The following is a 56,145-nucleotide window of genomic DNA, read 5'->3' as shown; positions in this document are numbered from 1 at the left end:
TGCATTGTCAAACGCAACCCGATATTTGATCTCCCGCCTGCGCACATCATGTATATTACTCATAAAAAGCCTTCCCTTTATCTTCTATAGATTGTGAGATATCCAGTGTGTCAATATATAGCCTTAGGCAAAACACCCATCTTTAAATTATAGCAAATTAGCCTGAATCGGCGCTTGAAAAATCTGAACTAGAATGCTCTTCTAATGGACAAAAAAAGAAAATTTTAAGTACTTTTTTCTTTTTTGAATATTTTTTAGCATCAAGTAAATTCAAGAAAATTTAGACAACTGTTACTATTGTAACATACATAAATAAATCCTTGTGCTAATCTAAAACCAAGAAGTGCACAAGGAGGTAATATCAATGATTGAGCAGTATATGGCCTTAGCCATACAACCTACCATGCGTGGTGCAGAAAAAAGGGAGGATATCAAACGGAATATTGCCCACATCTCAGATGTCATCGATGCCGCAGTATGGTTAAGCGGAATTGAAATGCCGGTAAGACTCATTACTATTCCAGAAGGTGCTCTGCAAGGATTTACTGATGAATTATTTGATTGGGATCACCAATACTATGTAGATCATATGGCCATTGATATTCCTGGTGAAGAAACTGAACTTCTTGGCAAAAAAGCTAAGGAATACAACGCCTATCTCATAGCTCAGGCCAAAGTAAAGCACCCTGAGTTTCCCGGCCGCTTCTTTAATTCTGCTTTTTTGATTGATCCGAAAGGAGAAGTCATTCTACAAAGTTACAAAATGCAGGTTTTCTGTCAGGAACATTCCACCGTTCCCCATGATGTGTGGGACAAATGGATAGAGCTTTATGGTTATAAATTAGACTCTTTTTACTCCGTAGCCGACACAGAAATCGGCAGAATCGGCCTCTTGGTGTGCCAAGAGGGGGATTACCCTGAACCGGCGCGAGGACTCGCCATGAACGGTGCGGAAATCATCTACCGGTCCAGCGCTCCTGAACCGGCAGTAGCCAATGGGTGGTGGGAACTTCAAAATAGAGCCCGGGCTTTGGACAATACCTGCTATGTGGTGGCACCTAATGTCGCCACCTATTATCCCTCCCAAGCAGCCGAGCTGTCTGTCGACACCTTCGGCGGCCAATCCATGATCGTCAACCACCATGGAGAAGTGATCTCCAACCATAAGTATGGTTCAGGAAGTTCCTATGCCGGAGCTATTATCGATATTGAATCTCTGAGGGAATACCGCGAACGTTCCCTCTTCGGAAACTGGATGAAAGACTTGCGTACTGAGCAATTCAAACTCATCTACGAAGAGCCTCTCTTTGAAAAGAATCTATGTATGAACCGCGCTCCCTTAAAACACAAAGACACCCACGAGATTTACCGCCAGCATGTCCGAAAATTGATCGAACGCGGTATTTGGGTCGAATCCGCTCGGTCTAAAAAATAATCCACAATCTCTCATTATGAATCCATAAGCTTAAAGGAGGATAGCTTCGGGTCAAATCCCGAAGTTTCCTCCCTTTATATTTTTCCCGAAAATTGACGTTTTGCTTCCCATTATTATTGTACAATATAATTGTAACGCAATGATTGGGGGTACGATCATGAATTACATCGTTCCAAATATCTATTCTCAACCAACGGATACAAACCTATGGAATATTCTTTTAAGCAGTGGGATACCAAGACATTATCAAAAAGGCGAATTCGTATTCGAGAAGAACCAGCCCAGCAACGGACTTATTTGCCTGAAGAAAGGCAAGGTAAAGGTCTCCAGCTTTTTCTCTGAGGGAAGTGAAAAAATCTTTGGCATCCTTGTCGCCCCCGCAATATTTGGGGAAACAGAAACCCTGGACCAAGGCCCGCGCATGGTCTCGGCAACCGCTCTAAGCAAAGTTGAAGTTGTCGCTATTTCTGGGGATAGAATGAAAGAGCTTATCTATGCCTATCCAGAAATTGCTTTATATATTATTCAGTCCATTGGGGTTAAATTAAGATGGACAACCTTACAAGCTGAAGATTTGTCCACTCAAAAAATCGAGTACCGGCTGGCAAGATTGTTATTGGATTTCAAGCACTATGGTATTTTCACCAGTAAAAATAACGATAACTGCCTGATGATTACCCATGAAGAACTGGCCCACTTTATTGGCACAGCACGTTCCAAAGTAACAACCTATCTTAACGAATTTGCCCAAAAAGGCCTTATCCATCTCAAACGGGGAGAAATAACGATTCTTGACACGGCAGCGCTTAATAAGTATGCTCATAAGAGTTAAGACCTGTAAGGGGCCCTTCATCGTCATAGAATTGATATTGAAAAAATGAGGAGGTTGATAAAATTATGAATCTAGTAAAAATTACTGCCGGTGGGTTTAACTTCATTGCACGACTTGAGGAAAAAGAGGCCCCCCAAACTTGTGCGGCATTTAAAAAGCTTCTGCCATTTAAAAACAAGATTATCCATGTTCGGTGGAGCGGAGAGGCCGTTTGGGTTCCCTTAGGCGATTTCAAATTAGGAGTGGGCTATGAAAATCCTACCAGTCATCCTGCCAAAGGGGAGATCCTTTTATATCCGGGTGATATTAGTGAAACAGAGATTTTCATCCCTTATGGAGGGGCTTTTTTTTCAAGCAAAATTGGGCAATTAGCAGGAAACCATTTCTTAACGATCATTGAAGGGAATGAAAACTTAGGGAAATTAGGCCAAATTGTTCTGTGGCAAGGGGCTCAAGACATACTCGTTGAAGACTATTCGGCTGCCGAAATCCATTAATGCAACATGGAGAAAAATTTAAAGAAAATATTCAGAAACATCAAAAACAAAAGAGGATTTCGAAAAGAAACGGCGAAAACATATATCAAACATTGTCGACAAGCGACTGTCGCGCGTCGGTCATTCCCTATATTTTTAATGGAGGGATACTCACATGAAAAAAACTATGTTTGATCCTGCAGAACAAAAGAAGATTGGAATGCTGACCCCATCTTCAAACACAGCCCTGGAGCCTATTTGCTCAAGAATGGTTTCCGGCTTAGAGGATCTTGTTACCATGCACTATTCACGTTTAGAGGTGACAAAGATTTCTTTGGAAAAAGACGCTTTATCTCAGTTTGATCTCGATCCATTTCTACGTGCCTCAGAATTTCTCGCCCATGCCGATGTTGATGCAATTGCCTGGAACGGAACATCAGGTGGTTGGACAGGCTTCGAATTCGACAGGATGGTATGTGAGAAAATCACCGAAACGACGGGGATCCCAGCAACCACCTCCATGCTTGCTATGCTGGAAGCGTTTGAGGAAAACAATGTAAAGACTCTCCACATGGTTACTCCTTACATCCCTTCCATCGATGAGCTCATTGCTAAACAATTTGAAGAAAAATGCGGTTACAAAGTCATTAATTCTCGTGGCTTGAATCAAACCGTTAACCGTTCTTTCAGTTTAGTTACGCCGGAACAGATTGATGAGATGTGTAAAGAAGTCAGCGTTGATGCCGCTGATGGAATCAGCATCATTTGTACCAATTTAAGATCCACTTGGCAAATCGAACAGCTCGAAAGAGATTATGGCATCACTGTTTACGATAGTACCGCAGTCACTGTATGGAAAACCTTAAAAATGGTCGGTGTAGATCCTGGTGTCGTTAAAGGCTGGGGTAGATTATTTGAGGCAAAATAAATAGCCTCTCGGAATGAAAAGGCTGAAAGAAAAGACAACTTTTGCAAACGGTTCGGAAAGGGGCGAATTCTACAGGAATTCGCCTTTTTCATTCTCCTCGCGATGGATACCCTTGCCTTAAGCTCATGGCTGGTCGCTACATATCCCCATAACGGACTTTCGTCGTCTAGTTAATCGCCATGGGTGGCGTACAAAAACGCCTTTGACCCTCCCTGCTCAAATACATGCTATTTATGGCGTGGTGCAAGACTCCAGCGTTCCGAGCTTACTTTACAAGTGTTCATTAGCTTGCCGATCTCTGATATCTCTATTTCGACCTTATCATTAACATCTAAGGACGAACCGTAACCACCAGGTGTACCTGTTAAAATAATATCTCCGGGTAACAGCGTTGTAATGTGAGAAACGAAACTTACTAGGTACTCTATGCCAAAGATTAAATCAGCAGTAGTACCTTTTTGTTTTTGCTGACCGTTTACAGAAGAAGTAATCATTAAATGATGGGCATCAATTCCACTGACGATCCAGGGCCCCAAAGGGAGAAACGTATCGAAGGACTTTGAGCGGGCCCATAGGATGTCGGCCCTCTGCAAATCCTTTGCAGTTACATCATTAGCGATTGTATATCCCCAGATATATTCGTGAGCTTCCTCTTCAGGCACTAGATGCGCTTTTTTCCCTATGACAATGGCTAGTTCCGCTTCAAAGGCTAAATCCTCTGTCATTGCCCATTTGATGATATCATCTCCTGGATTTGTAATGCTTGTCGATGGTTTTATAAATAAAAGAGGTTCTTTAGGCCATTGTGCTCCTGGCTCGAGGACTGTGTCTTTATAATTGAGACCAACACAGACTGCTTTTGTAGGGTTACAAGGGGCCAATAGCTTAAGGGAGGAAAGATCATGTTCTATTCCGGATTCTTTAAAATCGGAAAGCTCCTCACCGATCAGCTCTGCAACTATATCACCTTTGACTAATCCGAAGCAAATCTTATTACCATTATTAAAACGAACGTACCGTTCCATCGGACACCCCCTGCATATAACTACTGGCGCACTATCCTATATGGTGCTTCCATAATCTTTTTCAATCTGATGTCTTCTAAACCCAAAACCACCCTTAAACAAATTGCCTCAAGGGCAGTGTTAGAAGAGGGGGTTATGCATAATCGTGGCAAAGGATTCTAGCAAAAGTATGCTAGAATCCTTTAGTAATATTAGCGTGTGCGATCCAATAGTGCGGCTAGAGCTGCCGGCAATCCCTTATTCGGCTTCAGGGGGGGTTGAGCAAAGCTTCCTTTCACTGCGTAGCCAGGATTTAGTGCAATAAGCGATTCGCAATGACGCACTGCACTAGACACTCCGTCCACTACAGGCACTGGTAACTGTCCTTCAAGGCTACGAGCAAGACCTGCCAGAGGCGCTCCCGCCAGTATGATAACGTCAGCACCATCCTTCTCGACCGCCTCAATCGCCAACTCTTTTAAGCGCTCAGCATGATCTTCCTGTACAGTACCGATATTACGCAGTGTGTCATTCAAAGACCGTATGCTTGCAAGACGGGTCGTCAGGTGACTACGTTCGACAGTTTCCAGATACCACGCCTTAATCCGCGAGGAAATAGCAATAATGGAAAAACGCTGACCTAAAAGACACGCCGATGCTAAAGCGGCTTCCGTCATTCCCACCACAGGAACGTTGAGCATTTCTTTGATCCCCAAGAGCCCGGGATCACCAAAAGCGTCAATAATTACACCATCATATTCCCCCTGGCGTTCAGCTGCAACGCACGCCGCAGCATACCCGCCAATAAGAGCCTCTATGCGAGTTTCAATATACTCTACGCCAAAAGGTGCCGTTGCGAACAACAATTCAGTTTCTGGAGAAGCTACACGTCTTGACTCTTGTGCAATAAGGTTTGTAACGCTTTCTGAAATATTTGGATTTATGACTAGAATTCGCATTACATTTCACTCTCCTTTCTTCTCGAAGACATACGCACACTTGGCCCGATATGGGCTTGACTCAAGCAACACCGATTTTCTTTTCATAGTTGATGAGTGAACCAGCAACAGCAAGGAGGATACCTGCAGCAACGAAGATCAGAAGACCTGCATGGAACGATCCAGTGAATTTTACAATTAAGCCGATGTAGATTGGAGTGATAACCCCTGCAATGTTACCAGCGAAGTTCATGCATCCACCGAGTACACCGACATGGTGACGTTGCGCGATGGCTGCCGGAACACTCCAGAAGATACCTGCCCAGCGCAAAAAGAACAATGCAGTAGACAACAAAACAATAGCCATGGTTAAGGAACTTGCTCTTGTGAGGAGGAAGATAGAAGCTGAGGTTGCAAGACCTGCTATGCCAATGCAAGTTTTCATAACCGTGTTATATTTACCACCCACTTGACGCCATTTGTCAACGAGTTGACCACCAATAAGCTCGCCCACAAAGCCACATCCAAAGATGAGTAATGTAGAGAAACCAATAGCCTTAATATCAATGCCCTGAGTCTGAGCGAGGAAACTTGGTCCCCATGTTAACAGGCCATAGAATACGGTATTGAAGGAGAACCAACCTAAGCACATACCCCAGAAACTTTTGTTGGATAGGTATGTGGATGTTTTAAGCTCCGTCTTGGTTTCTTTCTGAGCTTCTTCCTGTTCTTGAGCTAGGTGACTTTGGATATATTCACGTTCAGCTTGATTAACTCCCTTGTGGGTAGCTGGATTTCCTCTAAGGATATAATAGCAGATAACGCCAAGAATAATTGTCAATAGACCGGCACCTATAAGCGCCCCACGCCAACCACCAAACCAAGCCATGAAAGCAATAATGATGGGTCCGCCAACAGCTGTACCTAATGGAGCACCACTATCGATGATTGTCGCTCCTCTGGCTCTTTCTTTACTTGGAAGCCAAACACCCTGCAATTTTGCTCCGGCAGGCATAATTGGAGCTTCTGTAACTCCGAGGAGAACCCGGAAAAACATCAGGGAGCCGGCGCTGTTTACAAAACCGGTCAAGGTTTGTGCGATTCCCCAGCCCACCGCCGAGCCAAGCACTACTTTCGACGGGTTAACCCTATCAAGAAGGAAACCAGAAGGAATTTGCATTAGGGCATAACCCCAGAAGAAGGAACTGAGAATAACTCCGACAATTGCAGGATCCAAGTTTAAGTCCTTTTGAATCGCAGGCATAGCAATAGATAAAACCGCACGGTCAACATAATTGATAGTGACAAGTACCAACATAGCAATGAAAACGTACCAACGTACATTCGTCGGTTTAACGTTACCCACTAGAGTGCTTTTGGATTCATGATCTTGCTTTGATGCATTCGACATGTTCCTAACCTCGCTTCTTTCAGTTTAATTTGTTGGTGGTAAATTGCTAGTGCTCTTTGGTTTCTTAAAAGCTTTTAGAATCAAATTTGAACTCGAGGGTATGAGTGTATTCAGTTCTACTCCTTTCCCAAACTTCTGTATACGGTAGTTTATAGACTGTCGACAGTATATATATTCTTTGTTCTTCGCAATAATCCTTCATAAATTTTAGCGAATTCAGAAAAAAAATTTCATTTACAATATTGGGAGTAATGGCTTCATTCTAAATAGGAATATGGGTTAATCCCTGTTGCGGATTTTCCCTACAAGTTTAATAATGATGTCCCCATGATATCATGGATTAATGTTTAAAACCGAGTGAAGCTGCCGCTTTCTCGGTTTTAAACATTAATCCAATAGGTTTTGAGGAGGAGTTAATTAATGGTGCGGAGTTTTACACTTTACCGGTCTAGCTTTTTAAAGTTTGACGAGCTATAAATTTTCCATCCCCTGGCTCGCCAACATATTTTCCTTCGTCAACAATCAGTTCTCCTCGCAGCAGAACCTTATCGACCCGGCCTTTCATCCTCAATCCTTCATATGAAGTGTAGTCGGAAGCCTGATGCTGCTCCTTTGCCGTAATCGTCCATTCTATCGCCGGGTCAAAGATCACAAGATCGGCATCGCTTCCCGGAGCAATCGTTCCCTTTTGCGGAAATAAGCCAAAAATCTTCGCAGGTTTTGTTGCAATAAGATCAACAAATCGCGAAAGATCTATTCCCCGTTCGGTTAAGGTATGATACATCAGGGTAAAACGCTGTTCAATTCCCGGCCCCCCATTCGGGATAAGAGTATAATCATCTTTACCGAGTTGCTTATGAGTAGAATAGTTAAACCCATTGTGATCTGACGAAATAATATCTATACCCCTATTCTTAATACCTACCCATAATCTTTCTTTTTCCTCTTTGCTCCTCAACGGGGGTGATATGACATATTTGGCAGTTTCGAATTCGCCTTGCCGATATTCATCATCGTCCAAGACCAGATAATGCGGGCAAGATTCTGTGTGAATCGGGGCAGGAGCTTGGGCACCAGTTATGATATTAACTCCCTCCAGATTGCTGACATGGGCAACGAGCATAGAACATTTAGCGGTCTTCGCCAGCGCAATGGCCCGATTAATCGCTTCATTTTCGCTGATTAAGGGGCGGCTCAGGAAATGATAATAGGGTTCAAGTTGTTTTTTCTTCTTATGTCCGTTTTGCAGGGATGAGATAATCGCCCCATTTTCCGCATGAACACAGGCCAGTCCACCTAAACGAGCTAATTCTTCCATAAATTTAAGCAGTTGTTGATCATCCAAGGCTAAATCATTGGCCATAAATAGTTTATAGGAAGTAATGCCGGAATCGATGAGGTCTTCAATCTCTGCTATCGTCTGCTCATCCGGATTGGTTACGATGACATGAAACCCATAATCAATAGCAGCTTGGCTCTCGGCCAAGGCATGAGCACCATCGATACTTTCATGCATGCTCTTGCCATATTCCTGTAAGACATAATCAAGAATCGTAGTGGTCCCGCCTAGTGCAGCAGCTATCGTTTCCGTATCATATCCTGCTGACAAACTGCCATCAGAACAAGGGACATTCATATGGACATGAGCATCGATTCCGCCTGGAAAAATGAGCTTATCCTGAGCATAAATCTTAACATCGGCCTCACCTCCGATGTTTTTCCCGATACAGGCTATTTTTCCATCTTCAATTAAGAGATCTGCTTGGCAATATTCTGAGGAGGTAATTATAGTACCATTTTTAATAAGAGTTTTCATTTCCTATACCTCCGTACACAGTTCATTTCTTTACTTTGATTTTCCTGTCAGTTATTTTTGGGGGACTCATTTTATTTCTTCAATACGTTTTCATAAGCCAAGCTATAGAACCCAAAGTCGTTCGTAATATGAATTCTTAATAATCTCTCGGCCTCGGCCCCATTTCTTTCCGTAAGAGCTTTTAGAACCTCTTCATGTTCATCCAGGTAATCCCCTTCTCTCTGGTAACATTCAAACTCTGTTTTCCGCGAAAGAATAATGAGTGAGCGAATTTTTTCAATGATTCCAATCAAGCGTCTGTTGCCGCTGCTCTGAATAATAATATCGTGGAATTGAGTGTTTGACTCGACAACTTTCTCGTAGGCATTTTTATTATGATAGGCCCGAGCTTGTGTCACAAGGTTGCGCAGGGAATCCAAATCTTCGGTCGTTAGTTTATCTGCAGCGATTTTGGCAGCGAAGGGCTCTACCGCCATTCTGCATTGATAGATTTCTTCCATATCCGAAAATTCCATCGGGTTAACAACCAGTCCAGTAGACGTAACCACAACCAATTCGTCCTGTTCGAGCATGCGTAAAGCCTCTCTTACAGGACTGCGGCTAACTCCTAACTCCTGAGAAATTTTGTTTTCATAAAGTCTTTCCCCACGGCTAATCTCACCATTCAATATTTGGTTTTTAAGAATCTCATATATTTGAAGATGAAATGGCAGGCTTTTCGTTATTGCACTCATAATATCCTCCTCGAGTTCCATGTCGACAGTCTTCCAAATAAATATATTCGTTATTTTTCCCCTAATTCCTGCCTATTCATCCCCTTTTTGTATACAGAATCTCTCCCTACAGCGGTAAGACACTATTCGTAGGTCATGGCAGCTTATACTTTCCGATCTATCTAAAAAGCCCCGTAGTAAATCTACTACGGGGCAATCCATAGACCTATAAAAATCTTACCCTTCACTCCCCATCTCATAAGGCTTAATCAATCCATACAACGTTTCGATGGTGGGCAGTTTCATATGCTTTTTACCAGCCAGACGGATCGCGGCGCCCTGAAGGCTCTCTACTTCCAGAAGCAATCCTTTGCGCATGTCCTGATGCATGGAGGATGTGGAGCCTTTTGCGTATTTCGGCAGACCCTCCACATTTTGTTCCACGAAATCCTCGGATAAAGCTACTCCGTAGGCATCGGCCAGACTTTTCATCTCTTCCAGGGAATGGCGGTAGACTTTTATCGTGGCCTCATGAGCGCAGATTAGATCCGTGGTGAGATCTCCGGCGGAGGTGACCCCGGAGAATACGGCGATAAAGGCATACTTACTCCAGATTTCATTCAAGATATTCTCCGTATATTTTACCTTGATGTTGGCCTTCGACATCGCTTGTTCCAGCTGCAAGCAAAATTCCTTACCGGAGGGTTCCAATTCTCCGAAGATGATCTGGTGGATTTTACTGGTATGATGAATGGTTCCTTCTGAGTCGAGAGTGGAAATAATTTTGCAGACACCACCCAAAACATTTTCCTGCCCAAACTCCTTCGCCAGTATTTCAAAATGCTCTACCCCATTGAGAAACGGCAGTATTTTGGCACCCCGATTCACTAAGACCCTGAGCTGGGGAAGACTTGCCGCCAGTTGGTAGTTTTTCAATCCCAGCAACACTAAATCACAGGCAGGAATATCCTCCGCATTAATGGCTATCTGAGGAGTCTCAAGGGTTAGATCCTCTACCACACTCTTAATCACCAGGCCCTTTTCCATCAGCTGAGCGGCCCGTTTCTCACGTACTAAGAAAGTTACATTAAGTCCGCTTTCCGCCAATCTTGCGCCAAAGTATCCTCCGGTAGCTCCTGCACCCACTACTGTTATGTTCATAGCCTCTAGTCCTTTCTTATAACTTTTTCGATAGATCGATTTCTCTATATTCTATTTTACTCAAATCTTCAGATATTGAAAGATTAACCTGATCTGACCATAATAATGTCCTATTGAGGAAAAAAAGGTATTTCAAATTACTAAGAAGAATTTATAAGCTTAGTCGTAAAAAGCAAATACTCTTGCACTACTTTAAGGAGGTTTTTTCGTGAAGAAAATGAAAGGGTTGCTATGGATTGCTCTCCTGTTCAGCATCTTGGCCTTTACCGGATGCATGGGCTCAGATGATCAGTATGCCCCCGATAAAGCTGTCATAGAAACCTTAGTCAACGACTACTTTACAGCTGCCTTTAACATTGATTACACTACCTGGACCGGTGAAAATGAGCTCCCCTTTTTAACTCCCGACCGGGCAAAGATCATGCAAGGACTCTTTGCAGATTTCAAACAGTCTTTCATAGATAATCAGCTTACTCAAGAAGTGGATGCTGTGGAGGTTATACGTGTTAATATTGAAACCGAAACCAGCGGAAATGTATACTGTATCGTTAAAGTATCAGGTTACGATAATGGCTCGGCCTATAGGGAAACCATTGAGTATTCCATACCAGTCAAAAAAATTGAAGGAAAATGGCTCATTGATGATTTCAAAATTCAATCCATTGAGTAGTTTTTCCGCCAACAAAAAAAGCCAGAATAAAATTGAACTGCACCCCAATTGTTAGACATCCACTAACAGTTGGAGGTGCTTTTCTTTATGGCCAAATTTACAGTTGAAGAGAAATTAAAAGCTGTAAAACGCTATTTATATGGTAAAGAAAGTCAACGAGAAATCTCAGCATCTATCGGGGTGCATAATTCCAATCTTCAGACATGGATTAAACAGTATCAATTTCATGGAGAAAAAGCTTTTGAAAAGAACTATACATCGTATACTTTAGAATATAAACTAGACGTACTTAACTATATGAACAAACAAGGGACGTCTATCAAACAAACGGCTGCAATCTTTAACATCCCTGCACCTTCCACGATATTAAAATGGAAGCGACAACTAGAAACGCAGGGATTAGACGCCCTTGAACTAAAGAAAAAGGGGCGTCCACCCATGAAAAAAAGAAATAATAATATAGAAAAAAATGAGACTCCGGCCGAAGGATCAATAAAGGCATTACAGCTGGAAAATGAACGTTTACGTATGGAGAACGCCTATCTAAAAAAGTTGAATGCCTTAGTTCAAAACAAGAAAAAATCACCAAACAAGACAAAGTTCAAGTAGTCTATGAATTAAGGCAAGAATTTTCGGTGAAAGCACTTCTCCAGCTTGCGGATATTGCGCGTAGCACATATTATTATTGGGTCAAAAATCTGGATCGTTCTAATCCAGATGCAGAACTGAAAGTATTGATTCAAACAATTTATGACGATCATGAAGGCCGTTATGGGTACCGTCGAATTAAAGATGAATTAGAGAACCAAGGACAAAAGGTCAATCATAAAAAAATTCAACGTATCATGAATGAATTAGGCTTAAAATGCCTTGTTCGTATGAAGAAATATCGCTCGTACAAAGGGACAGTGGGTAAGATTGCACCTAATATTTTAGAACGCAACTTTAATGCTGAAAGGCCAAATGAGAAATGGGTTACGGATATAACGGAGTTTAAATTATTTGGAGATAAATTATATTTGTCCCCGATGCTGGATCTATTTAATGGTGAAGTTATTACTTATACAATCGGTTCGAGGCCAGTCTATACCCTCGTTTCTACGATGCTAGATCAAGCATTTGAACGGTTAACGGATAGGAACGGGCTCTTGATTCACTCTGATCAAGGGTGGCACTATCAAATGAAGCAATATAGCCATGCCCTTCAAGAACGTGGTATTACACAGAGTATGTCTCGTAAAGGCAACTGCTACGATAACGCTATTATTGAAAATTTCTTTGGTATTATGAAATCGGAACTTCTTTATTTAAAAGAGTTTAAAAGTGTTGAACACTTTAAGCAAGAACTTGCTAACTATATAGATTACTACAACAACAAACGAATTAAGTCAAAATTAAAAGGCATGAGTCCGGTACAATACCGAACTCATGCCCAACAGGTTGCCTAATAATAAACCTGTCTAACTTTATGGGGTCACTTCAAATCTGGCTTTTTGCATTTCATTGATAGGTTTTCCCGCCGCAATCTTTTTATTTCTTAGCTTGATCCGGTGGGTTTGAATGCTTGCAGGAAGTGCAGTCTCCCCCGCAGCCCCCGCATGGGTTATCCTTTTTCCTCCAGATGGAACGTATGGCCGCCAAAAATCCCACCATGATGAGCACCAGAAGAAAACTACTTAATCCATCCATCGGTCTACACCCACCCTATCATTATACCAAAGAGATTGACTAATAGGGCCACCACCCAAGCGATAACACATTGTATAACCACTACACCCACTGCCCATTTTCCGCCAAGTTCACGCTTTACAGAGGCGATGGTCGCCACACATGGGGTATACAGCAAGGTAAATACCAGAAATACAATGGCTGAGAAGGGAGTGAACATACTTGACAGAGAAGCGGCAGATCCTCCCAATAATACGGTCAAAGTGGAAACCACGCTTTCTTTAGCCATGAATCCCGTGATAAGAGCCGTCGAAATCCGCCAATCTCCAAAACCAAGAGGTACGAAAATCGGAGCAATCATACCCGAAACCAAAGCCAGCAAGCTGTCCTGGGAATCGGAGACCACATTCAAGCGCGGGTCAAAATACTGCAGGAACCAAATAATAATCGTTGCCACAAAAATCACGGTAAAGGCTCTGGTAATAAAGTCCTTGGCTTTGTCCCACAGAAGCTGCCCTACATTCTTGAAACCTGGCATGCGGTAATTGGGAAGTTCCATAACAAAGGGGACCGGTTCTCCTTTAAACATCGTTCCTTTTAAAAGCAAGGCAAAAAGTATCCCCACCACGATTCCGGTAAAATACAGCCCGATCATCACCAGGGCTCCGTACCTGGGGAAGAATGCCGCCGTAAAGAGAGCGTAAATCGGCAGCTTAGCAGAACAGCTCATAAAAGGAGTCAGCAGAATGGTCATTTTGCGGTCCCGTTCGGAAGGAAGGGTCCTGCTGGCCATAACCCCGGGAACAGAGCACCCAAACCCGATCAGCATGGGCACGATGCTACGGCCGGAAAGGCCGATTTTCCTTAAAAGCTTGTCCATGACAAAGGCCACACCGGCAAAGATACCGTCAATAATCAAAGAGTGGACAACAGGGTTAATCCCGTAGGCGGTCAAGCCGAGATCCACCACCCCCGACAGCCAGGTGATTCCCATGTCTAGGATATCCGCTAACCAGGTGCCGATCACACCAAAGGTCAGCCAGAAGACCAGACTCATAATCCCCACAAAAGCTGGAATGGCTGTAAATTTCCCTGTCAGTACATTATCAATGGCCACACTTCGGGCGTATTCCTTGCTCTCTTTAGGCTTAACCACCGTTGCATCGCATATTTCTTTGATGAATTTGAACCGCATATCCGCAATGGCTGCCCCATGATCCAAGCCTCTCTCTTCTTCCATCTGTTGAATGATATGGTCGAGAAGTTCCAGCTCGTTTTGATTCAAATCCAGCGCTTTGAGAATCTCCTCATCTCCTTCGGCAACCTTGCTGGCAGCAAAACGCAGAGGAATCTGAGCCTGTCGCGCATGATCTTCAATCAGATGGATGATGGCATGGAGACAGCGGTGAACAGCGCCGTTATCGTGTTCCGGATCGCAAAAGTCCATCCTTCCGGGCCGTTCCTGGTTTTTGGCCACATGGATGGCGTGATCCACCAGCTCCTGGATTCCTTCGTTTTTGCTTGCCGCGATAGGGACAACAGGTATTCCCAGCCTATTCTCCATTTCGTTAATGTGAATAGAACCGCCGTTTTTCCGTACTTCATCCATCATGTTCAGGGCCAGTACCATAGGGATGTTCAGTTCCATCAGCTGCATGGTAAGATACAGATTTCTTTCGATATTGGTGGCATCCACGATGTTGATGATCCCCTTAGGCTTGTCCTGAAGCAAAAACTGACGGGTCACCAGTTCTTCATTGCTGTAAGGGGACATGGAGTAGATTCCCGGCAGATCGGTGACCAGAGTATTGGAGTGCCCCCTGATGACGCCATCTTTTCTATCCACCGTCACTCCCGGAAAGTTGCCCACCCGTTGATTGGAACCGGTCAATTGGTTAAATAGGGTCGTCTTACCGCTGTTCTGATTGCCTGCCAGGGCAAAGGTAAGGAGCTCGCTGTCCGGCAGGGGGTTGCCATCCGCTTTCGTGTGAAATATTCCGGTCTCCCCAAGGCCTGGATGCTTGACCTGTTCCCTCTTCTTAGTTCTTTCCGATAATTGTTCCACCTCATCAACCGGTAGGATTTCAATTTTTTCTGCATCGGCCAGGCGCAGTGTCAATTCATAGCCGTGTATGCGCACTTCCATAGGGTCTCCCAAGGGTGCCAGCTTTACCATCGTCACGATGGCACCGGGAATGACGCCCATATCGAGAAAATGCTGACGCAGGGCCCCCTTCCCGCCTACGGAGACAATAGACGCGCTTTGGCCTGTTCCTAATTCATTAAGCTTCATAATAATCTCCTAGCCTTCTTTTTTGAGCATCTTTGACTGGTATCTCTTTTTAAATCTTAACGACTCTTTTCACATTCCAACCTCATTTACATTCCACTACAAAAGTTAGTATAGCCTTACTCGTGAGATAATCAATAGGGTTTATCAAATTATTTAAGAATTTAAGGGCCATTAGCAGTTTATTAACAAAGTTATCCCCTTTATCCACAGCTTTGTGGATATTTCTGTGGATAAGTAGGGGCTTTTATGGAAAAATGTGGAAATGTACTTTAAAATATTACCAATCAAGCATATCCATTGATTATTGTATAATTTAGTTTAGTAAATACTCCCTTATTTAAAATACAATTTCACAAATTAATATCTCCGTAATATTTGGGTAATGTTTTGTTACATTCCTTTAATATTTAGCGGTTAAATTGAAGATGTTTGTATCACAAGGAAAGGAGGCAGAGGCATGGGGGTACACGAAGGGCGACTCTATGTGTATCGATTACTCAGACTCTTGTTTGAGCAGCCCTTAAGCGCTGAAGGGCTGAAGGCATTGCAGGAGCAATCCGGCTTGAGGGAGCTTGCTGAAATCAGTTCCGGAGCACAGAGTCTTATTGATTTCTTAGATGCCAACAAAGATACCGATTCCGAAACCCTTGGCAAAGCCATGCTGTCCGAGTATCAAAGGCTTTTTGTGGGTCCGGGACCTGTACTTGTACCGATCTGGGAGTCCGTCTATTTCGACCCGGAACATTTGATGTTCGGCGAACGCACTATGGAAGTGAGAGAATGCTACCGCAAGTATCACCTTGAATCGATTCATAAGAATCGACAGCCTGAAGATCACTTGGCAGTGGAATTGGAGTTTATGATGTATCTGATCGGTCAATATCTGGCGAGTGAGGATGAAGGCCAACAAAGAGAGTTGCTTAGAGAGCAAAAAGTCTTTCTCCGGAAGCATCTTGCAACCTGGAAAGATGAATTCCTTCAATTGATGATGGATTCAACCGATTGCCCTTTATACCGGGGCGGCGGGCAGTTATTAAAAGAGTTTTTAGACATGGAATTAGAGATGTTTGAACATCTAGAGGAGGTCAGCTAGTAATGAACTTATCAAGAAGAAGCTTCTTAAAGTGGTCCGCTTCCCTGGGGGTCATGGGAACAGGAGTTATGTCATTAACCGCTTGTAGTCCGAACAGTTCCTTGACCGGCAGTGAAGGAGCTCCTGCAGGGGAGCAAATCATTCCTACCGCCAGCACCCAGGACTGCGGGGGCCGCTGTTTAATCAAAGCCCATGTGAAAGACGGCGTAATCACGAGAATCAGCCCTCGCGGCGCTTATGAAGACGATGAACCCGGTGCCAATATGAAAGCCTGCCTGCGGGGACGCAGCTACCGCAAACATCAGTATCATCCCGACCGCTTGAAATACCCCATGAAGCGGGTGGGCAAGCGCGGAGAAGGAAAATTTGAACGGATTTCCTGGGAAGAAGCCATTGACACCATTGCCAAAGAGACTCAACGCATCTTTGACCAATATGGTCCTGAATCAAGATACTGCAATGTGGGTACAGGGGACACCGGAGGAGTGATTTACCGCATGGGCCTTGGCACTCGTTTTCTGAGCGCAACCGGAGGCCATCTTCCTTTGTACAATTCAGTCAGTATGGGAAATACCGCTTCTGCTACTCCTTATGTCTATGGGGTCGCCAGTACAGCCAGCAGTTTGGACAGCTTGAAAGACACCAAATTGGTCATCCTTTGGGGACATAATACCACCGAGACGATCTTTGGTGCATCCAATTATTACTTCCGTCAAATGAAAAATCGCGGCTGCAAATTCATCTGCATTGACCCGCGCAATTCCAATACGGCGGTAGCTTTTGCCGATGAATGGATCCCCTTGCTTCCTACCACGGATAATGCCCTGATGGACGCTATGGCCTATGTCATCGTTAGTGAAAATCTACATGATCAAGCCTTCCTTGATAAATATGTCCAAGGATTTGATGAAGAACACATGCCTGAAGGGGTACCGGCCCATGAATCTCTGGTCTCCTATCTCTTCGGGAAGAAAGACGGTGTGGAGAAGACCCCGGAATGGGCAGAAGTAATCTGCAAAGTTCCTGCAGAGACCATTCGCCGTATTGCCCGGGAATATGCCACCACGAAACCGGCAGCCCTCATCCAAGGGTGGGGTCCTCAACGGCATTCCTGTGGAGAAAGGACAGCACTCGGTGCTACCATGCTGGCTTCCATTACCGGGAATGTAGGGGTTCTTGGCGGCTGGGCCGGCGGCTACATCGGCCTGAGCCGCAAAGGTTGTGTTGGACTTCCCAGCGTGCCGAACCCTTATCCGGGATCTATTCCAACCTTATCCTGGGTCGATGCCATTGAATGCCCCGAAAAAGTCACCCCGGAAGAAGGATTGCTGGGTGTAGACAAACTGAACAGCCCGATCAAAATGCTTTTGAACTTGGCCGGAGATTTTATAGCCAATCAAAATCCCGATATCAATCGTACGACTAGAGTGTTGGAAGATGAGAGTCTCGTGGAATTCATCGTCGTCAGCGACCTGTTCCTGACACCCAGTGCCCGCTATGCGGATATCCTCCTGCCCGGTAACACCTTCTTTGAACGCTATAATATCGGCGCAACCTGGAACAATGGGGATTATTTCATTCTCTCTCAGAAAATTGTGGAGAATTATTATGAAAGCCGTTCCGAATACGAGTGGCTGGCTGAAGTGGCCGATAAACTCGGCGCAGGAGATGTCTTTACCGGCGGAAAGACGGAAGAAGAATGGGTACGCTGGATTGTCGATGAGACCAGGGCCAAATATCCGGAGACCCTGACCTGGGAAGAGCTGGAGAAAGTAGGAATCAATAAATTCCATTACGATGGTCCCCGGGTAGCTTTCAAAGATCAGATTGATGATCCTGAAAACAATCCTTTCCCCACCCCATCCGGCAAAATCGAGCTCTTCTCAAAAACCCTTTATGATATGCATAACCCGGAAATTCCCGCCATACCTGTTTACGTACCGGCCTGGGAAGGACCGGAAGATGAATTAACCCAAAAATATCCTCTGCAACTGATTGGCTGGAAAACGAAAGCAAGAGACAACTCCACCTTCTATAATAATCCCTGGCTGCAGCAGGCCATGGTTCAAGAAGTATGGATCAACCCCGTAGATGCCAAACCCAGAAACATTGTTACCGGTGACCCGGTTAAACTATTCAACGACCGCGGCTCGACCATGATACAAGCCCGGGTTACGTCGAGAGTCATCCCCGGAGTTATTGCCGCTCCTACAGGATCTTGGTTCACCCCCGACGGAAAAGGCGGCTGCACCAACGGCAATCTTAACACCCTGACTACATTAAGAAAAACTGCTCTTTCTCATGGCAATACTCAGCATACCTGTCTTGTGGACATAAGCAAATTATAAAGACTGAATTTAAGGAGGGATATTGATGAGTGTACAGTATGGTTTTTATATCAATCAAAGCAGATGCAGCGGCTGTCATGCCTGTCAGACCAGTTGCAATGATAAAAATGATCTAGAGCCTGGCCGCCTCTTTCGGCGTATCAAGGAAACAGATGGCGGAGAATTTACACCTCTTAATCAAGGATACGCTCACAATGCCTATGCTTTTTTTACATCCATCTCTTGCAATCATTGTGATCATCCAAAATGCACGGAAGCTTGCCCCAGCGGCGCAATGCACAAGGATCCGGAAACCGGCATTGTCTCTGTGAATCCAAACCGGTGTATCGGCTGCCGCTATTGCACATGGGCTTGCCCTTATGGTGCACCACAATACAATAAAGAAGCAGGTCAGATGTCCAAATGTGACTTCTGCGCAGATTTACTTAGTCAGGGTGAAACTCCTGTGTGTGTCGCTGCCTGCCCCTATGAAGCTCTTGATTACAGCCCCATTGAAGAGCTGCGGGCGAAGTACGGCACACTGGCCGATTCTCCGGATTTACCCTCGTCGAATGAAACCCACCCTAATATAGTCATCAAACCTCATAAGAGATAATACATCGATCATAGGAGGGATTATCATGCATTCATGGCCATTATATCTATTCACCCTGGCTATTCAGTCCGCCGTGGGCGGCTGCATCATGCTTATGCTTTATAATAGCTTGCTTAAAGATATTATCGCAAAAGACACCTTGCAAAAAGTCAATCTAAAAAGCTTAACCGCCTTGACCATTCTTTCCGTTCTCGGCCTTGGTCTCTCATTTTTCGATATCGGCTATCCTCTCAATGCCGTCAATGCTATTACCAACCTAGGCTCTTCCTGGTTGAGCCGTGAAATCCTGTTGACCGTCTTGTTTATTGCCTTAGTCTGTCTCTCTTTCCTCGTAAGCTGGAAAAAGCAACACCTTTCTCAAGCTCTGCTAACCGCTGCCGGTATTGCCGGATTGGCTCTGATCTTCGCTATGAGCTCCCTGTATAGCCACACGATTTTTGAACCCTGGAACAGTATCAATACCATGATCGGCTTTTATGGCTCCGCCATCATCTTAGGGGCTGTGGCAGTTAATATCGTCTTCTTCCCTGTCTTTAAAAGCACCCCCGGCTCCTTTGATGCGGTCAAGCTGCCGACCTTGCTTGCCATCTTAGCTGCCTTCATCGTCCAGTTCGTCTTTATGGCATCCTTAGGCTCGAACCTTGCCCCTCTCAACCCTTCCCTGTCCTTAGTACGTTGGTTCTGTTCAGCCTTTGCCGCTCTCCTTCTGGTCTACCTTTATTTTAAGTCCCCTAAGAAATCAGAGCTCCTTTACCTCTCCTTCGGGCTCTTGTTCGTCGGAGAATTAATCGGCAGATATTTATTCTACCTTCCCTTAAGCTAATCCCAGCCCCTTATCCAAAGTAAAAGGAACTGTCCGGCTTTTCAGCCGCGGCAGTTCCTTTTGTTATGAACGCAGTTTTATTTGGGCCTGAATTTATACCCTACCCCCCATACGGTCAATAGATATTGGGGTTTGGCCGGATCGGCCTCGATCTTTTCGCGGATTCGGCGAATAAATACCGTGACGGTATTGGTATCCCCCTCAAAGTCCAGACCCCAGATTCTATCCAGCAATTGTTCCCGGGTAAAGACTTGCCCTCGGTGTTTGGCGAAAAAGGCCAGGACCTCAAATTCCTTGGCGGTCAGATCCACCTTTTCACCACCGGCATAGACCTCATATTCATTTAAGCGGATCTCTAAGTCACCGATCTTTAGAATCTCATCACTGTTGTTGGGCTCATCGTCCACGCGATGAGGTCTGCGCAGCAAAGCCTTGATACGAAAATCCAGTTCCATGGAGCTGAAGGGCTTGACGAGATAATCATCTCCCCCCATTTTAAAGCCAATGCCTTTATCGACAATGTCCCCTTTAGCTGACAGAAAGATAATGGGCACATCGCTGAAGGCCCGGATCTTTTCACATACCGCAAAGCCATCCAGCCCCGGAAGCATAACGTCCAGAATGAGCAAATCCGGGGACTCTCTGGTAAAGACCGCAAGGGCCTCCAGACCATTATCCACATAGCAGAACTGATAGCCGTTTTCCCGTACGATATATTCAACAGCCTTTTGAATGCTTCTCTCATCATCGACCAACATGATTTTCATTCTGCATCTCCCCCTTACTGTCTTTCAATGGGCAGTAATACTATGAAGGTGCTGCCTTTATTCAAATCGCTCTCCACGGAAATAACCCCGCCATGCAGCTCGGTAAGTTCTTTAGCTAAGGCCAACCCTAATCCGCTGCCGTTATACTGCCTTGAGGAGGATGAATCCACCTGGATGAACTTTTCAAAGATATGAGCTTGGTTTTCCTGGGAAATCCCTATCCCGTTGTCCTGAACCGTGATCTTTACATAGTGCTGATCCTCAGCTAAGGAAGCATGAATCGTTACGTTCCCGCCCAGGGGAGTGAATTTAATGGCATTTCCGGCCAGGTTCTCGATGATTCTGCGCACCTTCTCATAATCTCCTTGAATGAGGGGCACACCCCGTTCAACCCGGGCTGTTAAGTGAATATCATGACGCTGGGCTAAGGGGCGGATCACGCATTCCACATTATTGATGACATCCACTAAATCCACCGTCTCAATGGACAGAGAATTCTTGCCGGTCTCTATGCGCGCCAGATCCAGGATGTTGTTGATCATATAAAGCAATACTTCACTGTTCTCTTTGATTTCACAGAGGATTTGTTCTTCCGAGGAGTCTTCAAAGGCTTTCTTTTTGAGGAGGATCTCCGAAAAAATGATGATGGCCGTCAAGGGAGTTCTTAATTCATGGCTGACCATGGCCAAAAAATCGGATTTATACTGACTGTCTTCTTTTAATATGAAGTTGACCTTTTCGAGCTGCACTTGCTTGATGCGCAATTGTTCATTGGCTTTCCCCAGCTCTACGGTCCGCTGTTCCACTTTGTGCTCTAAATCAGAGTACAGCTCCTTCAATTGTTTCGCCATGTTGTCAAAATGGGCTGCCAAGTCTTCGATCTCCTCCGATGCGTCGAAATTATGCAAATCAACGTTCAGATCCCCTTCTCCAACCTGTTTCACCGCAGCCTCCAGTTGTTCTATGGGCCTAGTTACCCGCTTGGTAACAAAGTAGTAAATGGCTAAGACACAACCTATGATAAGTAAAGTAAAGGTCATGCATTGCCAAAATATGTTAAAAATAAGGGCCTGATCTTGAATATCTGTGGGCATGGTAATGCTGATAGCACCAGCTAAATCACCGATCTTCATTCCCTCTTTAGCATAGCCTGAAATATCAATTTCTCCCGCCGGTTCACCGTGGCATTCCAGACAGGTTTCATCAATTCGCATAGGGGTGACATAGCGGAAATAGCGCTGTCCCTCTTCCTTGACCAATTCCCAATAGGAATCTATTGCGGTATCATTAGAAAGTTCTTCTAAAACCTCTTTTTCAAAAGGATCAGGCTCATTCAAAGAATTACGCGGATTCGTATTCACATACCGGATCTTATAGCCGTTTTTTTCAGCAAAAATAACACCGATACTCATTCCTGCCGTAGAACAGTTGAGCCCTTTAAAATCAAAGTCGCCTATGGCACTGGTATTGATCCTGTGTTGATTGATGGATAAAAATTCCCAAGTAGAATCCAATTGTTGGGTCAGGACCAGACCCTTTTCCTTCAGTTCGTTAACCGCTTGATTTTGTTGAATTTGAAACACCAGCAATATGTTGATGCTCATTAAAATGAACACAATGATGACCGTAGGAATAATGAGCTGATATTTTAGCTTTTTGACTTTCAATAAAACACCCCTGTCTATCTTAACATTAAAGCTTGCGCTATAAAACGCTAATAAGAAAAAAACTCTCAAGCAGGTTTAATAAGTTTTCCATAAGCTTGTGGCAAATAGACTTATTCTGTTTTTTAAGTTCGTTTACTATATCTTCATTGAAAAACACCGATACCACCTGTAAAAGGCAGCATCGGTGTTTGTGTATCAGCAGCAAAGCAATCAAGTTCAGTCCATGTTTTGGGTGCTGACGATTTTTCTGACACTGTCCGGCGAAAGATAATATTGGGCCGCAATATCCTCAATCCGGCTTCCCACCCGGTACATCCTCATAATGCTTTGATTTCTTTCCCGTAAAGCAGCTTTGGTTCCGCTCATTTCGCCCCAACCAGTCTTGTGGGATGTTTTGCGGGGAATGTAAAGAGTTTGCCCCTGTACATATTTTTGAATTTCATCAACAAGCTTCTCGGGCAATATATTTTTAGCATTCTGATACTCCATAAATCTCCTCCTGAAAATAGGTACAAAAAAATGCGGCATAGGACATGGCCTATCCTCAGCAGTGCTCAGGAAACAACGACCATGCCTCTACACCCGAATATTTATTTAGAGGTTTGCCACCTCATAAATATCCTTGATCAATTTAACCATCCCCTTTCAGCAGAGATTTGTAAATCCGGACTACAAGTTTATTTTAGAAGCTGCCCGATATAAAAGCAATGGAAAGAATAATTATAATCCTAAAGAAGTTCCTTTGCGAAAAACTCTATCTGCTGATCCATAAATCCATCCGGCGATTCATGCCCATATTCCGGATAGACTAGCAGTTTCTTTTCTCCACGGATCGCCTTATACAGCGAATAGACGGTGGAAGGCGGGCAGACCGTATCCTTTAAGCCCATGGATACCAGGCAGGCCGTTTCTTTTCCCAGCCAGGGAGCAAAGTGAACCCCATCAAAATAGTCCAGGGTGGTAAAGACTTTTTCCTCTCGCTTATGTTCTGGGTCATGAAGTTGAAAATACCAAGAAAGCTCCTCCATGGGTCCACCGCTTTGCAGCTGGTAGCTTCTGCGGAAATCAGCCAGAAAGGGAATCGCTGCACTCACTGCCTTCACCCCGCCCTTTAGGTTAACCTCTTGCCCTAGAGCGTTGATCACCCCTCCTGCTATGACTGCTAATCCTCCCCCTTGACTTTTGCCTATACAGCCGATTCGCTTTTCATCCACTTCCGGCTGATTGGCCAGGGCTTCCACGGCCCGAACTCCGTCCAGGTAGACTTGGCGAAGATAATGAGTATGAGGAGATTCCAAACCCAAAGTCATCCAACCAGCAAAAGCCCCCGCGGGATAGACTCTGGAATCCGGTGTTTTCCCGCATTGCCCCCGGACATCCAAGGCCAGGACAGCATATCCTTGTAAGGCCCAAAAGAGAAGCTCCGAGATCTGACCCCGGTTGCTGGAATACCCATGAAAACGCACCAGACCGGGCAAGGTCTCACAGAGATTAATCGCTCTGGGCCGCAGATAATAACCCTTGAGCTCTATCTGATCCCCGGATTGCACTGTGGCCGTGAAGACCTCTACCTTGGACAAGGGATAAGGAATCTCTTCAAGCTCCAGGCGGGCCTTGATCCAAGTGTCCCCTCGCAAACCCTCCAGCCAGAATTCTTCAAAGTCTTGGGGTCGCATCCCCCGATAAGGGATGGTTTCTAATGTCTCTATGGCCTCTTGAATGATTGTCATTCGCCTTCACCTCTACCCTGGATTATCCTTTCTAGTATTTCTATATTTCTTCAAAAAAGCCTCCAACACCTTTTTAAGGTGCAGACAGTAAAAAGGAGCGGCCCCTCTTTCAGATGGCTCACTCCTCTTAAGCGTACCCTTGTTTACTTTTTGGTAAATCCCTGCATATTGGATTCAAGTTCTTCGGCCAGATCGGCCAGTTCCTGACTAGCCCCGGCGATCTGATCCATAGCTGCCGTTTGCTCCTGTACCGATGCGGATACTTCCTCGGTGCTTGCCGCACTTTCTTCAGCAATAGCGGAAAGGCTCTGAATCATGTTCATGATGGATTGATTCTTATCGGCTATATCCTCAGTGGAGCTGCTGATAATCTCCGTATATTCTTGGATACTGTCGATAGCCTCAGCGATGCCGACGAATTTGGTCTCAGTGGCGGAGACGCTTTCCGACTGAATCTTAACCACAGAATCCATCTCTCCCATCTTGACCACCGCTTCCTGGGTCTTTAGGGTCAGGACCTTGGTGATGTTTTCGATCTCTGTGGTGAAGCGATTGGAGTCTTCAGCCAATTTGCGGATTTCCTCAGCCACCACCGCAAAGCCGCGGCCCTGTTCACCTGCCCTCGCTGCTTCAATGGCAGCATTGAGAGCCAGCAGGTTGGTCTGGGCGGCGATCTCCTTAATTTTCAGGCTGGCTTCCACGATATTTTCAGCACTTTCATTGGTCTCCAGGATGGTCTCCCGAACCTCCTGAGCGCTCTTCCCATTTTGATGAGTAATTTCAATCAGATCCGCCAGGATCGTGGTTCCTTCATCTTTAAGCTGTTCCACTTTATCTGTGGCTCGGCGCAGATCCTCCACCTTCTTTTGATCCTCTGCCACCAAATGTCCCAGGACATCCATTTGGGCGACGCCGCTTTGAATCTCGGTCGCCTGGTCACTGGCGCCATGGGCAATCCCTTCGATGGTTTTGGCAACTTCCATAGATGCATTGGAGGATTCCTGACTGATCGTCTTTAAGAAGGCGGCTGAACCAGCCAGTTTTTCCGAGGAAGAAGCCAATCCTTCCACTAAGCTACGAATATTATAAATTACCCCTTGGAAGGCTCGGGAGAGCCCTCCCACTTCATCCTTACGGTTCATGAATTGTTCGGGGATGTTCTCGGATATGTTGAGATGCTCGACGATGTCTATCAGCTTTTGAATAGGCTGGGAAATTCGGGAGGAGCTCATAAACCAGATGGCGATTAAGAGAACTATATTAAATACCATAAGTACGGACTGAATCATCTTCAGCGCTTTTACTTTTGCGGCGGAGAATACTTCCGCAGCTGCTACTGCTGCATTGGTAGTGGTAAAATAGGACTCGCTTTCTTGAACGAGAGAGGTAAAGTTCCCACTATTCCGGGCTGATTGGATGGTACCCTTTAAGGATTGCCACTCACTTTTCACCTTGTTCATCTCTTGGATAAAAGCCTCGTCGGTGGCCTTAGGCAGACCCAAGCTCTCATCACCTTGAATTAACCCTTCGATAATTCCATCCAACTTTTGTATAAGTTCATCGTTAGGCTGTTTTGCCAGCTCCAGCTTAATGAGTCTCTGGGTTGCCCCCCGAACGACTCCCGCTGTATTAATGACGGAACCATCCTGCTGCATTTTCTCTAATTGGTAAAAAACGACCACTGTGCTGGTCATAGAAAAGATCAATAAAAGGACTACTATTGCTCTCAATGTGGATCGTATCGTCACCCGACATCCCAGCCTTTCAACTTCAAAATCAAAGCTCTGTAGAAAGTATTATCTCATATCATATCAAAGAACTTTTGATTTTCATATCATTATTTTGTAATTATTATAGTTGCAACCAACTAAAAAGACCTTCTCGGAAATTACTCCAAGAAGGTCTTGCTTAAATCTTAGTAACGGTTGCGTGGGGTGAAGCAATCGCGGCAGTAAACCGGTTTGTCACCACTGGGTTGGAAAGGCACCATGGTCTCTACGCCACATGAAGCGCAGACTGCCGGATGCATTTGGCGCTCCTGGCGTTGGTAACCGCCGTTACCACGGGATTGTTGCTTTCTTGCTGCACGGCAGGAAGGGCAACGGCCAGGCTCGTTGGTGAAGCCTTTTTCGGCGTAGAATTCTTGCTCGGAAACGGAGAATACAAAATCGGCTCCACAGTCTTTACAGGTGATTACTTTTTCTTGATACATAACAAAAAACCTCCAATATTATGATCGCCGCTACTTAAAAGGAATTTTCATTACTTCCCAGCGCTTTAGGCAACCAAAGAAGGTTCTTACCAAATCCAATATTAATTTAACGGACGCATTTACTATACCAGTAATTCGGTGATAAGTCAATTAGATCTTCATCTTATTCATCCTTCTTTTTTTTCCGGGACAGGGACAACCCTCCAAAGCCGCTGATCACAGCGATATAAAAGCCAAAATCATACCACCAGCCGGTGTTAAACACTTCATAGACTCTGACCTTAGCATTGAATATCCCTATAATCAGGGAAAGGGGCGCAATCCAGCCATGCCAGATACCGGACAAGAAACCTGCCGGATTGTCAAAATCATAGGAGCCATCCCCGGGAATACATCCTGTCAGGGTAAACATCATCAAGACCAGGGTTAAACCCAGAAACATAGTGTTCTTTTTCATTTCCGCTCTCCTTCCCATGTACTTTATAGTGAACAACGGCCCGCCAACTTTTCAAGATCCTCAATCCTTGCTATGATAAAGCTAATCACCTCTGGGGATATACTGTGAACTCTGCCACACTGAACCGAAAGGATGCCTGACATGCCAAAAAGCGTTCTCCTTAACGATGGCCTAACCGGCCACTATATGGACATACTGAGATGCCCCATCTGCCATAACTCCATGCAGCTTATTAATAAGAAGAGTTTAATCTGCGGGGACAAGCACTGTTTTGATCTGGCCAAGCAGGGCTATGTTAATTTATTATCCCATGGAATTAAGACCAAATACAATAAGCAATTGTTTGAAGCACGAAAACTCCTTGCCCAAAGCGGCTTCTTCGAGCCTCTGAATGAACAGCTCTGTGAATTAATCCAGAGGGATTTGAATCCCTCGGAAGCAAAGTCCCAGGACTGCTCCCTAAAAATTTTGGATGCCGGCTGTGGAGAGGGATCTCATCTAGCCAACATCCAACAAAAACTAGGGAAGAATACAGGCATGAGGCCCTTAGGAGTGGGGATGGACCTTGCCAAAGAAGGGATTCAACTGGCTGCCCGGGACTGGGAAAGCATTTTTTGGTGTGTAGGGGACCTTGCCCAATGCCCTTTTGGGGATCGTCAATTCGATGTGATTTTGAACATCTTATCCCCCGCCAATTACTCGGAATTCGAGAGAATCCTAACCGATGATGGGCTGGTCATTAAGGTCGTTCCCGGGAAAGAGTATCTCACGGAATTGCGGGAAATCTTTTACGAAGAAACAGAAAAACAGGATTACTCCAATGTTAAAACCGTGGAGCTCTTCGAAAACCATCTGACGCTCTATAAGACGGTACCCCTCCGCTATTCTATGACTTTGGACCAGCCGCTGATCGCGAACCTGGTCCATATGACCCCTCTAACCTGGGGAGCCGACGAAGATCGGATCGGGAGGGTTCTCAAGTTGGAGTCACTGGAGATTACTATCGATTTGACCATCATGGTAGGCCGAAAAAAATGCTCTGAACCGGAACAAATGGAGGTAGTGTGATGAAAAAGGAAACAACTCGAATTAATCTAACCAAAGAACAAAAAGAAGAGATGGCTTCTGCCATCCAAAGGTACTTCCTAAAGGAACGAGATGAGGAGATAGGGAATTTGGCTTCCAGCCTCATGCTGGATTTTATTATTAAAGAGTTAGCACCGGAATTCTACAATCAAGGAGTCTATGATGCTTACAAGCTGATGAACGATAGGACCGAAGACTTATTGTCCCTGCAGATTTATCACTGAACTAAACCGCCCTAAGACCCCTACCTCTATATAGGGTTGGTTGTCCAAGGGCGGTTAAGTCCAGTATGGACTCGACTAACCTCCAGTGGGAGCGAATCCCCCACTGGAGGAAGTCTCGTTCAATAATTGGACACCCAGGTAAATTCCCCGCTGTCCCCCTCCAGGACCTCGACATCCGCAGGAACACGAACCACTATCCCTCTCTCGCCGAAGCTCATGCTGCCGCCCCCGCCGAAATAACCCTGTCTTTCTCTTTTGAATTGCCTTACTATGAAGCTATTGCCATAGAATTTGAACACGAAGCTCTGCTGAACAGGCTCTTCAATCTTCAGGATGCCCTCTTCCCATCTTATTTCGGGGGGAGGGACCAATTTCGTAAAGTCAATGGATTGGAAAGTATCGGTTCTGGCATAATGAGGCGCTGTGTAAGTTCTGACCTCGATCATCCCATCGGCATCTTTCTTTCGTTCCAGGAAGATTCGCCCATATCCTGAGTTTTCTGCGGTTCTGATTTCTAACTGTGGAGTTTCTGCTGGGTAAGTCTGCCGGCTGTTCTCGACAAGGCCACTTTGCGTTGCAAAAGGCTCATTCTCAAGAATATGGTATCTCCGGCCATCCTCCGACCAATCATCGGGGGCTTCGGCCAGCAGCCCTTGAGCCTGAGCATTGCGGGATAGAAAAAGTTCCCCTTGATCGAGAAAGAGGGCCAGGGGTAGGGAGAGGACCAGCAAAGCAAGATAGGTGCCGGAGATAAGGAGATTGGTCTTCCAGCGATACACAGGTTTCAGCCTGGGATGCACAAACTTAATAAGAAAGTAAATGAAGGGTATGATACAAAGCAGGAGGATAATATTGGCAAATAAGAGTTTGCTCATCGTTTGACCTCCATTTTCTTCGTGATCAGCACACTGGATCCGAAAAGAAGGAGCGCTGTACAGAATACCTTCAAGCTAAAGATTCCCAGAGAGGCCTCTGCCGTATAGAACTCCAGGACTTTCCCCAGATTGATATCGAAAATTCTCACGTTTCCGAACCCGAAGACGAAGAAGCCTATCCACAGGATAATTCCCAAACCTTTGCTGCACAAACTAAAGGTCTGAATCAGATAGACGACTGCCCCCAGCAGGATTAAGTAAAGCGTTGCCGCGACTATCCCCAGCAATATATCCTGGGGCAGGATGTGCAGGCCCCCAAAGAGAAATTCGTTCTCTTTTAAGGTTGCCGCGATCATCAGACGGTGGATTATTGCCGCAAGGGTGCTTGTCACTCCCGCATAAACAGCATAGGTTAGAATCAGCAGGATATTCGATGCGTGGCTGACCGCCTGGCTATTGACCACAGAAAGTTCTATACTCCGATAGGGCTGAGAGCCCAGCAAAGAGGTCACCACAATCATCCACACAAAGGAGAGGAATAATAGGGCATCTCCCGTATAGGTTTTGAGCGCGACGCTTATAAAATCATTGCCGGAGGACATGGTGCCGCTTGAACCGATGGCGAGCAGGGAGCTGAACAGTTGGACAATAATCAAGGGATAGATCAGCCCGGAATGCCCTTTCAGTTTGTATCCGTATTGCTTGAGTATTACTTGGGACAAGGCACCGGGTGCCGGCTTAATCCCGCTTATAGACATCATCTATTCCTCCTTTCCCTGGAGCGGTGAGATAATTACAGAGATCATCCAGGGCTACCGGAAAAATTTCCACATCCCTGGAGCGGATGTTCTCAATATCCTCCGGAAGTGCCTCGGTCTTGACCACCAGGCCGAGACTTCCTTTGGCAAACTCCTCCCGATGAAGGATGGCTTCCTCATTAAGCCTGTTCAGCAGATTATCCTGAAGAACCTTAGCGCTCCCCCGGAACCCCAAGGCATACTGCTTCATATCCAGGGTAGGCTTATGCATCAGCAGGCTTCCCTGATCGAGGAGAAGTATATCCTCCAAAATATCCTCCAGCTCCCCAAGCAAATGACTGGACAGAATCATGGTTCGGGGATGCTCCAGATAATCCTTGAGCACGGCCCGGTAAAAATCCTTGCGCACCGCTGAATCCATGCCTGTGGTAGGCTCATCCATAAGGGTGAGGGGACACCGTGCGGCAATGCCCAGGATGGCATTAAAGATGCTTTTGCTCCCTTTGGATAAATGGCTGTGCCGTTGCCGGGGATCAAGGCGAAAATACTCCAACAGGCCCTGGGCTATTTGACTATTCCAATGAGGGTAAAACACGGCCACTTCCTTCAGGATATCCTTCAGATTAAAGGAATCGGGAAAAGTCATGGTTTCATCCACGAAAACGATTTTCCCGGTAACATCCAGGTTATCGAAGGGGCTTTGGGCAAACACCCTCAGTTTTCCTTGGGTAGGCTTAAGATAGCCCGCTATCATTTTTAATAAAGTGGTTTTTCCCGCACCATTCCTGCCGATCAAACCGGTGATGGTGTTCTCTTCTATGGCGAAAGATAGATCCCGCAGGGCTTGAACTTTACCATAGGTCTTATGAATCTCATATCCCAAGATGACACTCATTCTTTTTCCTCCTCTACCTCCTGATGGGCGCGCTCAATCATGTCCAAGAGTTCTTTTCTCTGCACGCCCAGGCGCACCGCCTCATCCACCAGATCCCTGATCATCTGCCCAAGGATCTGATTTTTGCGTTTCTGCAGGATATAAGATTTTGCATGGGGGGATACAAACATTCCCAGTCCCCGTTTTTTATAGACGATCCCTTCCTCGGCAAGAAGATTAAGACCTTTCGCTGCAGTAGCCGGATTGATCGTAAATATCTCCGCCAGTTGATACTGAGAATAGATGCGTTCATCTTCTGTGAGGTTGCCTTTTAAGATCTCTGCTTCAAGCCACTCGGCGATTTGAAGATAGATAGGCTTAATACTATCTGAATTTAAAATGATCGCCCTCACCTCCGGAATCATATGTGCCACAGTACGTTAGTCATGTAATGCACTGTGGTTATAGTGTAAGCGATAAACTTTATTTTGTAAATACTAAAACCAAATTTCCCTACCAAGAAAAGTAAGTATCTTGCTGAAAAAGTATAAAGGATTTAATCCTAAGTGTGTCGAAATAATGACATGAAGAGTAACAGGACGGGAAGGTGATACCGTGAGAAAAGCGCTCCTAGCCACATTAATTGGAATAACGATGCTCCTGACAGGCTGCGGCGGAAGTAAGGGTGTGGATTCTCCCATTGGAGCGACATCACCCACTCATTCTTCTACTCTGAGTCAAGAGGAAGCTCTCCGGGTTCTCTATCAAGAACTCTTAGCCAAGACAGAACATACTGTAGCTTTTTTGAAAGAAGCAAAAGTTGGTGATCAGACTATCTATGCTTTTCAACATATGGTGAATGGCAGAGCTCCAGTCGTCGATTTTGTTCATAGCAAAACCGGGAAAGTCTATTATGATAGTGTCGAACTGCTTTTGGATATTTTTATTAATAGTGAAGACAAAGAGCCTTACAAAGTGGCCAGCTACATTAATAAAGATATCTATTATCTGGAGATGAAGTCGGTAAATGACCCGGAGCCAACGACCTGGAGCACCTATGTCTTCAACGAAGATGCTTATACCAGTGCTGAAGAAGCTAAAAAGGCCGTTGTTAAGGTCTACGCTGAGAATCATCCCACTTTAAGTCTCTTAGGCAAACCCCTTGCTGAAGTCGAAAAGATTACCAAGATTGAATCCCAAAAAGTACCCGTAGAGACTGAAGAGGGGGGAGCCGCTGAGGCCACTCAGATTAATCTTGACAATACCTTGATTCTTTTTAATAATGAGGCCATTTCTTCGGAAATCTTCCTTGAGGGCCAGCAGGAAATCTTAGGAGTAAAAATCGGCGAGCCCTTTAATGAGGTCAGTGACAAACTGGGAATGCCCGATAGTTTCGGTCAAGATTCGGAGTTCGGGGATATCTATACCATGCGTTACCTCTTTGACGGCTTTCAAATCGAGTTCTATGGGGAAGACAAGGATGCTAATACCATAAGTGCCCTGATCAAAAAACTTTAGTTTATATAGGAAAAAAGGCAGCTGCCTTATGAACCTTACCGTTCATTGGGCAGCTGCCTTTTAAATATCTAACAGCAGAATAATAATAGATAACAAACTGAAGCATACACTCATCAAACTGATAAAGGCTACTGTTTGTTTGGGGTTGAGACCGGAAGAAATCAAGCGATGATGGATTTGCGTTGCATCCGCCTTGTAGATGGATTCCCCACGAGAAAATCTCTTAAAGACCACGATAAGATTATCAAAAATCGGGACTCCGAGAGCAAGTATGGGAATACTCAAGGAGACTAGGGTAGCCTGTTTAAAAGCGCCGCTTAAAGCGACAATGGCAAGAATGAACCCGAGAAAATTGGCACCCGAATCCCCCATAAAGATCCTCGCGGGGTGTTTATTATATCTGAGGAATCCCAAGGCTGCTCCGACCAGCAATGCCGAAAGCAATGCCGAATCCCCTTGTCCCTTTGCCAAGGCGGCCACGTAAAGCGTGGCACCTGCAATAGCAGATAAAATTCCCGCCAGACCGTCAATGCCATCTGACCAATTGATCACCGTAGTAACCCCTACAATCCACATGATACTTAAGATAAGCTGAACTATATAAGGCAATACAATGTAGTTATGTGTCAAGGGGTTCGTAAAGCCGTAGAAAACGATCCCGGAAGAAAACACAATCCAGGCCGCAATGATATGAACCAAGAGTCTGGGTAACGCCGGAAACTCCTTGCCAAGAGTTTTATACCAGTCGTCAAGCAGTCCAATCAATAAGACGAGAGCAGAAGCGATCATGATGGCCATGGATTGCTTATTTATCGGTCTTACGAAAACTAAGTAACCACTCATAAAGCCTAAAAAAATCCCTACTCCGCCCAGTAAAGGAACGGGGCGTTTATGTTTTTTTCTTTCCGTAGGTTTATCGATAAAGTTCCACTTCACCGCAAGCTTTTCCAATAAAGGTATGCTCATGAAAACAATCATAAATACGAAAAGAAAGGGTACTATGAACTCCATGAAAAGCTTTGCCTCCCTTATATCACCTGACACAATACAAATTAACTATAAAGCCTTACTATTATAACATTTATATAGCACTTTATCCTCAAAAAGTGATCAAGCCTTATAGCCTATTCCCAGAGCAATGCAGGCTTTATCATCGCCGAAAATTCAGTCATTCTGATCGACACCCTGGACAGCGATGAACGGGCCAAAACCCTCAGATCTCTTATCGCCCGGTATACCGACAAACCGGTTAAGACCATCATCTACACCCACGGTCATCCGGATCACCGTGGGGGGGCCGACGCCTTCATGGACAGCGATCCGGAAATCATTGCTTTTGCTCCTTGCAAACCTGTCCTGGGACGAATGAATGCCCTCCAAGATGTGCTCAATCAGCGCGGTACCCTACAGTTCGGCTACCAACTCAGCGACGAGGAGGTCATTACCCAAGGCCTCGGGATTCGGGAAGGCAAGGTTCAAGGGGAGGGGCAATACGCTATGGTGCCGCCGACCACAGTGTATCAAGAGGAACAAGTCCTTCGAAATATTGATGGTATTACCCTGGAGCTGGTTGCAGCACCCGGTGAAACGGACGATCAGATTCTTATCTGGGCTCCTGCCTATAAGGCACTCTTCTGCGGTGATAACTACTATGGCTGCTGGCCCAATCTCTATGCTATCCGCGGCGGTCAGTACCGGGATATCGGCACCTGGGTAGACACTCTGGATAAACTCATCGCTTATAAGGCCCATTACCTGCTGCCCGGCCATACCCTACCCATCATCGGGGAAGCCGCTGTTCAAGAGACCTTGACCAATTTCCGGGATGGGATTGATTATGTTCTTACGGAAACTCTAAGAGGAATGAATCAGGGTATGACCATGGATGAGGTGGCAGAAGCGGTTAAACTGCCCGAAAAATGGGCTAAACTCCCTTACCTGGGCGAGTTTTACGGTACCGTGGCCTGGTCTGTCCGGGGCATCTATGTCGGTTATATGGGCTGGTTCGATGGTAATCCCACCCACCTCAACCCGCTCCCCGTGGCCGTCCAGGCTCAAAAAACCATTGCACTGATGGGAGGAGAAGAGACTGTTCTAACCGCCATCCGCCAGGCCTTGGATAGCCAGGATTATCAGTGGGGTATCGTCCTTGCTGATCTATTGATTGCTACGGACCCTTCCGATAAACAAGCTAAGAAATACAAAGCCCAGGGACTCATGAGCCTCGGTCATATGGAGACCAGCGCCAATGGCCGCCACTATTACCTTGCCTGCGCCAAGGAATTGCTGGCTGAATTGAAAGGTTAAGATTTGCTTTTCCAGCGTTTAGAAATATGATATACTTTCTCCGTTGTCATGCCGTATAGGTCAAGATCATGATCTACTCATAAGCGATACAACGGAAATGGAGACACCCATGAATAGGTCGTATATCAAATACATAGCATCCTTGCTTTTGTTCGGCTTCAACGGAATTGTGGCCAGTCATATTTCTTTAAGCAGTTATGAAATTGTATTTACAAGAACACTTATAGGAAGCTTGTTTCTAGCTCTTGTCTTTGGTTTTTCCAAACAGAAGATGGGGTTTTTAGGTAATAAATCCCATCTTCTCTATCTGAGCCTATCCGGGGTAGCCATGGGCGCCAGCTGGATGTTCCTTTATGAAGCGTATACCCAAATCGGTGTGAGCATTGCCACCCTTGCCTATTATTGCGGCCCTGTGATTGTCATGGTCCTTTCCCCTCTTCTTTTCAAGGAAAGGATGACAAGTGCTAAGCTTTTAGGCTTTCTTGCCGTGCTGGTAGGTATGCTCTTTGTTTCCGGCCAAGCGATGACTGAGGAGAAGACCCTTTTCGGATTGATGTGCGGGCTATTATCCGCAGTGATGTATGCCATTATGGTGATCTTCAATAAAAAGGCGGTCAGTATAACCGGACTTGAAAACTCTATGTTGCAGCTGATGGCAAGCTTTGCCACCGTCTTCCTCTTCCTTTGCCTGAAGCAGGGCCTTGCCGTCCATATTGCGGCGGAAGATTGGATTCCTATTCTGATCTTGGGCATTGTCAATACCGGTATCGGCTGTTATTTCTATTTTTCCTCCATCGGCAATTTGCCGGTGCAGACCGTAGCTATTTGCGGTTATCTGGAGCCTCTTTCCGCCTTGCTTTTTTCGGCCGCTCTCCTTGGGGAAAGATTAAGCTTAGTCCAAATCCTTGGCGCTCTTCTGATATTAGGCGGCGCTGCTTTCGGGGAATTATATCGTCGAAGAATCCCACCAAACTCTTCTCTTACCACGTAAAGAAATAATTACCATTGTTATTTACTCTTAAAATCTGCTTCCTTATCCGTATTAATGGTTGTATTCATTAAAAGGTTAAGGAGGCGTCGGTTTGAAATTACTGAAATTTCGCGTATGGAATAAAGTGTCCAAGAAAATGCATAATCCCCAAGCCATTAGTTTTGATATCCAAAGCTGCAATCCCTTTGCCGTAAGCATACCCACGAAATCCTGGGATCCTGTTGAGAAATATGAGTTGCTGCAATGGACCGGTTTAAGGGATGAGGATGGCACGGATGTCTATGAAGCGGATTTGGTTCTCATCGACTATGAGATTTACAAAGTTCACTGGAATGAATCCCAGGCGGCCTTTGAGCTTATATCTCTAAAAAGTTCCCCAGCGAAGGATGCCGACATCCTCCCGACGGGCAAAGTCATCGGAAATATGTATGAAACGGAGAATCTTTAAACCGTTATCTCTTCATGAAGTGATTCTATAGAAAAGGCCTACCCACAAGTGCCGGCGCACAAGATGGGTAGGCCCCTTTTTCTTTACTCAAGAATTCTAACGGATAGATAACAGTCCCAGAAACTCCCTCTGGGGAGGCATCGCTAAAAGGAAGTTTCACAACCCAGTTCATAGTATGTATTATTGTTGAACTCAAACTTTTTAATGACGTCAAGACCAAGTTTTTTAGTATGAGCATAATATGACCTGGGATTGATCTGATTAATAAAGGTGATCAGGATCGGATATTTTTGACTCATTTGCCGTCTGGAAAAATCAAAAACCTTCAGGAGCACTTCCGTACCCCTGTAATCTTTGTCAATACAAATCGGCCCATACTGATAAGAGTTTATTGTCGAAAGGATATTCCCTTTATATTCCGTATTCTTCAAATCCTTAATCATATGTTGAAAAAGAGGCCATTTAGCCCAATACTCCCAGGAGGCAGCCATGGCATAAGCCACGATTTTCTTGTTGTCACAGGCGACTGTAATTCCATTTTCTTTTTCAATTAATTCTTTAAACTGCTCTTCTGTAAATAAGGTGGTGACGAAACCATCCGGCTTGTCCTTTTCACTAATGGTGGCAATATGATATTTTTTCTGTAATTCTGCAATAGCAGGTATGTCACTAAGAACAGCGTTACGATAAATCATTGATATCCTCCGATATTTTATTAATACGATTATACACCAACTGAAAAACTGGTGCTTAACAACTTTATTGAGATCGGCAAACGGTTGAAGGTGTCGCTGCCGGAAGAGAACGGCTGACCGGGAGCGCGACAATCTGAAACAGTCGGCGGAGGAAATACAAAAATCCAAGCAGGCCCTTGAACTGGATGTAAATAAAAAGCGGTTGGAAAACAAGAAACTCCGGATGTTCCAACTACAAGACTTTCCAAAGGGTGAGCAGCAATCTTGCCGCCGTCCAAATCAAACTGGCCCCGCTTGACAAGGAGGTCGATTATTTTAAAACGTGGTGGATTTTTCAGAAGCATCTTCCTTGATATTCACTGCAAACAATGTTAAGTTATATCTTTAAAACCTTTTCAGGATGTGGTGTTTTTGAGAAAGGGGTAATTCTTATAAAAAGTTGGCATTATGCGTTAACAGTTTTTCTGGGCGGTTGTTGTTATGGCATGCTGTCAACAATTGTCAAGCTCGCTTATTCAGCAGGCTTCCCATCATCCGTAGTAACAGGGGCGCAATATTTTTTCGGAACCATCTTTATCTGGAGCCTCGTTCTGGTTACAAAGGCGAAGAAACTAACCCTCAAACAAGCATTAAAGCTACTGGCGTCCGGCATTCCGTTCGGTCTGACAGGCACATTTTATTATCAGTCCTTACAAACCTTGAATGCTTCACTGGCAATTATCTTTTTGTTTCAGTTTGTTTGGATTGGTACATTAGTCGATTGGATATTTAACAAGAAAAAACCTACAAAAGGAAAACTGGTTTCGATATCCATCCTGATCGCTGGCTCCGCTTTGGCTGCAAATATCTTTTCAGGGCAGCGAGCTGTTCTTTCATGGCAAGGAATCCTATGGGGAATGCTTTCCGCCTTAACGTTTACCACGTTTATTCTTCTCAGCGGTTCTGTTGAAAAAAACGTTCCCCCTGTAGTAAGGAGCGCTCTTTTTGCCACCGGCGCCTTGATCGTTGTATTTTTACTGTTCCCGCCATCCTTTTTATTCAATTTTCCGGTTTTATTCCGCTTGATGCCATATGGACTACTTCTCGGTCTTTTCGGAGTAGTTCTACCGCCACTCCTATTCTCCATCGGAATGCCGCACGTTGGCCCCGGACTTGGCACTATACTGCCGGCTTCCGAGCTTCCAGTAGCAATTATCATGTCTTCTATTGTTTTAGCCGAGCATGTGAGCTGGACACAATGGCTTGGAGTCTTTCTGATACTGACGGGAATTATTTGCGGCAATATCCGGCACAAAAAAAGCAGGGTTGATGCCAATGGTATAGAGGTAAGTTTACCATGATGAGCATCATCAGTTGAATGACATTAGAGGGTTTTACATTATATCCTCTATACTATGAGTGAAATTTTTACGAAAGAGGGCCGAGGGAAATTTAAAATTTCCCTCGGCCCCTTCTATATATCTGATCCTCTCATCACCCGCATTTGGAATAGCCGCAATGGGTGCAGACGACGCAGCCGCTTTCGTGGTTGATGCCCATGCCGCATTCGGGGCAGGCGTTGCCTTCGGCCACTGTGGCCCGGGTCTTTTGAGGGGTGGTGATGGAAGCGCTCTTGGTTTGGACCGGCTTTTCTTCCACGGCCGGCTGGGATTGAACCGTTATGGAATTGATCTTGCCTTTGCCCAGCTCCACATGTTCCTTGATCACACGGGCGATGGCATCGGGGCAGGAGGTGACGTTGACCCCTTCCCGGCGGATGCAAGCGGGGCAGCGGATGCCTTTGACTTGCTCAATGATCGCATCCACGGAGATTCCGGAGCGGAGAGCAATGGAGATCAAGCGGGCTGTGGCCTCGGATTGGGAGGAGCAGCCTCCGGCCCGGCCGGTGTTGGTAAAGATCTCGCAGATTCCCTTGTCATCAGCCATAACGCTGACATAGAGGTTACCGCAGCCGATACGGATCCTTTCCGTGACTCCTGTGGTGGTGGTAGGACGAGGGCGGGGTAATACGGTGTTCACTTCCGGAATGAAGGGCACCTTGGGAATGACGACCTCATCTGAATCCTTTTCATCTCCTGAAACCTGTCCCTTGGCATCTTCAGCCTTCTTGGTGATTCCTGTGGAGAGGACTTGTTCTTCCCTGCTGCCATCCCGATAAACGGTTAAGCCCTTGCAGTTGAGCTCATAGGCCAGCTCATAGGCTTTAGCGATATCTTCATGGGTAGCTTCATTGGCAAAGTTAATGGTTTTGGAAACGGCGTTATCCGTGTACTCCTGAAAAGCGGCCTGAATGCGGATATGCCATTCGGGCTCGATCTCCTGAGCCGTGACAAAGACCTCCTGAATCCAGTTAGGCACTTCCGGGAAGCCCAGAATGGTCCCTTTCTCCGCAATCTTACGCATAAGCTCCGGGGAGTTGAAACCATATTCTTCGGCGAGGCTTTGGAAGATGGGATTAACTTCGACTAAAGGGGTCCCATCCATGACGGTCTTGGTATAGGCCACTGCAAAGAGAGGCTCTACCCCACTGGAAGCACCGCAGATCATGGAAATGGTTCCTGTCGGTGCGATAGTGGTTAAGGTGGCATTGCGCAGGGGACGGACCCCGTCATAGATGGAGCCTTTATAATTAGGGAAGGTGCCCCTCTCTTCAGCCAGGCGCTGAGACTCCAGGCGGGCCTCCGTCTGAATGAAGTTCATGACCTTCTCGGCATACTCTACGGCATCTTCCGAAGCATAGGAGGTCTGAAGAAGAATCAGCATATCCGCAAAGCCCATAACACCCAAGCCGATTTTGCGATTGCCTTTAACCATCTCTTCGATGGCCGGGAGGGGATAGGTGTTGGCTTCAATGACATTATCCAGGAAACGGGTGGCCATACGGGTAATTTGGCCTAAGCGCTCCCAATCCACTACGGCTTTCCCATTTTTCTCAGTAACCATGAGTTTAAGGTTAATCGAGCCTAAATTGCAGGCTTCGTTAGGAAGAAGTGGTTGCTCACCACAGGGATTGGTGGCTTCGATATCCCCTAACTGAGGAGTGGGGTTGTCCCGGTTCAGACGATCCAGGAAGATGATTCCCGGTTCGCCGTTTCTCCAGGCGTGGTCCACGATCAATTGGAAGACTTCCGGTGCATAAAGCTGTCCGGCGGTTTCCTTGGTATGGGGGTCGATCAGGTTATAATGGCGTTTTTCCTGGACCGCCTTCATAAACTCTTCCGTAACTCCTACGGAAATATTGAAGTTGGTAATCTCTTTATTATTTTCTTTGCAGGTGATGAATTCCATAATATCCGGATGATCCACCCGCAGGATTCCCATATTGGCTCCGCGGCGAGTCCCCCCCTGCTTCACCGCTTCGGTGGCGGCGTTGAAGACCTTCATAAAGGACACGGGGCCGGATGCTACTCCGCCGGTGGAACGGACGGTGCTGTTCTTGGGGCGAAGACGGGAGAAGCTGAAGCCGGTTCCCCCACCGGATTTATGAATAATCGCTGCATTTTTTATAGCATCGAAAATTTCCTCCATACTATCATCCACGGGCAAAACAAAACAGGCACTAAGTTGACCCAGGTCACGGCCTGCATTCATTAAGGTCGGGGAATTGGGCATAAACTCCAGCTTTGCCATCATCTCATAGAAGGATTTGGCCAGTTCTTTGACTTCCTTTTTTGTTTTGCCAAAGGTCTCCTCCACTTGGGCTATGACGCTGGCGACCCGATAAAGCATATCTTCCGGGCTCTCCGCAACCTTGCCATTCTCCTGCTTGAGATAGCGTTTCTCCAGGATGACCCGGGCATTGGGTGTTAAATTGGCTCTCAGCCAAGTTTTCGGTGCTGATTCTTGGAAACTCAAAATTAATCCCCAACTTTCTCTAAAACTTTATCTTTTATGTATTTTCTCTTCTATTTTGGAGGATATTCGCTTAATTTAGAATAGGTCCCTGGGCCTATTTTCCTCAGTCTTATGGACATAGAAGAGATCACCTTTCAGATCAATCATTTGCTGCTCTTTTTTTCCACTAATTCATGAAGCTCCTCTAAAAAACGCTGTACGTCCTTAAATTCCCGATAGACGGAAGCGAATCGTATATAAGCGACTTCATCCAGATGGACCAAAGCATTCATGACCGCTTCACCAATCGCCTTACTCTGCACCTCACGGTCGCTACCGTTGCGCAGACCTTTTTCGATCTCATAGACCATCGTTTCGATCTGTTCTATAGAGATGGGCCGCTTTTCACAGGCTCTTAAAATTCCGGCTTTCAGTTTCCCCCGGGAAAACTCCTCCCTGCGCCCATCCTTTTTGACTACAATCAACGGTGTATCTTCAAATTTCTCAAAGGTGGTAAACCGTCGGGTACACCGTTCACATTCCCTCCGCCGACGTACAGCGGTCCCTTCTTCCACTTGCCGCGATTCCAGGACTTTCGTCTCATCATTCCCGCAAAATGGACAATGCAATTCCACACCCCCTATATATAGCGTCCAATCTATCTTATCAACACTATATGTAGTATGTCAAAACTCGAATTTCCCTTTTTTCCTTATTGCACTCTTTTTATGTCACTCGTCCCTCTTCACTCTCTTGCGTATGGACTCGTCCAAAATAATTGCTCTGTCAAAACATGAATTTTGAGACCCAGGGCAGACTATAAAAATACACTCTGTTATTTTTCCAGGAAAATCAGTCTTAAAGATGGGAAGGAGGTGTGCCTTATGGTGGAGAAAAAGCTGCCCGACAAATCGGCCAACCCGGATACGAAACCCTCTCAGAACCATAAGCCGGATAAGGCCCCCAGCATGGATTCTCGGGACGGACATGGTCTATCTAAGGACCAGGTCATGCAAGGAAAGGGTTAAGTGCCGCTGTTCAGTGCAAAAGGACAAAGGAGCTGAGGAAAGGCGAACTTCAGGTTCTCTCTCCACAGCTCCTTGATTACATTAGCCAGCTTTTTCAGTCATGAGGCATCTTTTCTATTTCAAGCTCTAAAAGCTCTCTGTAAAGTTCTTTCCGACGGTCCGCCAAGAAAAAAGTGTCGCGCATGGACTGCCGCTTCGGGCTTCTTAAAGTATTGATGGGCTTAGCCGGGAGATCAACCACAAAGAGTGACTCCTGTGTATCTTGATTTTCGGCTAACACTTCTCCCTTGGGTCCGAAGACCAAAACCCCGCCGCTGAACTCCTTATCTCTGTTGTTGGGGCCCACAAGATTACAAGCACAAAGATAGACTGAATTATCATAGGCCCGAGCTCCCAGATACCTCTTCCAAATCTCTTTACGATCTCCGGAGACTACAGGGGAAGCATGGGGGGCAAATTGAATTTCTGCTCCCTTTAAAGAGAAGATGGCTGAAAGCTCCGGAAAATGCCAATCCCAGCATATCCCCACAGAAAACTTGACTCCAGCTGCTTCAAAAATGGGGAAGGAATCCCCGGCGGTAAAATAATGCTGCTCAATACGACCAAGATGGACTTTGCGATAGACTTTTGGCTCACGATCCGGAAAGACAATAAGCTGAGAAATATAGGGCTTCTTCTGATCCGGAGATTTTTCGATCATACCCACAAGCAAGTGGAGACCGAGGTCCCGGGCACATTCCCTGAGACGGCCTACCGCCATGCTATCCAGTGTGTCCGCAATGTCCGAGGCATCCTTAGGAGAGTAACCATGAAGTGCACACTCAGGGTAACATAACAGCCTGACCCCTTGGGAGGACGCACGCTCTGCTATCCGAGTAATCTCCTGCAGGTTTCTCTCCGTCTCCCCCACTTTCGCCTCGAATTGAGTCAGTCCAATCCGAACATCCTGTAACATGCTGCTATTCCTTTCCTTCTATCCTTCCTGACAGCCGCAGGGATAGAGGTCTTTGTCATCTTCACAGTTTCCACTGATGATATCCTCGATAAGATCCCTATCATGAAGCATATTAATAAGGAAGCGTTCATCCTTAGTTTGTGAAGTATGTGCAAGTGTTAATATATTCAAGGGTCTGTACACAGGGGAATCCTGAATCTTTAAGACCTTAAACAAGCCATTTTCACATTCCCGGCTAACCGTCAGGGATGAAATAATGGTAATGCCAATACCGGCTGCCACTACCTTCTTGATGGCCTGGGTACTTCCCAGCTCCATGGTCACGTTGATCTGAGAGGATTCAAGGCCCCTTTCCTTGAGAGCCAGTTCGGTAACTTTGCGTGTACCCGAGCCTTCCTCTCTCATAATGAGCCGTTCCTTAGAAAGTTCGGCCAAAGTAATGCTGTGGCGGGTAGCCCAGGGATGGAAGGAAGGAACAACCACCACAAGTTCATCCTGCCAAAACTTCTCGACGATAATTTCTTTATTACGGGGAGCCGGCCCCTCGATAAGCCCGATATGAATGCGTTTTTCGATAACCTCTTGAGATATGGTCTCAGTGTTGGCGATCTTTACCTTAAAATCCACATCGGGGCGGATCTTATACAGGTAAGCTAAAATACTCGGCAGAATATATTCACCAATGGTCAGGGTAGCCCCAATATAAATGAGTGCCCTCTGATCTTCAGTTAATACACTAATTTGTTGTTGGGCAACGGAGAGAATGTTTAGTATATTATTCACATGATCATAAAAAACTTCCCCTGCTTTGGTTAAGGTAACTCCCTTATTGGTTCGATTAAAGAAACGTGCTCCATAGAGATTCTCCATATTCTGAATCTGCAGGCTGATGCTGGGTTGACTCATATGCAAGCGCTTCGCAGCCAGGGTAATGTTCTTCGTATCTGCAACTTCCTTAAAGACGACAAACTGTTGTTCAAACAAAAGTCTTCGCTCCTTTCTTACCCAAAAGACCTTGTCCATTTAAAATATTTATATCAAGTTCATTATAACACAATCACTTGACAATGACCGACTTTTTTGGTGCATCACACTATTTACCAAAAAGGGCCATCTCTTCCACAACAAAGAGATGGCTCTTCATTTTTATACTATCAGAAATTCTTATCACCAATAAGAGGGAGTCAGCTGCTTTTAAATAATTCAAAAATGATTTTTGAGCGCCGTTCTTTGTGCTGAGCTGCAAGCTTTACCATTTGTTCCGCCCAATCGGGAGAGCCCAGGGCATGAATATGATTATAAGCAGCAAATACGCCCTTATAGCATATCCCCTCATGCTTGCCATCAATACCGTGTCCCCGCTCCACCTCAAAGCCAAACTGAATCTTGGCTCGATCCAGGTTAAGCACACTGGAGTTATGAAACTCATGGCCACGGACCTTCTGTTGACGAAACCAAAGATTGTTCTCCAGAACTTTCATGACAGTATAACCATGTCCTTGGGGCTTCTTTTCCATCTTGGTATCCAAAGGGAGCAATCCTACCATGTCATAGGAACCATCACCGGTTATGATGGACCTTCCTAAAAACATGAGGCCTCCGCACTCGGCATAGATGGGTAAACCGTCCTCTCCTGCTAATCGTATCTCCTCGCGAAGCGTACCGTTGTTGGCTAATTGCTCGGCAAAGACTTCAGGAAAGCCTCCCCCAATATATAGAGCGTCGAGATCCTTAGGCAAATATTTGTTGGAAAGAGCACTGATGGTCACCAATTCTGCTCCCTTAGACTCAAGGGCATCCAAGTTCTCCGGATAATAAAAAGAAAATGCCGCATCGCGGATCACTCCGATGCGCGGTGCAGAGGGTTTTGCCTTAAGTGAATATCCCTGAGATACAGAAAAATTTGGAGTTGAGAAAGAAAGAGGGGCAGCAGTCCGTGCCAGTTCCATAATTTTGGCTATGTCTACGCTTTCACTAACTACATCAGCAAGATTATCCAGAAAGGTATCGGTCTCAGACCATTCTCCATTGGTGACTAGTCCCAGATGACGATCAGGAATCAGAATCCGCGAATCTTTAGGGATCGCCCCGACTACTGGAATCCGGCAGTATTGTTCGATGGTTTCCCTGGCCAGCTTCTCATGCCGGGCACGGGCTATTTTATTCAACACCACGCCTACAATATTAATATTGGGATCAAAGTGTTGGCATCCCATGACAATAGCTCCTAAACTGCGGGTAATCCGGGTTGCATCAAGAACAAGCAGGACAGGAGATGACGTTACTTTAGCTATCTCAGCTGTGGAAGCGCTGCCATTAATATCTAAGCCGTCGAAAAGACCCATAGCACCCTCAATAAGACTGAATTGACAATCCTGAGAGTGCTGCGCCAGGGATCGGCAGATATCATCCTGATTCATCATGAAGGAGTCCAGGTTACGGGATACTCTTCCGGCGGCGGCAGTATGCCAACTGGTATCAATGTAATCCGGACCTTTTTTGTAGGGTTGAACAGGAATGCCTTGTCGGCTTAAAGCACGCAGGAGTCCAAGGGTAAAGGTTGTCTTTCCGCTTCGCCCCTGAGGGGCCCCGATAACCAAGCGAGGGATACTGAGAGTATTCATTTGTGGATTTTCATTATTAATGGTCATTGCTCTCATCCTTTCTCTCTTACCGGAGCCCGAACTATCCGGGGCAAAGTCTTAGTTTAGATTATACGCAACCGGTTGGTTTGGGAAGTCCGGCGATTTTACAGGCGCCTTTTCCAGGGCCTGTTGGGAACAGATTGTAGATGGTTTTTTGATCGTAGCCGGTATCTTTGAGAAGTTTACGGACCATGGGAGCTACCCCATATTGGTCAAAGTAGTCACGGAGGTAATTGATCACCCTCCAGTGCTCTTCGGTAAGTTCTTCTACATCTTCGTTAGGAGCTAAAGCTCTCGCTACGTCCTCATTCCATTCGGAAGCATCTTCTAAGAAGCCGTCTTCGTCGAGTTCGTAGGACACTCCATTTACTACTAATTCAGCCATTTTAAAATTCCTCCTTGTTTCTTTATTTTGAGTTTTCTTGAGAAAACTTTTATATCTCTTCTCTGACACCAATGACGACTTTGTAGAGGATCGTGATGAGCAGGGCACCGATGGCATAGATCATAAAGGTAATCGCCAGTTCCGTGGCCGTCGGGGTGTATTCCACCACATGTTCCAATGGGGTAGGAACAAATCCGCCTAAGACCAAACCTAACCCTTTATCGATCCAAGCCGCTATGAAGACAGAGAGAAGAGCGAAAGGTAAGATTTTTTCGTTTCGCCGGAATTTAGGGACAACCAGTAAGAAGATCCCCACAAAGGCAAGAACGACAGCAACCCACATAAAGGGTACCAATTGACCATATCCATGCAGACCTGCGAAGAGGTATTGCAAAGGATGCATGTGTCCGGGAATATTACTGTAAAATGCGGTGAAGAACTCAAGGATATAGAAGAATACATTGGCAATCATAGCATAAGTGACAATTTTAGCTAAAGATTGAATGGCTTCCTTTCCTGGGTCGAATGTGCTTACCTTGCGGACGATCATGCAGAGAAGAATCAACAAGGCAGGTCCTGCTGCAAAAGCTGAGGCTAAGAAGCGGGCTGCCATGATGGCCGTAAGCCAAAGATGTCTTCCCGGCATCCCGGAGTAGAGGAAAGCTGTTACGGTGTGAATGCTGACTGCCCAGGGAATAGAAAGATAAATCAGAGGCTTAACCCAAGCCGGAGGTGGGAATCCTTTGCGTTCTGATCCTAAAGCAGTCCAGCCAATCACGAGGTTGAGGAGCAGATATCCGCATAATACACACATATCCCAGAACATAACGGAATGGGGTGTGGGATGCAGCAAAACGTTCAAAATTCTGTCGGGACGTCCCACATCCACGAAGATGAACAGGATACACATGATGACGGAAGGTACGGCTAAGAATTCTCCGAGAATCACGATTTTGCCAAACTTCTTGTAATTATGAAGGTAATAGGGAATGGCAACCATAACTGCAGAGGCGGCGACTCCTACTAAGAAGGTAAATTGGGAAATGTAAAGGCCCCAGCTGACATCTCTGCTCATGCCGGTGACTCCCAGGCCCTCGTTATATTGCCTCAGGTAAGCTAAAAACCCTACAAGGATAACTGCCAGCAAGAAGCCGACCCATAGCCAATATCTTTTACTGCCGGATAAGGATTTCTCAAGCACGCTCCTCACCCCCGATCAGATAGTAGACACTGGGCTGTGAGCCCAATTCCGGCTTACGGCGAATGGAATAATGGGTGCTTAATAGTTTTCTCACTTCAGAATGTGGGTCCTCCAAATCGCCAAAGACAAGTGCTCCTTTGGATTTCTCCACACAGACAGGTTCAAGTCCTTGATCCAGGCGATCCATGCAGAAATTGCATTTTTCTACGACGCCTTTTGTTCTGTGTGGATATTCCGGATTGATCTTCGCAATATGAGGTTTGGGATCCCAGTAGTTAAAACTGCGTGCTCCGTAGGGACAGGCGGCCATACAGAAGCGGCAGCCGATACAGCGGTGCATATCCATTCCCACTACCCCATCTTCTCGTCTGAAGGTAGCCTGAGTAGGACAGACGCGGACACAAGGGGGATAGTTACAGTGATTGCAAAGAGTCAGGAAAGGCATCGTCTTTGTCTTTTCGTCCAGATAATGGTTTTCGTCACCAGGGAAGACATGTTCATAGGTATCCGTCCAGATCCACTTGATTTCATCCTTGGGATTCCCCATATCCGGGACATTATGAAGCTCGTGACAGCCTTTGATGATTTCGTCGATATCCCCCTGAGTGAGTTTGCTCATATCGATAACCATGGCCCAGCGCTGAGCAGCTAATTTATTTTCACTTGTAAAATCTGCTGCTTTAAGAGGTTCCAAGAGTTCAAAGGCATCCAGGGTAACAGCTCCGCCTAACCCCAGGGCAGCGATAACTCCGGCTTTCTTCAAAAAATCTCTTCGATTGATGCTCATTTCTCTGCCTCCCTTGGCCCGGTATGGCATGCCCAACAATCAGGCTCCACTGCCGCATAATTGTGGCAGGAGTAGCAGAACTGGTTATCACCCAGGCTGGCTGTTTCGGCTGTGTAGTAAACCGTTTCGGGCGTATCGTTATGACAGTTCAGGCAGGTGTTCTGGAGACTCATTTCAAATTGTTCTCCTTGACTGTTGGTGTAGGTCGTTTTCCCTTCGCGAACTACAGCATCCCGCCATTCCAACAAGAGCTGCATATGGTTTTCTCTCATGAATGCCGTGCTTTCGATGCACTGGGTTGCCCCTAATTCACGTATCACCGGGGTATCCGTGTTGATCTGTGGCTTGGCATCCGCCTTACCCATATTGTAAAGGAAGGGCATGATGGCGATTACCGCAAAGATCAAAAGACCGCCGATTGTTTTTCCTCCCTTATTCATCTGATGTTACCCCCTTTTCGGGTAAATCCTCGCCGCGCAGGTCTGTGGTTCTTTCCTTTTCACCCGTCATGACCAGGGCATTGGCCACTAGTTCATGCACTCCGGTGACACCCACTCCGGGGGTCCAGTAGTCCATGAGGGCCGGGAAAGCAGCTCTGTCCACAGCGCAGATATTGGCTAACATATTGACTCCATATTTGTCTTGAACATATTTTACAGCATTAGCTCTGGGGAAGCCGCCTCTCATACGCTCTTCCATATTCTCGGAAGCATTGAGTCCGGAACCGCTGCCACAGCAGAAGGTTTTTTCACGGATGGTGCTTTCCGGCATTTCATAGAAATTATTGCAGACATTTTGGATAATATAGCGGGGTTCATCCAAGAGTCCCATACCACGGGAAGTATTACAGGAGTCGTGATAGGTGACCTTAAGATGGTCGTTGCGGCTTGGGTCCAGTTTCAATTTACCGTGCTTGATCAGATCTGCCGTAAATTCCGCAATATGAATCATTTTGGTGGAAGCCGCGTTATCAAAGCGGGTTCCTGTGATGGGTGATACCGGAACTTCCAGGAAATCAGCCGGTTCGTTCCAAGTACCCATATACTGATTGACGACCCGCCACATATGACCGCACTCGCCGCCAATGATATACTTGACCCCAAGTCGTTTGGCTTCTGCATAGATCTTGGAATTTAAGCGTTTGGCCATTTCGTTGGAGGTAAAGAAGCCGAAGTTTCCTCCTTCAGAAGCATAGGTGCTCCAGGTGTAGTCCAGACCCAATTCATGGAAGAGCATAAGATAGCCCATGCAGGTGTAGATTCCCGGATCCCCCATTAAGTCTCCGGAGGGAGTGACGAAGAGAATCTCTGCACCCTTGCGGTTGAAGGTCGGTTCTACACGAATTCCGGTGATGTCTTCGATATCATCACACATCATTTCAATGTTTCCGGTGATGGCATGGGGCTCCAGGCCCAAGTGGTTACCCTTCATATAACAGTTGGCCACAGGTCCGGCGATCCAGTCAATATTCAGCCCTAAAAGGTTCAGCAATTCCCGGCCGATGATGGTGATCTCCGCCTGATCGATGCCGTAAGGACAGAAGACGGAACAGCGGCGGCATTCTGTACACTGATAGAAATAATACCACCATTCTTTAATAACCTCTGGAGTAAGGTCTCTGGCACCGGCCAGACGTCCCAGAAATTTTCCGGAGGGGGTAAAATATCTTCTATAAACGGAACGCAAGAGCTCAGCTCTGAGAACCGGCATGTTCTTGGGATCCCCGGACCCGATGTAGAAATGACATTTGTCGGCACAAGCTCCGCAACGGACACAGATGTCCATCATGATTTTAAAGGAACGATACTTGGTCAGCCGCTCACCGATTCCTTCGATAACTGTGGATTTCCAGTTCTCCGGCAACTGCCAGTCTTCATCTACAGGAGACCAATCCCGGGCGTTGGGAAACCCTACTGTTTCCAGGTTTCTACCCTTGGCGCCCCAGCAGAAGGTACCCGGTTCGAAGGGGGTCGTGACAGGGGTATCCATCCAGTCCGTGGAGCCGGGCTTATAATCTATCTTGGACAGTTCTTCCGACTTAGGGAGTTTATATTTTGCCATTGTTTAATTTCACTCCTTCTCCACCGGGATACCCGCCTTCATCATTTTCGTTCTGAAATCGTTCTCATACTCTTCATAAGTATGGACTTCAACGGGATAGTTCCAAGGGTTGATATGTCTTTCCATACGGTTGTTGCACTTCATGTTCCGGGTAGGGTTCATGAAGATCCCCCCCATATGCATCAGCTTGCTTAAGGGGAAATAGGCAAATAAGCAGCTTACAAAGAACAGATGAACATAAAAAATGGTGCCGATTCCTTCAGGGATATGAGGGGTGAAAGTGAGTAACCCAACGGCAAATTCCTTGATGCCGGCGATATCCACTCTGAATATATAACGCATGAGCATTCCTGTTGCTGCGATTCCCATGAGAAGGAAGAGGGGGAAGTAATCAGCGGCCAGAGAGATGGTTTTCACTTGAGGAACCACAACTCTCCGCAGGAAGAGAAAGGTCAATGCGGCGACAATAAGAATGTCGGTAATATAGAGAGCAGGTAAGCCAATCTGGAAGAAACTGTCCAGACTATCCAAGGAACTGATAACCGCCGGAACCGGCTCCAAAAACAATCTTAAGTGACGAATGAGGATGATTAATAAGGACCAGTGAAACATAAGGCCAAAGAGCCAGAGCCATTTATTGGAGCCATGGGCCAATTGGGGGCCATTCTCCCCATTCCTCAGCTCGGTCTTGGAATTCCGGAATAAGGACCGGAAGAGAAAAACTTCCATAGCCATTCTGAGGATGACTCCGATGTTGGAGGTGGGGTTCTCAATCTTATTTTGCTTAATCCAGTCAAAGGACTTGCCTTGACCTACAGTGGTTGGGATTCGGAAAGGCACAGGGGTACGGGCCCAACCGATGACCCGATAGATGAATCCCCCTAAGAATAGGATGATGGCTGCATAGGGAAGAATAATGCCAAATAGACCCTGTAAATTGGCCAGCCCTACTCCTGCCAGAGGAATAAGCATCAATATTAATACAGCGATTAAAGAAAATAAGGCTTTCACGTTACAACCTCTTTTCTCTTGGTATTGACCAGAAAGGGTTCTGGTTCAGAATTTGGTTCCTCAGGTTCCGTATCAGAACGGGGTGTTACTAAGTCCGCTTGTTGCAATAGCCGGTAGGTCATATTTCTTAATTCCATCGTCTTGAGATCCGCTAGCTTATCGCGACATTCTGAATATATATCAAAAGAAGCAAGTGCTAACTGGTCAATTTGAGTTTCAAACTCCAGAAGAGCCTTGGCCATACGCTCTTCTTCAGCCACCTTGCCCAGTTCTTCTCGAATTATCCTTTTTAAGGGGAACACAAAACTCACAGCCTGGGAAGCAGTAAAACTCTGTACCGCCCTCACCTTAATCATATCCTTTAAAAATAAATGCACTTCATCTTCTTTATTTTCTTGGATTAAGGCTGTAAAGGTTTGCTCAATACCTTGGTTGATGGTGTTTCCTATAGGATTTGCAAACTCATCACGTTTTTCTCTTAGAAATTGGGCTGTGTCTTTGGGATAGGTATTGATGATTTCCCGACACCATTTCTCAATGATGAGGGATTTTTTTTCCGTGAGGAGATTTCTTAAGGCCTTATCCATATAAGCCAACTCCTTGATATTTATTGTGAAAGGAGTTTTCTCGTTGCAGGAGGAGTACCTCCTGCAACGAGTTCCATCTGAGTAGTGTTGTTTCGGAAGGCTTAGGTTGGTTCTTTGACTTTGCCTTTGAGGGCGATGAAGGTCGTGGTGATATAGAGATACTCCACTTTGTCCTCCATAGCAAGTTCCTTGACTGCTAAATCCACATCGGATTTCTTTTCTCCGATTTGAGCAGCAATTTCCTTGCTTTTTGCCTTCTCAACGGTGTCCAGAAAAGCTAAGACCTTTTCCTTAATAACGGGGTCGGCAGCTCCTTTTTGCATATCCATTTCCCCCCTAAATGTATTGAAAGTTTAATGGGAACGCTTAATATTTGAACGCTGCAGATGTACGGAAGGTTTCTCTGGAGAAGATGAAGTCGTCGATGAGCTTGTCGGTGAATTCGATACCGGTTAAGGTAAAGAATCTTTCCCAACCAATTCTCTCGATCCATTCACCCATTTTCTCACCTTTATGAGCATGAGCCGCCCATGTCTCAACGATGTTGCGAACGGCTTCGGTGACTTCCGGCCAGCGAGGCGGGTTGTTAGGCAGGAAGGGGATAACCATCCGGGAGAACATGGGGTTAGTCCGGGCATTAGCTACCTTACCACCAACTAAGATGGCGATTCCATCGTTTTCTGGGTCGATAATCTCCATACCGGGTGCCATGGTGTAGCAGTTGCCGCAGTACATACATTTTGCGTCGTTAACTACGACACTCTTTTCCTTGGGATTGGGACGGATGGCGCCTGTTGGGCAGCTGGCCACTAGGCTGGGAATTTCAGTTCCCTTGCGGATCTTATCATGGTCGATGCGAGGTGGTGTTCTGTGAACACCAACGATTGCTATGTCACTGCAGTGGGCAGCGCCGCACATGTTCAGACAGCAAGCTAAGCTCATTTTCATTTGAGCAGGCAATTTCATGGAAACAAAGTACTCATAGAGATCATCCATAACTGCTTTAACCACACCGGAGGCGTCGGTAGCAGGCGTATGGCAGTGGACCCAACCTTGAGTATGAACGATGTTGCTGATGGATGCGCCTGTTCCGCCTACGGGAAGACCTTTTGCGCCAAGAGCTGCGATCAAAGGTTCAACTTTAGCCGAATCAGATACTAAGAACTCCACATTGTGACGGGCAGTGAAACGAAGGTAGCCATCACAATATTCATCAGCCAGTTCACAAATTTCTCGAATGAAATCCAGGGACACAAGGCGGGGAGAACCAACACGGATGCTGTATAATTCTGCACCGGATTCTGAAACGTGTTTCAAAACGCCTGGTTTCGGATTTTCATGGTAACGCCATTTCCCGTAATTCTCTTTAATGATGGGCGGCAGCTGTTCTTTATAATTTAGTGGCCCCTGATCTAAAATTGCCATTATTAACCACCTCTTACTTCTTTATTTCATCTTCTGGCCAGAAGACATAGGGGTTAGCACGTGGACGGTAAACCATTTGTGGTACGGCAGGCAGACCAACTGAAGTGAGGAAATTGGTCATACCCAGACGGTAGATGGTTTCCCCGATTCTCTCACGAGTTTTACCGTTTTCATCCCACCATTCCCAGATACGCTCGATCATATCTTTGAACTCTTGGAAATCACTTTCTGCTTCCATCTTCATGAAGGGTACGATAACCCAACCCATGAAAGCGGATTGAACGATGGTAGATTTTCCACCCAGAAGGATGGTTGCTCCTCTTTCTTTTCCGGGAGCGATGGCTTTGGGCATCCTATTGATGCAATGCATGCAGCGGGTGCACTCTTCAGCAATAACGCTTAATTCTTGAGTCTCAGCATTGAATTTCATAGCTTTTGTTGGGCAACGGTCACATACTACAGCTTGGATATTCAGACCTTCGGCCACATAAGCTTTGACCGCTTCTTGATCGATGGTAAGGGTATCTCTCCAAGTTCCGATGACGGCGCAGTCAGAACGAGCGATAGATGCGGTGCAGTCGTTAGCACAGCCGGAGAATTTAATCTTGAATTTATAGGGCCACATGGGGCGATGCAATTCATCCTGGTACTGGTTGGTGATGTTATAGCAAGCTTCCAAGGTGTCGTAGCAAGCATGTTCACAACGTCCTGGTCCAACGCAGCAGCTGGGAGATCTTAAGTCAGAACCGGAACCACCCAAGTCGAAACCTTCCTCACTCAAATCATCAAAAATGGGTTGAAGTTGGTCAGTGGTTGTCCCAAGTAAGATAGCATCTCCGGTAGCTCCGTGGAAGTTCATGAGTCCGCTTCCGCGTTTTTCCCAGATATCGCAGATTGTGCGAAGGGATTTGGTGTTGTAGAACCAACCGCTTGGGGAATTAATACGTACTGTGTGAAATGCAGCAAGGTTCGGGTACTCTTCTGGCAAATCAGTGTAACGACCGATTACTCCACCACCATAACCTTTAACTCCAACGATACCGCCGTGTTTCCAGTGCCCTCTCTTTTCCTCATAGGATCTCTCTAAGAGATGAAGGAGTTCCTTCGAGGCTTCGTTTTTCACGGCAGCCTTTTTGATTTCCGTCACAAAGCTGGGCCATTGTCCTTTTTCTAACTCATCCAGTTGTGGCGTTCTCTTTTCAGCCATGACCTTACCTCCAATTCAAGAATTCTTTTTGTATATTTCTACATCTCCATAATGGATGCAGCCCCAGTTGGGCAAACAGCTACGCAACTTTCACAACCCATACATTCGGTTTCATCGCCGACAACTTCGGTGATTTCCCCGTTGAATTTCAATAGATGTGCCGGGCAAGAATCTGCACAGGCATCGCAGCCGGAACATGAATCGGGATCAATGGTTATGATGAACATCTTCCTTCACCACCTATCTATCTAATCCTTGTGTGAACTTACACTTTCTAAGTCCATTTAACTACGATTCAAGCTTTGTGTAAAATAGAGATTTCCAATCGTGCGATACAAAATACTCATTGTGTATTATTTAGCAATTACTATTCAGGGCAGGCTGCAAGGCTCCCCAGGTAGACATCCCCCCTTCTAGAAAACTGACATCCTGGAACCCCACTCCTTTGAGGAAGCAGGCTGCATCGTATCCGCGAATACCCAGCTCACAGAACGTGACCACTGGGCTGCCCTGGGGTATTTCAGCATATCGTTTCCTTAGTTCCCCTAAAGGTATTACTATGATATGGGAACCTTCCACAGGGTTGGCCTTGGTCTCATCTCCCTCGCGCACATCCACAAAGATGATGGATTCGTCTTTTTTCAAGCGTTCAAGCAGTTCAAAGGGATTCACGGTATCCACAACCCCAAGTTGCTTGTTCTCCAAAGTATTTGCCGCATGAATCAAGACATCAATGGCCGTAGCGAAAGGCGGGGCATAACTCAAATCCAAATTACTGATATCCTTAACCGTTCCATTGAATTTTAAGATGGTTATAAGGACATCCAATCGTTTAATAGCTTCTCCCGTACCGCAGACCTGGGCCCCCAGCAGCCGTCCGCTGGCTCTTTCGGCGATGAGCTTGATGGTCACCGCGCCATGAACGGGATAGTAATGAACCGCGTCAAGACCGGTACTTAGGCTTGTCATCACATCATAGCCCAGCTCCCTGGCCTCTGACTCTCCCAGTCCTGTCCTTCCTACATTGAGCTCGAAGGCCTGAAAGACCGAAGTAGCGCAAATGGCTGGGAACTCTGAAGCCCTTCCGGCAATATTGTCGGCGATAACCCGTCCCTGCTTGTTGGCAGTCGATGCCAAGGGAACAAAGACTCGGCGGCCCGATAACATATTGACCTGCTCGGCACAATCGCCACCGGCATAGATGCAGGGATCGTCGGTCTGCATAGTTTGGTTCACTTGGATGGCACCCGTTATGCCAAGGGTCAGACCGGCTTGTCGGGCCAGAGTAACCTCCGGTCGCACTCCTACAGCCACAATGACCAACCCGGTTTCGATGGATTCGTTCTCTAAAGTAACTCCATTGACCTTCCCGTCCTCATCTCCGGTCAACGCTTTGACGGGGCAATTCAGTCTTAGATCAATCCCCCGGCTGCGCATCTTGTGTTCGACGAGAAGGGCCATATCCGGGTCAAGAAGTTTGGGAACGACACTGCCTTGACTTTCGCACAGAGTGACTTTTAAGCGCGGTCCGGCGATAGCGTCGGCCACTTCAATGCCAATTAAGCCTGCACCGATGATGGTGGCATGTTGGATCTTCTTTTCTTTAATCAAGGCTTTAATGTTCACCGCATCATCCAAATGATGTACGGTATAGACATTCTGGTGCTGGATTCCAGGGATGGGCGGGACTACTTCTTTAGCCCCTGTGGCCAGAACCAAATAGTCATAGTCCAGATCACTTTCCTCGCCTGTGGCAAGGTTCCGGACCTTGACTTTTTTCTGTTGACGATCGATGGCAAGGGCCTCGGTTTGAGTTAATACGTTAATGCCCTTGGTATCCTCAAAATACTGGGTGTCTCGAATCAGCCCCGCGGAGGTTTTCATAAGGTCTTCTATTTTGGGGACCAGGTTGCCCAAAAACAAGGGCAACCCGCAAGAGCCATAGGAGACGATATTCCCCTTTTCAATCACGGTTATTTCGGCGTCTATAGAAAGGCGTCGTAAGCGTGCCGCTACCTTAGGGCCGGTAGCAACCCCGCCAATAATCACAACTTTCACTTTACCACCTCATCTTCTTACCCCGCCGCAGAGCGGGTACGGCCTACTTTCAAATAAGGCCCGGAAAGCTAGGTCTCCAGGATTTTGCTTTCGGCGTTCACTCTATAAGCTGCGCGGAGCAATCTAATCGCTCAAGACCTCCGCTGGG

At 46.0% G+C, this 56,145-nt stretch carries 58 protein-coding genes (1 of these 58 running past the window's edge); 18 read left to right on the top strand and 40 right to left on the bottom strand.

Translation table 11 applies throughout. The features are described 5' to 3' along the window. Window positions 1-63, bottom strand: partial view of a polyphosphate polymerase domain-containing protein gene (locus tag DESPCE1_RS0101555; RefSeq protein WP_019849252.1) — the 5' end (the start) only. It extends 639 nt beyond the left edge of the window; only the first 63 of its 702 coding nucleotides appear in the window; the start codon lies at window positions 61-63; its stop codon lies off the left edge, out of view. Between the two features lie 301 nt (window positions 64-364). Here DESPCE1_RS0101555 and DESPCE1_RS0101550 point away from each other — a divergent pair, with 301 nt between their 5' ends. The 4 genes from DESPCE1_RS0101550 (at window position 365) to DESPCE1_RS0101535 (ending at window position 3,671) form a co-directional block, all read left to right on the top strand. After that, the gene (locus DESPCE1_RS0101550) at window positions 365-1,435 is read left to right on the top strand and encodes a nitrilase-related carbon-nitrogen hydrolase (RefSeq protein ID WP_019849251.1); all 1,071 of its coding nucleotides are present in this window, start codon (window positions 365-367) and stop codon (window positions 1,433-1,435) included. Window positions 1,436-1,592: 157 nt separating this feature from the next. Continuing rightward, window positions 1,593-2,267, top strand: a complete 675-nt coding sequence (locus DESPCE1_RS0101545) for a Crp/Fnr family transcriptional regulator (RefSeq protein WP_019849250.1) — start codon at window positions 1,593-1,595, stop codon at window positions 2,265-2,267. A 65-nt stretch (window positions 2,268-2,332) separates the two neighbouring features. After that, entirely contained in the window at window positions 2,333-2,764 is a 432-nt protein-coding gene (locus tag DESPCE1_RS0101540) for a DUF3830 family protein (protein ID WP_019849249.1), read from the top strand. Window positions 2,765-2,918: 154 nt separating this feature from the next. Continuing rightward, window positions 2,919-3,671 carry an aspartate/glutamate racemase family protein gene (locus DESPCE1_RS0101535; RefSeq protein WP_014792284.1) on the top strand — a complete coding sequence of 251 codons (753 nt, stop codon included), beginning with the start codon at window positions 2,919-2,921 and terminating at the stop codon, window positions 3,669-3,671. A gap of 227 nt (window positions 3,672-3,898) precedes the next feature. Here DESPCE1_RS0101535 and DESPCE1_RS0101530 read toward each other — a convergent pair whose 3' ends face one another. The 6 genes from DESPCE1_RS0101530 to DESPCE1_RS0101505 all read right to left on the bottom strand — a co-directional run bounded on the left by DESPCE1_RS0101530 (window position 3,899) and on the right by DESPCE1_RS0101505 (window position 10,714). Further along, window positions 3,899-4,696, bottom strand: a complete 798-nt coding sequence (locus tag DESPCE1_RS0101530; RefSeq protein ID WP_019849248.1) for a fumarylacetoacetate hydrolase family protein — start codon at window positions 4,694-4,696, stop codon at window positions 3,899-3,901. A gap of 191 nt (window positions 4,697-4,887) precedes the next feature. After that, on the bottom strand, window positions 4,888-5,634 hold the full coding sequence (locus tag DESPCE1_RS0101525; protein ID WP_014792282.1) for an aspartate/glutamate racemase family protein: 747 nt from the start codon (window positions 5,632-5,634) through the stop codon (window positions 4,888-4,890). A gap of 61 nt (window positions 5,635-5,695) precedes the next feature. Then, window positions 5,696-7,024, bottom strand: a complete 1,329-nt coding sequence (locus tag DESPCE1_RS0101520) for an MFS transporter (RefSeq protein WP_019849247.1) — start codon at window positions 7,022-7,024, stop codon at window positions 5,696-5,698. Window positions 7,025-7,472: 448 nt separating this feature from the next. After that, window positions 7,473-8,840 (bottom strand): dihydropyrimidinase, encoded by a 1,368-nt coding sequence (gene hydA / locus DESPCE1_RS0101515; protein ID WP_019849246.1) that lies wholly within the window; start codon window positions 8,838-8,840, stop codon window positions 7,473-7,475. A gap of 71 nt (window positions 8,841-8,911) precedes the next feature. Beyond that, window positions 8,912-9,574, bottom strand: a complete 663-nt coding sequence (locus DESPCE1_RS0101510; protein ID WP_019849245.1) for a GntR family transcriptional regulator — start codon at window positions 9,572-9,574, stop codon at window positions 8,912-8,914. A 216-nt stretch (window positions 9,575-9,790) separates the two neighbouring features. Beyond that, complete coding sequence (locus DESPCE1_RS0101505) at window positions 9,791-10,714, bottom strand: ketopantoate reductase family protein (protein WP_019849244.1); 924 nt, start codon at window positions 10,712-10,714, stop codon at window positions 9,791-9,793. Window positions 10,715-10,931: 217 nt separating this feature from the next. On the opposite strand from DESPCE1_RS0101505, the gene DESPCE1_RS0101500 reads away from it, so the two are divergent. Together DESPCE1_RS0101500 and DESPCE1_RS22225 are read left to right on the top strand one after the other, a co-directional pair. Then, on the top strand, window positions 10,932-11,384 hold the full coding sequence (locus DESPCE1_RS0101500; RefSeq protein ID WP_242835413.1) for a hypothetical protein: 453 nt from the start codon (window positions 10,932-10,934) through the stop codon (window positions 11,382-11,384). A gap of 87 nt (window positions 11,385-11,471) precedes the next feature. After that, window positions 11,472-12,832, top strand: a protein-coding gene (locus tag DESPCE1_RS22225; RefSeq protein ID WP_085938402.1) for an IS3 family transposase whose coding sequence is annotated in 2 segments (ribosomal slippage) — window positions 11,472-11,928 and window positions 11,928-12,832 — 1,362 coding nt in all. Because the reading frame shifts where the segments join, the coding sequence is not laid out codon by codon here. Between the two features lie 82 nt (window positions 12,833-12,914). Here DESPCE1_RS22225 and DESPCE1_RS22220 read toward each other — a convergent pair. Together DESPCE1_RS22220 and DESPCE1_RS0101480 are read right to left on the bottom strand one after the other, a co-directional pair. Continuing rightward, the gene (locus DESPCE1_RS22220) at window positions 12,915-13,073 is read right to left on the bottom strand and encodes a FeoB-associated Cys-rich membrane protein (protein ID WP_019849242.1); all 159 of its coding nucleotides are present in this window, start codon (window positions 13,071-13,073) and stop codon (window positions 12,915-12,917) included. A gap of 4 nt (window positions 13,074-13,077) precedes the next feature. Further along, on the bottom strand, window positions 13,078-15,345 hold the full coding sequence (locus DESPCE1_RS0101480) for a FeoB small GTPase domain-containing protein (RefSeq protein WP_019849241.1): 2,268 nt from the start codon (window positions 15,343-15,345) through the stop codon (window positions 13,078-13,080). Window positions 15,346-15,802: 457 nt separating this feature from the next. Here DESPCE1_RS0101480 and DESPCE1_RS0101475 point away from each other — a divergent pair, with 457 nt between their 5' ends. Genes DESPCE1_RS0101475 through DESPCE1_RS0101460 form a run of 4 tightly spaced genes read left to right on the top strand, consistent with a single transcriptional unit; the run spans window position 15,803 to window position 20,204 of the window. Then, window positions 15,803-16,438 (top strand): molecular chaperone, encoded by a 636-nt coding sequence (locus DESPCE1_RS0101475; protein WP_019849240.1) that lies wholly within the window; start codon window positions 15,803-15,805, stop codon window positions 16,436-16,438. A gap of 2 nt (window positions 16,439-16,440) precedes the next feature. Continuing rightward, the gene (locus DESPCE1_RS0101470; RefSeq protein WP_019849239.1) at window positions 16,441-18,786 is read left to right on the top strand and encodes a dimethyl sulfoxide reductase subunit A; all 2,346 of its coding nucleotides are present in this window, start codon (window positions 16,441-16,443) and stop codon (window positions 18,784-18,786) included. Window positions 18,787-18,811: 25 nt separating this feature from the next. Further along, window positions 18,812-19,381 carry a DMSO/selenate family reductase complex B subunit gene (locus tag DESPCE1_RS0101465; RefSeq protein ID WP_019849238.1) on the top strand — a complete coding sequence of 190 codons (570 nt, stop codon included), beginning with the start codon at window positions 18,812-18,814 and terminating at the stop codon, window positions 19,379-19,381. A 25-nt stretch (window positions 19,382-19,406) separates the two neighbouring features. Further along, complete coding sequence (locus DESPCE1_RS0101460) at window positions 19,407-20,204, top strand: DmsC/YnfH family molybdoenzyme membrane anchor subunit (RefSeq protein WP_019849237.1); 798 nt, start codon at window positions 19,407-19,409, stop codon at window positions 20,202-20,204. A 77-nt stretch (window positions 20,205-20,281) separates the two neighbouring features. Here the strand turns inward: DESPCE1_RS0101460 and DESPCE1_RS0101455 are convergent, their stop codons facing one another. The 7 genes from DESPCE1_RS0101455 to DESPCE1_RS0101420 all read right to left on the bottom strand — a co-directional run bounded on the left by DESPCE1_RS0101455 (window position 20,282) and on the right by DESPCE1_RS0101420 (window position 27,037). Then, a complete protein-coding gene (locus DESPCE1_RS0101455) occupies window positions 20,282-20,971 on the bottom strand; it encodes a winged helix-turn-helix domain-containing protein (RefSeq protein ID WP_019849236.1) in 690 nt (229 codons plus the stop codon). A gap of 14 nt (window positions 20,972-20,985) precedes the next feature. Then, window positions 20,986-22,638, bottom strand: a complete 1,653-nt coding sequence (locus DESPCE1_RS0101450) for a DUF3365 domain-containing protein (RefSeq protein WP_019849235.1) — start codon at window positions 22,636-22,638, stop codon at window positions 20,986-20,988. 216 nt (window positions 22,639-22,854) lie between these two features. Then, entirely contained in the window at window positions 22,855-23,127 is a 273-nt protein-coding gene (locus DESPCE1_RS0101440; RefSeq protein ID WP_019849233.1) for a CD3324 family protein, read from the bottom strand. 239 nt (window positions 23,128-23,366) lie between these two features. Then, a complete protein-coding gene (locus DESPCE1_RS0101435) occupies window positions 23,367-24,368 on the bottom strand; it encodes an acetylxylan esterase (protein ID WP_019849232.1) in 1,002 nt (333 codons plus the stop codon). A 143-nt stretch (window positions 24,369-24,511) separates the two neighbouring features. Further along, on the bottom strand, window positions 24,512-26,062 hold the full coding sequence (locus DESPCE1_RS0101430; protein ID WP_371200618.1) for a methyl-accepting chemotaxis protein: 1,551 nt from the start codon (window positions 26,060-26,062) through the stop codon (window positions 24,512-24,514). Window positions 26,063-26,283: 221 nt separating this feature from the next. Next, a complete protein-coding gene (locus DESPCE1_RS0101425) occupies window positions 26,284-26,580 on the bottom strand; it encodes a zinc-ribbon domain containing protein (protein WP_014792263.1) in 297 nt (98 codons plus the stop codon). A 163-nt stretch (window positions 26,581-26,743) separates the two neighbouring features. After that, entirely contained in the window at window positions 26,744-27,037 is a 294-nt protein-coding gene (locus DESPCE1_RS0101420; protein WP_014792262.1) for a hypothetical protein, read from the bottom strand. A gap of 141 nt (window positions 27,038-27,178) precedes the next feature. On the opposite strand from DESPCE1_RS0101420, the gene DESPCE1_RS0101415 reads away from it, so the two are divergent. Together DESPCE1_RS0101415 and DESPCE1_RS0101410 are read left to right on the top strand one after the other, a co-directional pair. Next, entirely contained in the window at window positions 27,179-28,105 is a 927-nt protein-coding gene (locus DESPCE1_RS0101415) for a putative RNA methyltransferase (protein WP_019849230.1), read from the top strand. Further along, complete coding sequence (locus tag DESPCE1_RS0101410; protein ID WP_014792260.1) at window positions 28,105-28,347, top strand: DUF2164 domain-containing protein; 243 nt, start codon at window positions 28,105-28,107, stop codon at window positions 28,345-28,347. Before DESPCE1_RS0101415 ends, DESPCE1_RS0101410 begins: the two co-directional genes overlap by 1 nt. Window positions 28,348-28,466: 119 nt before the next feature. Here the strand turns inward: DESPCE1_RS0101410 and DESPCE1_RS0101405 are convergent, their stop codons facing one another. The 4 genes from DESPCE1_RS0101405 to DESPCE1_RS0101390 are packed head-to-tail and all read right to left on the bottom strand — an operon-like array spanning window position 28,467 to window position 31,279. Beyond that, window positions 28,467-29,222 (bottom strand): hypothetical protein, encoded by a 756-nt coding sequence (locus DESPCE1_RS0101405; protein WP_019849229.1) that lies wholly within the window; start codon window positions 29,220-29,222, stop codon window positions 28,467-28,469. Further along, entirely contained in the window at window positions 29,219-29,983 is a 765-nt protein-coding gene (locus tag DESPCE1_RS0101400; RefSeq protein WP_028305419.1) for a hypothetical protein, read from the bottom strand. The genes DESPCE1_RS0101405 and DESPCE1_RS0101400 overlap by 4 nt, the downstream gene beginning before the upstream one ends. Beyond that, on the bottom strand, window positions 29,961-30,875 hold the full coding sequence (locus DESPCE1_RS0101395) for an ATP-binding cassette domain-containing protein (protein ID WP_019849227.1): 915 nt from the start codon (window positions 30,873-30,875) through the stop codon (window positions 29,961-29,963). Before DESPCE1_RS0101395 ends, DESPCE1_RS0101400 begins: the two co-directional genes overlap by 23 nt. Further along, window positions 30,872-31,279, bottom strand: a complete 408-nt coding sequence (locus DESPCE1_RS0101390) for a GntR family transcriptional regulator (RefSeq protein WP_014792256.1) — start codon at window positions 31,277-31,279, stop codon at window positions 30,872-30,874. Before DESPCE1_RS0101390 ends, DESPCE1_RS0101395 begins: the two co-directional genes overlap by 4 nt. A gap of 190 nt (window positions 31,280-31,469) precedes the next feature. On the opposite strand from DESPCE1_RS0101390, the gene DESPCE1_RS0101385 reads away from it, so the two are divergent. Further along, on the top strand, window positions 31,470-32,372 hold the full coding sequence (locus DESPCE1_RS0101385) for a hypothetical protein (RefSeq protein ID WP_019849226.1): 903 nt from the start codon (window positions 31,470-31,472) through the stop codon (window positions 32,370-32,372). Between the two features lie 60 nt (window positions 32,373-32,432). Here the strand turns inward: DESPCE1_RS0101385 and DESPCE1_RS0101380 are convergent, their stop codons facing one another. After that, a complete protein-coding gene (locus tag DESPCE1_RS0101380) occupies window positions 32,433-33,383 on the bottom strand; it encodes an MraY family glycosyltransferase (protein ID WP_014792254.1) in 951 nt (316 codons plus the stop codon). 108 nt (window positions 33,384-33,491) lie between these two features. Between DESPCE1_RS0101380 and DESPCE1_RS21670 the strand changes: the two genes are divergently transcribed. From DESPCE1_RS21670 to DESPCE1_RS0101365, 3 genes are all read left to right on the top strand, one after another. Then, complete coding sequence (locus DESPCE1_RS21670; protein WP_156831316.1) at window positions 33,492-34,679, top strand: alkyl/aryl-sulfatase; 1,188 nt, start codon at window positions 33,492-33,494, stop codon at window positions 34,677-34,679. 109 nt (window positions 34,680-34,788) lie between these two features. Then, complete coding sequence (locus DESPCE1_RS0101370; RefSeq protein ID WP_014792253.1) at window positions 34,789-35,670, top strand: DMT family transporter; 882 nt, start codon at window positions 34,789-34,791, stop codon at window positions 35,668-35,670. A 91-nt stretch (window positions 35,671-35,761) separates the two neighbouring features. Continuing rightward, a complete protein-coding gene (locus DESPCE1_RS0101365; RefSeq protein WP_019849224.1) occupies window positions 35,762-36,118 on the top strand; it encodes a YopX family protein in 357 nt (118 codons plus the stop codon). A 143-nt stretch (window positions 36,119-36,261) separates the two neighbouring features. On the opposite strand, the gene DESPCE1_RS0101360 is transcribed toward DESPCE1_RS0101365, so the two are convergent. Continuing rightward, a complete protein-coding gene (locus DESPCE1_RS0101360) occupies window positions 36,262-36,813 on the bottom strand; it encodes a GNAT family acetyltransferase (protein ID WP_019849223.1) in 552 nt (183 codons plus the stop codon). 29 nt (window positions 36,814-36,842) lie between these two features. Then, window positions 36,843-37,157 (bottom strand): hypothetical protein, encoded by a 315-nt coding sequence (locus DESPCE1_RS0101355; RefSeq protein WP_019849222.1) that lies wholly within the window; start codon window positions 37,155-37,157, stop codon window positions 36,843-36,845. Between the two features lie 24 nt (window positions 37,158-37,181). Here DESPCE1_RS0101355 and DESPCE1_RS0101350 point away from each other — a divergent pair, with 24 nt between their 5' ends. Continuing rightward, entirely contained in the window at window positions 37,182-38,153 is a 972-nt protein-coding gene (locus DESPCE1_RS0101350; protein ID WP_242835349.1) for a DMT family transporter, read from the top strand. A gap of 133 nt (window positions 38,154-38,286) precedes the next feature. Here the strand turns inward: DESPCE1_RS0101350 and DESPCE1_RS0101345 are convergent, their stop codons facing one another. Both DESPCE1_RS0101345 and nrdR read right to left on the bottom strand, forming a co-directional pair. Then, entirely contained in the window at window positions 38,287-40,668 is a 2,382-nt protein-coding gene (locus DESPCE1_RS0101345) for a vitamin B12-dependent ribonucleotide reductase (RefSeq protein ID WP_019849220.1), read from the bottom strand. 143 nt (window positions 40,669-40,811) lie between these two features. Continuing rightward, the gene (gene nrdR, locus DESPCE1_RS0101340) at window positions 40,812-41,276 is read right to left on the bottom strand and encodes a transcriptional regulator NrdR (RefSeq protein WP_019849219.1); all 465 of its coding nucleotides are present in this window, start codon (window positions 41,274-41,276) and stop codon (window positions 40,812-40,814) included. 255 nt (window positions 41,277-41,531) lie between these two features. Between nrdR and DESPCE1_RS23100 the strand changes: the two genes are divergently transcribed. After that, complete coding sequence (locus DESPCE1_RS23100) at window positions 41,532-41,675, top strand: hypothetical protein (protein ID WP_014792247.1); 144 nt, start codon at window positions 41,532-41,534, stop codon at window positions 41,673-41,675. Window positions 41,676-41,769: 94 nt separating this feature from the next. Here the strand turns inward: DESPCE1_RS23100 and DESPCE1_RS0101330 are convergent, their stop codons facing one another. The 15 genes from DESPCE1_RS0101330 to DESPCE1_RS0101260 form a co-directional block, all read right to left on the bottom strand. Beyond that, on the bottom strand, window positions 41,770-42,630 hold the full coding sequence (locus DESPCE1_RS0101330; protein WP_014792246.1) for a nitrilase family protein: 861 nt from the start codon (window positions 42,628-42,630) through the stop codon (window positions 41,770-41,772). An 18-nt stretch (window positions 42,631-42,648) separates the two neighbouring features. Then, a complete protein-coding gene (locus DESPCE1_RS0101325) occupies window positions 42,649-43,653 on the bottom strand; it encodes a LysR family transcriptional regulator (protein ID WP_172637575.1) in 1,005 nt (334 codons plus the stop codon). A gap of 161 nt (window positions 43,654-43,814) precedes the next feature. Beyond that, a complete protein-coding gene (locus DESPCE1_RS0101320) occupies window positions 43,815-45,281 on the bottom strand; it encodes a cobyrinate a,c-diamide synthase (RefSeq protein ID WP_014792244.1) in 1,467 nt (488 codons plus the stop codon). Window positions 45,282-45,342: 61 nt separating this feature from the next. After that, window positions 45,343-45,660 carry a TusE/DsrC/DsvC family sulfur relay protein gene (locus DESPCE1_RS0101315; protein WP_014792243.1) on the bottom strand — a complete coding sequence of 106 codons (318 nt, stop codon included), beginning with the start codon at window positions 45,658-45,660 and terminating at the stop codon, window positions 45,343-45,345. Between the two features lie 49 nt (window positions 45,661-45,709). After that, window positions 45,710-46,861, bottom strand: coding sequence for a sulfate reduction electron transfer complex DsrMKJOP subunit DsrP (gene dsrP, locus DESPCE1_RS0101310; protein WP_014792242.1), 1,152 nt, complete (start codon window positions 46,859-46,861; stop codon window positions 45,710-45,712). Further along, window positions 46,854-47,648 carry a sulfate reduction electron transfer complex DsrMKJOP subunit DsrO gene (dsrO, locus tag DESPCE1_RS0101305; protein ID WP_014792241.1) on the bottom strand — a complete coding sequence of 265 codons (795 nt, stop codon included), beginning with the start codon at window positions 47,646-47,648 and terminating at the stop codon, window positions 46,854-46,856. Before dsrO ends, dsrP begins: the two co-directional genes overlap by 8 nt. After that, complete coding sequence (gene dsrJ, locus DESPCE1_RS0101300; RefSeq protein ID WP_014792240.1) at window positions 47,645-48,088, bottom strand: sulfate reduction electron transfer complex DsrMKJOP subunit DsrJ; 444 nt, start codon at window positions 48,086-48,088, stop codon at window positions 47,645-47,647. The genes dsrO and dsrJ overlap by 4 nt, the downstream gene beginning before the upstream one ends. Beyond that, on the bottom strand, window positions 48,081-49,709 hold the full coding sequence (dsrK, locus tag DESPCE1_RS0101295; protein WP_014792239.1) for a sulfate reduction electron transfer complex DsrMKJOP subunit DsrK: 1,629 nt from the start codon (window positions 49,707-49,709) through the stop codon (window positions 48,081-48,083). The genes dsrJ and dsrK overlap by 8 nt, the downstream gene beginning before the upstream one ends. A gap of 9 nt (window positions 49,710-49,718) precedes the next feature. Then, window positions 49,719-50,720 (bottom strand): sulfate reduction electron transfer complex DsrMKJOP subunit DsrM, encoded by a 1,002-nt coding sequence (dsrM, locus tag DESPCE1_RS0101290; RefSeq protein WP_019849218.1) that lies wholly within the window; start codon window positions 50,718-50,720, stop codon window positions 49,719-49,721. Then, window positions 50,717-51,307: an RsbRD N-terminal domain-containing protein gene (locus DESPCE1_RS0101285; RefSeq protein ID WP_019849217.1), complete on the bottom strand. Its 591-nt coding sequence runs from the start codon at window positions 51,305-51,307 to the stop codon at window positions 50,717-50,719. Before DESPCE1_RS0101285 ends, dsrM begins: the two co-directional genes overlap by 4 nt. 101 nt (window positions 51,308-51,408) lie before the next feature. Further along, the gene (locus tag DESPCE1_RS0101280; RefSeq protein WP_014792236.1) at window positions 51,409-51,630 is read right to left on the bottom strand and encodes a hypothetical protein; all 222 of its coding nucleotides are present in this window, start codon (window positions 51,628-51,630) and stop codon (window positions 51,409-51,411) included. Window positions 51,631-51,673: 43 nt separating this feature from the next. Next, complete coding sequence (gene dsrB, locus DESPCE1_RS0101275) at window positions 51,674-52,732, bottom strand: dissimilatory-type sulfite reductase subunit beta (RefSeq protein ID WP_019849216.1); 1,059 nt, start codon at window positions 52,730-52,732, stop codon at window positions 51,674-51,676. Window positions 52,733-52,745: 13 nt separating this feature from the next. Further along, window positions 52,746-53,939 carry a dissimilatory-type sulfite reductase subunit alpha gene (dsrA, locus tag DESPCE1_RS0101270; RefSeq protein ID WP_014792234.1) on the bottom strand — a complete coding sequence of 398 codons (1,194 nt, stop codon included), beginning with the start codon at window positions 53,937-53,939 and terminating at the stop codon, window positions 52,746-52,748. Window positions 53,940-53,977: 38 nt separating this feature from the next. Further along, window positions 53,978-54,166 carry a 4Fe-4S binding protein gene (locus DESPCE1_RS0101265; RefSeq protein ID WP_014792233.1) on the bottom strand — a complete coding sequence of 63 codons (189 nt, stop codon included), beginning with the start codon at window positions 54,164-54,166 and terminating at the stop codon, window positions 53,978-53,980. Window positions 54,167-54,296: 130 nt separating this feature from the next. Then, window positions 54,297-55,997, bottom strand: coding sequence for an FAD-dependent oxidoreductase (locus DESPCE1_RS0101260; RefSeq protein WP_019849215.1), 1,701 nt, complete (start codon window positions 55,995-55,997; stop codon window positions 54,297-54,299). Window positions 55,998-56,145: the final 148 nt, after the last annotated feature.

Source organism: Desulfitobacterium sp. PCE1, from assembly GCF_000384015.1.
GTDB classification, from domain to species: domain Bacteria; phylum Bacillota; class Desulfitobacteriia; order Desulfitobacteriales; family Desulfitobacteriaceae; genus Desulfitobacterium; species Desulfitobacterium dehalogenans.
The sequence above is the reverse complement of the archived record's forward strand: the minus strand, read 5'-3'. Positions and strand labels throughout refer to the sequence as shown.

Excerpts from the sequence above, each read along its gene's own strand:
- DESPCE1_RS0101550 (WP_019849251.1), top strand. The coding sequence starts at position 365 with ATGATTGAGCAGTATATGGCCTTAGCCATACAACCTACCATGCGTGGT.
- DESPCE1_RS0101545 (WP_019849250.1), top strand. The coding sequence starts at position 1,593 with ATGAATTACATCGTTCCAAATATCTATTCTCAACCAACGGATACAAAC.
- DESPCE1_RS0101540 (WP_019849249.1), top strand. The coding sequence starts at position 2,333 with ATGAATCTAGTAAAAATTACTGCCGGTGGGTTTAACTTCATTGCACGA.
- DESPCE1_RS0101535 (WP_014792284.1), top strand. The coding sequence starts at position 2,919 with ATGAAAAAAACTATGTTTGATCCTGCAGAACAAAAGAAGATTGGAATG.
- DESPCE1_RS0101530 (WP_019849248.1), bottom strand. The coding sequence starts at position 4,696 with ATGGAACGGTACGTTCGTTTTAATAATGGTAATAAGATTTGCTTCGGA.
- DESPCE1_RS0101525 (WP_014792282.1), bottom strand. The coding sequence starts at position 5,634 with ATGCGAATTCTAGTCATAAATCCAAATATTTCAGAAAGCGTTACAAAC.
- DESPCE1_RS0101520 (WP_019849247.1), bottom strand. The coding sequence starts at position 7,024 with ATGTCGAATGCATCAAAGCAAGATCATGAATCCAAAAGCACTCTAGTG.
- hydA (WP_019849246.1), bottom strand. The coding sequence starts at position 8,840 with ATGAAAACTCTTATTAAAAATGGTACTATAATTACCTCCTCAGAATAT.
- DESPCE1_RS0101510 (WP_019849245.1), bottom strand. The coding sequence starts at position 9,574 with ATGAGTGCAATAACGAAAAGCCTGCCATTTCATCTTCAAATATATGAG.
- DESPCE1_RS0101505 (WP_019849244.1), bottom strand. The coding sequence starts at position 10,714 with ATGAACATAACAGTAGTGGGTGCAGGAGCTACCGGAGGATACTTTGGC.
- DESPCE1_RS0101500 (WP_242835413.1), top strand. The coding sequence starts at position 10,932 with ATGAAAGGGTTGCTATGGATTGCTCTCCTGTTCAGCATCTTGGCCTTT.
- DESPCE1_RS22220 (WP_019849242.1), bottom strand. The coding sequence starts at position 13,073 with ATGGATGGATTAAGTAGTTTTCTTCTGGTGCTCATCATGGTGGGATTT.
- DESPCE1_RS0101480 (WP_019849241.1), bottom strand. The coding sequence starts at position 15,345 with ATGAAGCTTAATGAATTAGGAACAGGCCAAAGCGCGTCTATTGTCTCC.
- DESPCE1_RS0101475 (WP_019849240.1), top strand. The coding sequence starts at position 15,803 with ATGGGGGTACACGAAGGGCGACTCTATGTGTATCGATTACTCAGACTC.
- DESPCE1_RS0101470 (WP_019849239.1), top strand. The coding sequence starts at position 16,441 with ATGAACTTATCAAGAAGAAGCTTCTTAAAGTGGTCCGCTTCCCTGGGG.
- DESPCE1_RS0101465 (WP_019849238.1), top strand. The coding sequence starts at position 18,812 with ATGAGTGTACAGTATGGTTTTTATATCAATCAAAGCAGATGCAGCGGC.
- DESPCE1_RS0101460 (WP_019849237.1), top strand. The coding sequence starts at position 19,407 with ATGCATTCATGGCCATTATATCTATTCACCCTGGCTATTCAGTCCGCC.
- DESPCE1_RS0101455 (WP_019849236.1), bottom strand. The coding sequence starts at position 20,971 with ATGAAAATCATGTTGGTCGATGATGAGAGAAGCATTCAAAAGGCTGTT.
- DESPCE1_RS0101440 (WP_019849233.1), bottom strand. The coding sequence starts at position 23,127 with ATGGAGTATCAGAATGCTAAAAATATATTGCCCGAGAAGCTTGTTGAT.
- DESPCE1_RS0101435 (WP_019849232.1), bottom strand. The coding sequence starts at position 24,368 with ATGACAATCATTCAAGAGGCCATAGAGACATTAGAAACCATCCCTTAT.
- DESPCE1_RS0101430 (WP_371200618.1), bottom strand. The coding sequence starts at position 26,062 with ATGACCAGCACAGTGGTCGTTTTTTACCAATTAGAGAAAATGCAGCAG.
- DESPCE1_RS0101425 (WP_014792263.1), bottom strand. The coding sequence starts at position 26,580 with ATGTATCAAGAAAAAGTAATCACCTGTAAAGACTGTGGAGCCGATTTT.
- DESPCE1_RS0101420 (WP_014792262.1), bottom strand. The coding sequence starts at position 27,037 with ATGAAAAAGAACACTATGTTTCTGGGTTTAACCCTGGTCTTGATGATG.
- DESPCE1_RS0101415 (WP_019849230.1), top strand. The coding sequence starts at position 27,179 with ATGCCAAAAAGCGTTCTCCTTAACGATGGCCTAACCGGCCACTATATG.
- DESPCE1_RS0101410 (WP_014792260.1), top strand. The coding sequence starts at position 28,105 with ATGAAAAAGGAAACAACTCGAATTAATCTAACCAAAGAACAAAAAGAA.
- DESPCE1_RS0101405 (WP_019849229.1), bottom strand. The coding sequence starts at position 29,222 with ATGAGCAAACTCTTATTTGCCAATATTATCCTCCTGCTTTGTATCATA.
- DESPCE1_RS0101400 (WP_028305419.1), bottom strand. The coding sequence starts at position 29,983 with ATGATGTCTATAAGCGGGATTAAGCCGGCACCCGGTGCCTTGTCCCAA.
- DESPCE1_RS0101395 (WP_019849227.1), bottom strand. The coding sequence starts at position 30,875 with ATGAGTGTCATCTTGGGATATGAGATTCATAAGACCTATGGTAAAGTT.
- DESPCE1_RS0101390 (WP_014792256.1), bottom strand. The coding sequence starts at position 31,279 with ATGATTCCGGAGGTGAGGGCGATCATTTTAAATTCAGATAGTATTAAG.
- DESPCE1_RS0101380 (WP_014792254.1), bottom strand. The coding sequence starts at position 33,383 with ATGGAGTTCATAGTACCCTTTCTTTTCGTATTTATGATTGTTTTCATG.
- DESPCE1_RS0101370 (WP_014792253.1), top strand. The coding sequence starts at position 34,789 with ATGAATAGGTCGTATATCAAATACATAGCATCCTTGCTTTTGTTCGGC.
- DESPCE1_RS0101360 (WP_019849223.1), bottom strand. The coding sequence starts at position 36,813 with ATGATTTATCGTAACGCTGTTCTTAGTGACATACCTGCTATTGCAGAA.
- DESPCE1_RS0101355 (WP_019849222.1), bottom strand. The coding sequence starts at position 37,157 with ATGCTTCTGAAAAATCCACCACGTTTTAAAATAATCGACCTCCTTGTC.
- DESPCE1_RS0101350 (WP_242835349.1), top strand. The coding sequence starts at position 37,182 with ATGTTAAGTTATATCTTTAAAACCTTTTCAGGATGTGGTGTTTTTGAG.
- DESPCE1_RS23100 (WP_014792247.1), top strand. The coding sequence starts at position 41,532 with ATGGTGGAGAAAAAGCTGCCCGACAAATCGGCCAACCCGGATACGAAA.
- DESPCE1_RS0101330 (WP_014792246.1), bottom strand. The coding sequence starts at position 42,630 with ATGTTACAGGATGTTCGGATTGGACTGACTCAATTCGAGGCGAAAGTG.
- DESPCE1_RS0101325 (WP_172637575.1), bottom strand. The coding sequence starts at position 43,653 with ATGGACAAGGTCTTTTGGGTAAGAAAGGAGCGAAGACTTTTGTTTGAA.
- DESPCE1_RS0101320 (WP_014792244.1), bottom strand. The coding sequence starts at position 45,281 with ATGACCATTAATAATGAAAATCCACAAATGAATACTCTCAGTATCCCT.
- DESPCE1_RS0101315 (WP_014792243.1), bottom strand. The coding sequence starts at position 45,660 with ATGGCTGAATTAGTAGTAAATGGAGTGTCCTACGAACTCGACGAAGAC.
- dsrO (WP_014792241.1), bottom strand. The coding sequence starts at position 47,648 with ATGAGCATCAATCGAAGAGATTTTTTGAAGAAAGCCGGAGTTATCGCT.
- dsrJ (WP_014792240.1), bottom strand. The coding sequence starts at position 48,088 with ATGAATAAGGGAGGAAAAACAATCGGCGGTCTTTTGATCTTTGCGGTA.
- dsrK (WP_014792239.1), bottom strand. The coding sequence starts at position 49,709 with ATGGCAAAATATAAACTCCCTAAGTCGGAAGAACTGTCCAAGATAGAT.
- DESPCE1_RS0101285 (WP_019849217.1), bottom strand. The coding sequence starts at position 51,307 with ATGGATAAGGCCTTAAGAAATCTCCTCACGGAAAAAAAATCCCTCATC.
- DESPCE1_RS0101280 (WP_014792236.1), bottom strand. The coding sequence starts at position 51,630 with ATGCAAAAAGGAGCTGCCGACCCCGTTATTAAGGAAAAGGTCTTAGCT.
- dsrB (WP_019849216.1), bottom strand. The coding sequence starts at position 52,732 with ATGGCAATTTTAGATCAGGGGCCACTAAATTATAAAGAACAGCTGCCG.
- dsrA (WP_014792234.1), bottom strand. The coding sequence starts at position 53,939 with ATGGCTGAAAAGAGAACGCCACAACTGGATGAGTTAGAAAAAGGACAA.
- DESPCE1_RS0101265 (WP_014792233.1), bottom strand. The coding sequence starts at position 54,166 with ATGTTCATCATAACCATTGATCCCGATTCATGTTCCGGCTGCGATGCC.